General features: G+C 57.4%; 54 protein-coding genes and 2 tRNA genes (1 of these 56 only partly in view). 38 read left to right on the plus strand and 18 right to left on the minus strand.

The window, feature by feature from the left end; all coding sequences use genetic code 11:
• Nucleotides 1–89: 89 nt before the first annotated feature.
• Together F0155_RS14615 and F0155_RS14620 are read right to left on the minus strand one after the other, a co-directional pair.
• Nucleotides 90–179, minus strand: a tRNA-Ser gene (locus F0155_RS14615).
• A gap of 196 nt (nt 180–375) precedes the next feature.
• Nucleotides 376–2,280, minus strand: a complete 1,905-nt coding sequence (locus tag F0155_RS14620) for an amidohydrolase (RefSeq protein WP_150525278.1) — start codon at nt 2,278–2,280, stop codon at nt 376–378.
• Between the two features lie 367 nt (nt 2,281–2,647).
• Between F0155_RS14620 and F0155_RS14625 the strand changes: the two genes are divergently transcribed.
• The 20 genes from F0155_RS14625 (at nt 2,648) to fdhF (ending at nt 22,940) form a co-directional block, all read left to right on the plus strand.
• Nucleotides 2,648–3,274: a 50S ribosomal protein L21 gene (locus tag F0155_RS14625; protein ID WP_150525279.1), complete on the plus strand. Its 627-nt coding sequence runs from the start codon at nt 2,648–2,650 to the stop codon at nt 3,272–3,274.
• 49 nt (nt 3,275–3,323) lie between these two features.
• Complete coding sequence (rpmA, locus tag F0155_RS14630; RefSeq protein ID WP_150525280.1) at nt 3,324–3,593, plus strand: 50S ribosomal protein L27; 270 nt, start codon at nt 3,324–3,326, stop codon at nt 3,591–3,593.
• Nucleotides 3,594–3,723: 130 nt separating this feature from the next.
• The gene (locus F0155_RS14635) at nt 3,724–4,329 is read left to right on the plus strand and encodes a GNAT family N-acetyltransferase (protein ID WP_150525281.1); all 606 of its coding nucleotides are present in this window, start codon (nt 3,724–3,726) and stop codon (nt 4,327–4,329) included.
• Nucleotides 4,326–4,895, plus strand: coding sequence for a GNAT family N-acetyltransferase (locus F0155_RS14640; protein ID WP_150525282.1), 570 nt, complete (start codon nt 4,326–4,328; stop codon nt 4,893–4,895). Before F0155_RS14635 ends, F0155_RS14640 begins: the two co-directional genes overlap by 4 nt.
• The gene (locus tag F0155_RS14645) at nt 4,892–5,443 is read left to right on the plus strand and encodes a GNAT family N-acetyltransferase (protein WP_150525283.1); all 552 of its coding nucleotides are present in this window, start codon (nt 4,892–4,894) and stop codon (nt 5,441–5,443) included. Before F0155_RS14640 ends, F0155_RS14645 begins: the two co-directional genes overlap by 4 nt.
• A gap of 22 nt (nt 5,444–5,465) precedes the next feature.
• Nucleotides 5,466–6,512, plus strand: a complete 1,047-nt coding sequence (obgE, locus tag F0155_RS14650; protein WP_150525284.1) for a GTPase ObgE — start codon at nt 5,466–5,468, stop codon at nt 6,510–6,512.
• Nucleotides 6,512–7,642, plus strand: a complete 1,131-nt coding sequence (gene proB, locus F0155_RS14655) for a glutamate 5-kinase (protein ID WP_208999293.1) — start codon at nt 6,512–6,514, stop codon at nt 7,640–7,642. The genes obgE and proB overlap by 1 nt, the downstream gene beginning before the upstream one ends.
• A gap of 39 nt (nt 7,643–7,681) precedes the next feature.
• Nucleotides 7,682–8,962, plus strand: coding sequence for a glutamate-5-semialdehyde dehydrogenase (locus F0155_RS14660; protein WP_150525286.1), 1,281 nt, complete (start codon nt 7,682–7,684; stop codon nt 8,960–8,962).
• A complete protein-coding gene (locus tag F0155_RS14665; RefSeq protein ID WP_150525287.1) occupies nt 8,959–9,585 on the plus strand; it encodes a nicotinate-nucleotide adenylyltransferase in 627 nt (208 codons plus the stop codon). Before F0155_RS14660 ends, F0155_RS14665 begins: the two co-directional genes overlap by 4 nt.
• A 231-nt stretch (nt 9,586–9,816) precedes the next feature.
• Nucleotides 9,817–10,197 (plus strand): ribosome silencing factor, encoded by a 381-nt coding sequence (rsfS, locus tag F0155_RS14670; RefSeq protein ID WP_150525288.1) that lies wholly within the window; start codon nt 9,817–9,819, stop codon nt 10,195–10,197.
• A gap of 81 nt (nt 10,198–10,278) precedes the next feature.
• Nucleotides 10,279–10,761: a 23S rRNA (pseudouridine(1915)-N(3))-methyltransferase RlmH gene (rlmH, locus tag F0155_RS14675; protein WP_150525289.1), complete on the plus strand. Its 483-nt coding sequence runs from the start codon at nt 10,279–10,281 to the stop codon at nt 10,759–10,761.
• A 160-nt stretch (nt 10,762–10,921) separates the two neighbouring features.
• Nucleotides 10,922–12,313, plus strand: a complete 1,392-nt coding sequence (locus tag F0155_RS14680; RefSeq protein WP_244303521.1) for a murein hydrolase activator EnvC family protein — start codon at nt 10,922–10,924, stop codon at nt 12,311–12,313.
• Nucleotides 12,310–13,650 (plus strand): S41 family peptidase, encoded by a 1,341-nt coding sequence (locus F0155_RS14685; protein WP_150525290.1) that lies wholly within the window; start codon nt 12,310–12,312, stop codon nt 13,648–13,650. Before F0155_RS14680 ends, F0155_RS14685 begins: the two co-directional genes overlap by 4 nt.
• A gap of 114 nt (nt 13,651–13,764) precedes the next feature.
• A complete protein-coding gene (locus F0155_RS14690; RefSeq protein ID WP_150525291.1) occupies nt 13,765–14,901 on the plus strand; it encodes a divergent polysaccharide deacetylase family protein in 1,137 nt (378 codons plus the stop codon).
• Between the two features lie 7 nt (nt 14,902–14,908).
• The gene (locus F0155_RS14695; RefSeq protein WP_150525292.1) at nt 14,909–15,439 is read left to right on the plus strand and encodes an RNA pyrophosphohydrolase; all 531 of its coding nucleotides are present in this window, start codon (nt 14,909–14,911) and stop codon (nt 15,437–15,439) included.
• Nucleotides 15,440–15,489: 50 nt separating this feature from the next.
• Entirely contained in the window at nt 15,490–16,254 is a 765-nt protein-coding gene (locus tag F0155_RS14700; protein WP_150525293.1) for an SDR family NAD(P)-dependent oxidoreductase, read from the plus strand.
• Between the two features lie 11 nt (nt 16,255–16,265).
• On the plus strand, nt 16,266–17,471 hold the full coding sequence (locus F0155_RS14705; protein WP_150525294.1) for an acyl-CoA dehydrogenase family protein: 1,206 nt from the start codon (nt 16,266–16,268) through the stop codon (nt 17,469–17,471).
• Between the two features lie 21 nt (nt 17,472–17,492).
• The gene (locus F0155_RS14710; protein WP_150525295.1) at nt 17,493–18,395 is read left to right on the plus strand and encodes a LysR substrate-binding domain-containing protein; all 903 of its coding nucleotides are present in this window, start codon (nt 17,493–17,495) and stop codon (nt 18,393–18,395) included.
• Nucleotides 18,396–18,492: 97 nt separating this feature from the next.
• Nucleotides 18,493–20,169: an NAD(P)H-dependent oxidoreductase subunit E gene (locus F0155_RS14715; protein ID WP_150525296.1), complete on the plus strand. Its 1,677-nt coding sequence runs from the start codon at nt 18,493–18,495 to the stop codon at nt 20,167–20,169.
• The gene (gene fdhF / locus F0155_RS14720) at nt 20,166–22,940 is read left to right on the plus strand and encodes a formate dehydrogenase subunit alpha (RefSeq protein ID WP_150525297.1); all 2,775 of its coding nucleotides are present in this window, start codon (nt 20,166–20,168) and stop codon (nt 22,938–22,940) included. The genes F0155_RS14715 and fdhF overlap by 4 nt, the downstream gene beginning before the upstream one ends.
• 81 nt (nt 22,941–23,021) lie before the next feature.
• Here fdhF and F0155_RS14725 read toward each other — a convergent pair whose 3' ends face one another.
• The 3 genes from F0155_RS14725 to F0155_RS14735 all read right to left on the minus strand — a co-directional run bounded on the left by F0155_RS14725 (nt 23,022) and on the right by F0155_RS14735 (nt 27,146).
• Entirely contained in the window at nt 23,022–25,172 is a 2,151-nt protein-coding gene (locus F0155_RS14725; RefSeq protein WP_150525298.1) for a hypothetical protein, read from the minus strand.
• A 115-nt stretch (nt 25,173–25,287) separates the two neighbouring features.
• A complete protein-coding gene (queG, locus tag F0155_RS14730; protein WP_150525299.1) occupies nt 25,288–26,454 on the minus strand; it encodes a tRNA epoxyqueuosine(34) reductase QueG in 1,167 nt (388 codons plus the stop codon).
• Nucleotides 26,454–27,146 (minus strand): glutathione S-transferase family protein, encoded by a 693-nt coding sequence (locus F0155_RS14735; protein ID WP_150525300.1) that lies wholly within the window; start codon nt 27,144–27,146, stop codon nt 26,454–26,456. Before F0155_RS14735 ends, queG begins: the two co-directional genes overlap by 1 nt.
• Before the next feature lie 188 nt (nt 27,147–27,334).
• Here F0155_RS14735 and F0155_RS14740 point away from each other — a divergent pair, with 188 nt between their 5' ends.
• Nucleotides 27,335–28,141 (plus strand): undecaprenyl-diphosphate phosphatase, encoded by an 807-nt coding sequence (locus F0155_RS14740; protein WP_150525301.1) that lies wholly within the window; start codon nt 27,335–27,337, stop codon nt 28,139–28,141.
• A 6-nt stretch (nt 28,142–28,147) separates the two neighbouring features.
• Here the strand turns inward: F0155_RS14740 and F0155_RS14745 are convergent, their stop codons facing one another.
• Nucleotides 28,148–29,149 (minus strand): helix-turn-helix transcriptional regulator, encoded by a 1,002-nt coding sequence (locus tag F0155_RS14745; RefSeq protein WP_150525302.1) that lies wholly within the window; start codon nt 29,147–29,149, stop codon nt 28,148–28,150.
• Between the two features lie 141 nt (nt 29,150–29,290).
• Here F0155_RS14745 and F0155_RS14750 point away from each other — a divergent pair, with 141 nt between their 5' ends.
• Nucleotides 29,291–29,509 carry a DUF1127 domain-containing protein gene (locus tag F0155_RS14750; RefSeq protein ID WP_150525303.1) on the plus strand — a complete coding sequence of 73 codons (219 nt, stop codon included), beginning with the start codon at nt 29,291–29,293 and terminating at the stop codon, nt 29,507–29,509.
• A gap of 65 nt (nt 29,510–29,574) precedes the next feature.
• Here the strand turns inward: F0155_RS14750 and F0155_RS14755 are convergent, their stop codons facing one another.
• Entirely contained in the window at nt 29,575–30,549 is a 975-nt protein-coding gene (locus tag F0155_RS14755) for a complex I NDUFA9 subunit family protein (RefSeq protein ID WP_150525304.1), read from the minus strand.
• Nucleotides 30,550–30,717: 168 nt separating this feature from the next.
• On the opposite strand from F0155_RS14755, the gene F0155_RS14760 reads away from it, so the two are divergent.
• The 5 genes from F0155_RS14760 to F0155_RS14780 all read left to right on the plus strand — a co-directional run bounded on the left by F0155_RS14760 (nt 30,718) and on the right by F0155_RS14780 (nt 35,938).
• Nucleotides 30,718–30,804: transfer RNA gene (locus F0155_RS14760), tRNA-Leu, on the plus strand.
• Between the two features lie 440 nt (nt 30,805–31,244).
• Nucleotides 31,245–31,967 (plus strand): response regulator, encoded by a 723-nt coding sequence (locus F0155_RS14765; protein ID WP_150525305.1) that lies wholly within the window; start codon nt 31,245–31,247, stop codon nt 31,965–31,967.
• 7 nt (nt 31,968–31,974) lie between these two features.
• A complete protein-coding gene (locus F0155_RS14770; RefSeq protein ID WP_150525306.1) occupies nt 31,975–33,144 on the plus strand; it encodes an FIST N-terminal domain-containing protein in 1,170 nt (389 codons plus the stop codon).
• A complete protein-coding gene (locus tag F0155_RS14775; protein WP_150525307.1) occupies nt 33,141–35,396 on the plus strand; it encodes an ATP-binding response regulator in 2,256 nt (751 codons plus the stop codon). The genes F0155_RS14770 and F0155_RS14775 overlap by 4 nt, the downstream gene beginning before the upstream one ends.
• 110 nt (nt 35,397–35,506) lie before the next feature.
• Nucleotides 35,507–35,938 carry a cupredoxin domain-containing protein gene (locus F0155_RS14780; protein WP_150525308.1) on the plus strand — a complete coding sequence of 144 codons (432 nt, stop codon included), beginning with the start codon at nt 35,507–35,509 and terminating at the stop codon, nt 35,936–35,938.
• 17 nt (nt 35,939–35,955) lie between these two features.
• Here the strand turns inward: F0155_RS14780 and pqqE are convergent, their stop codons facing one another.
• The 10 genes from pqqE to F0155_RS14830 form a co-directional block, all read right to left on the minus strand.
• Nucleotides 35,956–37,059: a pyrroloquinoline quinone biosynthesis protein PqqE gene (pqqE, locus tag F0155_RS14785; RefSeq protein WP_150525309.1), complete on the minus strand. Its 1,104-nt coding sequence runs from the start codon at nt 37,057–37,059 to the stop codon at nt 35,956–35,958.
• Nucleotides 37,056–37,379 (minus strand): pyrroloquinoline quinone biosynthesis peptide chaperone PqqD, encoded by a 324-nt coding sequence (gene pqqD, locus F0155_RS14790; RefSeq protein WP_208999295.1) that lies wholly within the window; start codon nt 37,377–37,379, stop codon nt 37,056–37,058. Before pqqD ends, pqqE begins: the two co-directional genes overlap by 4 nt.
• Nucleotides 37,380–37,381: 2 nt before the next feature.
• Nucleotides 37,382–38,218 carry a pyrroloquinoline-quinone synthase PqqC gene (gene pqqC, locus F0155_RS14795; protein WP_150525311.1) on the minus strand — a complete coding sequence of 279 codons (837 nt, stop codon included), beginning with the start codon at nt 38,216–38,218 and terminating at the stop codon, nt 37,382–37,384.
• Complete coding sequence (gene pqqB, locus F0155_RS14800; RefSeq protein WP_150525312.1) at nt 38,215–39,156, minus strand: pyrroloquinoline quinone biosynthesis protein PqqB; 942 nt, start codon at nt 39,154–39,156, stop codon at nt 38,215–38,217. Before pqqB ends, pqqC begins: the two co-directional genes overlap by 4 nt.
• Nucleotides 39,157–39,177: 21 nt before the next feature.
• Entirely contained in the window at nt 39,178–39,273 is a 96-nt protein-coding gene (gene pqqA / locus F0155_RS14805; RefSeq protein ID WP_150525313.1) for a pyrroloquinoline quinone precursor peptide PqqA, read from the minus strand.
• Nucleotides 39,274–39,403: 130 nt separating this feature from the next.
• Nucleotides 39,404–40,633 (minus strand): M24 family metallopeptidase, encoded by a 1,230-nt coding sequence (locus F0155_RS14810; protein ID WP_150525314.1) that lies wholly within the window; start codon nt 40,631–40,633, stop codon nt 39,404–39,406.
• A 164-nt stretch (nt 40,634–40,797) separates the two neighbouring features.
• Nucleotides 40,798–41,652: an ABC transporter permease gene (locus F0155_RS14815; RefSeq protein WP_150525315.1), complete on the minus strand. Its 855-nt coding sequence runs from the start codon at nt 41,650–41,652 to the stop codon at nt 40,798–40,800.
• Between the two features lie 7 nt (nt 41,653–41,659).
• Complete coding sequence (locus F0155_RS14820) at nt 41,660–42,925, minus strand: ABC transporter permease (protein WP_150525316.1); 1,266 nt, start codon at nt 42,923–42,925, stop codon at nt 41,660–41,662.
• 84 nt (nt 42,926–43,009) lie between these two features.
• Complete coding sequence (locus tag F0155_RS14825; RefSeq protein ID WP_150525317.1) at nt 43,010–44,107, minus strand: extracellular solute-binding protein; 1,098 nt, start codon at nt 44,105–44,107, stop codon at nt 43,010–43,012.
• An 81-nt stretch (nt 44,108–44,188) separates the two neighbouring features.
• Nucleotides 44,189–45,283 (minus strand): ABC transporter ATP-binding protein, encoded by a 1,095-nt coding sequence (locus F0155_RS14830; protein WP_150525318.1) that lies wholly within the window; start codon nt 45,281–45,283, stop codon nt 44,189–44,191.
• Between the two features lie 619 nt (nt 45,284–45,902).
• On the opposite strand from F0155_RS14830, the gene F0155_RS14835 reads away from it, so the two are divergent.
• The 11 genes from F0155_RS14835 (at nt 45,903) to ptsN (ending at nt 55,516) form a co-directional block, all read left to right on the plus strand.
• Nucleotides 45,903–48,305, plus strand: coding sequence for a heavy metal translocating P-type ATPase (locus F0155_RS14835; RefSeq protein ID WP_150525319.1), 2,403 nt, complete (start codon nt 45,903–45,905; stop codon nt 48,303–48,305).
• Nucleotides 48,306–48,314: 9 nt separating this feature from the next.
• Complete coding sequence (cueR, locus tag F0155_RS14840) at nt 48,315–48,707, plus strand: Cu(I)-responsive transcriptional regulator (protein ID WP_150525320.1); 393 nt, start codon at nt 48,315–48,317, stop codon at nt 48,705–48,707.
• The gene (locus F0155_RS14845) at nt 48,704–49,099 is read left to right on the plus strand and encodes a c-type cytochrome (RefSeq protein WP_150525321.1); all 396 of its coding nucleotides are present in this window, start codon (nt 48,704–48,706) and stop codon (nt 49,097–49,099) included. The genes cueR and F0155_RS14845 overlap by 4 nt, the downstream gene beginning before the upstream one ends.
• Before the next feature lie 15 nt (nt 49,100–49,114).
• A complete protein-coding gene (locus F0155_RS14850) occupies nt 49,115–49,573 on the plus strand; it encodes a c-type cytochrome (protein ID WP_150525322.1) in 459 nt (152 codons plus the stop codon).
• Nucleotides 49,574–49,717: 144 nt separating this feature from the next.
• Nucleotides 49,718–50,338: a ribonuclease D gene (locus F0155_RS14855; RefSeq protein WP_150525323.1), complete on the plus strand. Its 621-nt coding sequence runs from the start codon at nt 49,718–49,720 to the stop codon at nt 50,336–50,338.
• 54 nt (nt 50,339–50,392) lie between these two features.
• Nucleotides 50,393–51,067 (plus strand): LPS export ABC transporter periplasmic protein LptC, encoded by a 675-nt coding sequence (gene lptC, locus F0155_RS14860; RefSeq protein WP_208999296.1) that lies wholly within the window; start codon nt 50,393–50,395, stop codon nt 51,065–51,067.
• Nucleotides 51,064–51,615 (plus strand): lipopolysaccharide transport periplasmic protein LptA, encoded by a 552-nt coding sequence (gene lptA, locus F0155_RS14865; RefSeq protein ID WP_150525324.1) that lies wholly within the window; start codon nt 51,064–51,066, stop codon nt 51,613–51,615. Before lptC ends, lptA begins: the two co-directional genes overlap by 4 nt.
• Nucleotides 51,616–51,754: 139 nt before the next feature.
• Nucleotides 51,755–52,480 carry an LPS export ABC transporter ATP-binding protein gene (lptB, locus tag F0155_RS14870; protein WP_204934486.1) on the plus strand — a complete coding sequence of 242 codons (726 nt, stop codon included), beginning with the start codon at nt 51,755–51,757 and terminating at the stop codon, nt 52,478–52,480.
• A gap of 72 nt (nt 52,481–52,552) precedes the next feature.
• Nucleotides 52,553–54,088, plus strand: coding sequence for an RNA polymerase factor sigma-54 (gene rpoN / locus F0155_RS14875; RefSeq protein WP_150525326.1), 1,536 nt, complete (start codon nt 52,553–52,555; stop codon nt 54,086–54,088).
• Between the two features lie 297 nt (nt 54,089–54,385).
• A complete protein-coding gene (gene hpf / locus F0155_RS14880) occupies nt 54,386–54,973 on the plus strand; it encodes a ribosome hibernation-promoting factor, HPF/YfiA family (protein WP_150525327.1) in 588 nt (195 codons plus the stop codon).
• A gap of 75 nt (nt 54,974–55,048) precedes the next feature.
• Nucleotides 55,049–55,516: a PTS IIA-like nitrogen regulatory protein PtsN gene (ptsN, locus tag F0155_RS14885; protein ID WP_150525328.1), complete on the plus strand. Its 468-nt coding sequence runs from the start codon at nt 55,049–55,051 to the stop codon at nt 55,514–55,516.
• Between the two features lie 123 nt (nt 55,517–55,639).
• Here ptsN and mdoH read toward each other — a convergent pair whose 3' ends face one another.
• A protein-coding gene (gene mdoH, locus F0155_RS14890; protein WP_150525329.1) for a glucans biosynthesis glucosyltransferase MdoH crosses the window boundary here: on the minus strand, nt 55,640–56,805 show its 3' portion. 664 nt of this gene lie beyond the right edge of the window; the window shows 1,166 of its 1,830 coding nt (coding positions 665–1,830); its start codon lies off the right edge, out of view; it ends in the stop codon at nt 55,640–55,642.

Here is a 56,805-nt window from a genome sequence, read left to right on the forward strand (position 1 = left end):
GAAATGCAATTCAATTGATGGGCTGAGTGATGGGCTGAAAACCTACCCGATAAAATTATCTCGCAAATTCAATTTCTTGAAAAAGAAAATGGCGGAGAGAGAGGGATTCGAACCCTCGGAACGCTTGCGCGCTCAACGGTTTTCGAGACCGCCCCGTTCGACCACTCCGGCACCTCTCCGCGGCGCTTATGGGTAAGCGGGTCGTTTGGTGGCGCGGAACATAGACAAGGGAACTTCCAGCTGCAAGAGCGATTTCGGAAAATGCTGCAAGAAAATTCAACTGTATTCTGACGCTGAAAACCCGCACCTATAGAAGGTGGAACCGGGTTAGTGTGAAATAACCCGGTTCCATGTGGATACGTTGCCGCCGCGGCCTTAATGCGGGGTGTCGCCCAGAGCCGGTTCATGGTCTCCGCGATGGGCAGCCTGCAGGGCCACAGCGTGGGCGACCACCCGAACCGGAACATCGGCAGGCAGCGCGGCAGGTGTTTCGGCTTTCTGTCCTGCAGCTCTTGAAACGGGCTGTACGCGGCCCTCCAGAACCGTGCCCCAGATACCGATATTCTTCAGTTTGTCCGGCGCCACATCGTATGGGCTGTCGTCCAGCACCGTGAAATTCGCCATCTTGCCGGGCGTTATCGATCCGACTTCACTTTCAAGCTGGATGGAGTAGGCCGCATCAATTGTGATTGCTTTCAGGGCCGTGTCGAGGGAAACGGCCTGATCGGGTCCGTTCACCTTGCCATCAGCCGTCAAGCGGGTCACAGCGGACCAGACAAGCTGCAGCGGTTTGGCCGGGGCCATGGGCATGTCCGAGTGGAAGGATAGGGACAGTCCCAATCGTTCCGCCTCGCCCAGTGGAACCATTCGGGCAGTGCGCTCAGGTCCGATGCCGATCTCCGCGTATCTGTCTGCAAGCGCGGTCACATAATAGGGATTGGCGCTGACAAGCGCGCCGAGCCGCGAAGCCCGGACGATCTGGTCCGAGGCGGCAAAGCCGTAGTGAACGATAACTGTCCGATGATCATAGCGAGGGTTTCGCCGTTGGGCTTCTTCCAGATTGTCGAGGAGAACGTCCAGGCCCTTGTCGCCGTTGTTGTGGATATGGATCTGGTATCCTGCATCCCAATAGGTCTGGAAAGCGCCATTGAAGACTTCGGGGTCCATGATCCACTCGCCGTGATGCCCATCGGTATAACCGTCCCGCATTTGCATCAGCTGACTGTAGATCGCGCCATCCATGAAGAGTTTCACTTGCTTGGGAAGGTACTTCGCCCGTCCATTGCCCCAACTTGTCACGGCCTCCGTTTCCAGCAGCAACTTGTCCGGGGCGTCCGGATAGAGCCCGAAAAGCGACTTCCCGTCGGGAATGAAATAGTGGTTGAAGGGTGTAGCATCATCGCCATAGACCGAATTCACCACATTCTGCAGATCGCGCGAGAGAACGCCGCCAGGTTCAGCGGCAATGGTGATCCCGTTCCGGTGGTAGAAATCCTCGCTATATTGCAGCCCCTTTACCAGTCGCTCCGGAGTTACCATGGCAGGGGCGACTTTCTCGATCACCTTGAAGAGCCCCTGTTCCCAGAAGTGGCCCTCCTCGAAATTGGACTGCTTGGTCTGGGAAGCGGTGAAGCCGGAAACATACTCCGAAGTCACGCCATATTTTTCCATGGCTTGGCTATTCAGATAGATCTCGTGCATGGACCGGTGCCACACGATGACCGGAAAGTCGGGGGCCATTTCATCCAGCAGCGCACGGGACATCGGGCCATGAAAATAGTGATGGTAGCCCCATGTCAGAAAGGCGCTGTCGCCAGGCGTGTAACGCGCAAGTGCAGCTTTCAGGGCATTTTTGTAGGCATCTTCCGCGCGGGCGGCAGGTGCCGGACCATTGGCCGTTTCCCAGTCCTCAATCGCGATGACTGAATCGGCAACCAACATGAGGGATGTCAAAAGTGGATGTACGTGTTGTTCCACAAAGCCGGGCATGATGACCTTGTCGCGGAAGGTGTCATCGACCCTGTATTTCTGGGTGCCGGAAAGGGCTTCCAGCTCGCTGCGTAATCCAACAGCGGCGATCTTGCCACGAATGACAGCCACGGCCTCTGCGCGCGGTCTGTTTGGATCCATCGTGATGATTTCTTTTGCGACATAGATCGTCGCCTCGGGAAGGGGTTTGCTTCCAGACATCACGTCCTGCAGGGAAATGCCCTGTGCGTGAGCGGCTGAAAAGCTGGCAAGCCCCGCAGAGGCGGTGATCAGAAAACGTTTGAGCTGCATGTCAAAGGTCCAAGATGAAAGACTTGAAAGCTGTCGCAAAAGGTCAATGGCAAAAAATGCACGAAAAGGGTGCGGATTGGCCTGATACACGACAAGGATGCTGCTGTTTTACCGGCAGGTCAACGGTGAGGAGGATTTCTCCGCAGTGTTCGGGTTTAGAAGATTGACTCGGGCGCGGGGTAGGGTGTAAGGAACCCGACTGTAACTGGCGGGATGGGCTACATCTCGCCTTTTGTGCTGTTCGAGGCCCTTATCTCCTGAGCGGACTGATCGCTAAAGTCGGACCATCAGGTCGATAACAAAAGACTGTTCCTTCACCAAGGGCAGCGCCGAAGAACGCAAGAACGAAAAGAAGGACGTGCGAGACATGTTCGCAGTAATCAAGACTGGCGGTAAGCAATACACCGTCGCTGCAGATGACGTTTTGAAGATCGAAAAGCTGGAAGCCGAAGCCGGTTCCACTGTAACTTTCGACGAAGTACTGGTTGTTGGCAATGGCACCGACACCACGATTGGCGCTCCGACCATTGAAGGTGCGACTGTTGTGGCTGAGGTCGTCGAGCAGGGTCGCAACCGCAAGATCATCATTTTCAAGAAGCGCCGCCGTCAGAATTCCCGGCGCCGCAACGGCCACCGTCAGGCCTACACCCTCGTCAAGGTCACTGACATCCTGACCGGTGGCGCGAAGCCGGCCAAGAAGGCTGCGCCGAAGAAGGCCGCGCCGAAGGCTGAAGAAGCCAAGGAAGAAGCAGCTGGCGAAGACCTCGCTCCGCTCTTCACTGCGCCGGAAGGCAAGGCCGACGATCTGAAGAAGATCTCCGGCGTTGGTCCGGTTCTGGAGAAGAAGCTGAATGCTCTGGGCATCACCACCTATGAGCAGGTCCTGAACTTCTCTGCTGATGACATCGCCCGCGTTGACGAGGTCCTGAACTTCAAGGGCCGCATCGAGCGTGACAACTGGATCGAACAGGCCAAGGAACTGGCTGGCAAATAAGCCGCCGTTTCAAACGCTGAAGCTAACGAAATAATCGAGGAGTACCCTCATGGCACATAAAAAGGCAGGCGGTTCATCCCGTAACGGTCGCGATTCCGCGGGCCGCCGTCTCGGCATCAAGAAGTTCGGCGGCGAAGCTGTCGTTCCGGGCAACATCATTGCGCGTCAGCGCGGCACGAAGTGGCATCCGGGCACGGGCGTTGGCATCGGCAAGGATCACACCATCTTCGCAACCGTCGAAGGCAAAGTGACTTTCCAGCCGAAATCCAACGGCCGAACCTTTATCAACGTGCTTCCGGTAGCGGAAGCAGCGGAGTAACGCCGACGTGTCACGAAAACTCGCCGGCGCCCCATAAGGCCCCGGAGAGCACGACACGACCAGTCAGAGTTCAAGGGGGAGATGGGGTGCCGTCTTCCCCTTTTGCTTTGAGCCCTGACTGGAGGAAAACATGGTTGTCGAAAGTGATGGTTTACTAGACGAAAGCTGTCTGGGTGCGGCCCCGTTGCCGCAGGAAGCGGTTCGCGTGAAGCTCGATGTGCCGGGCGCGGACGATATTGCGGATCTGGTGTTTTTGGCCAACAACCGAAAGGTTGCGGTCAACCTGCTCCAGCAGCCGTATCCCTTCACGATGCAGGATGCCAAGGCGGTGATCACCCGCGCCGAGGCGGCGCATCGCGGCTCGGCAACCTTCGCAATCCGCCTCAAGGCGACGGGACGTCTGATTGGCCTCTCGCGCTATTGTCGGCTGGAGGGCGGCGGGCCGGTTCATATCGGCTACTGGATCGGCGAACCGTTCTGGGGCAATGGCTATGCGACGGAAGCGGTTCACTCGCTTGTGGACCATGCCTTCACCCATTCCGATACAGAAGAACTGACGGCTGCCTGCCGCGTGACCAATGCCGCGTCCCGCCGGGTCCTCGTCAAGTCAGGCTTCCAGTATCGGGACCAGAGCATGATCCGCTCCGTTGGGGCGGGAGGGTCGGTCCCCATTGAAAGATACGGGCTGGAGAAGCCGGTCTGGGGAGCTCTCAAGGCCTGGGGGAGGTTGCAATGACCCTTTCCCGGATCACGACACGTCGTTTGGTCCTTCGTCCAATACGCATGGAGGATGCTGCGGCAATGATCGAACTTGGTGGGAAAGACTTCGAAGTCGCCCGCTGGATGACGTCGTTTCCCTGGCCTTACGAGGAAGGGGCCGTCGAGGGCTTTCTTCAGTCGGTGCTTGGCGAAGGCGCGGCGGCAAATGCGGCGGTATTTGCCATCACCCTCGGCGGTATCTTCATCGGGTTGGTGTCGATAGAGGTCCCGGGCGAACTTTCCGGAGAGGGGATTGATCATCCAACCATCGGATATTGGCTCGGTCGGCCTTTCCAGGGTTTTGGCTATGGCAGTGAAGCGGCGCAGGCTGCGGTTGAATGGGGATTTGAAAACCATACATGTGATGCCATCGCAGCCCGTGTCTTCGAGGACAACAAGGCGTCGCGCGGGCTGTTGAGAAAACTCGGTTTCAAGCCGTTCGGCAAGACGCAGCGCTACTCCAGAGCGCTGGATCGTAAAATTGACAATGTTGTCGTGTGTTTGACGCGCAATGATTTTGACATGCAAAGGGCAGTGGCATGACAAACGTGCAAATCAGGACGGAGCGGTTGGTCTTGCGCCAGCCGAAGGCGTCCGACATTCAAAAGTACGAAGAGTGGCTTGGTGACTTTGAAGTCTCCAGGATGCTTGCCCAGGTACCCTATCCTTACGACATGGAGGCGGGAAAGAAACGCCTTCGGCAGGTGATGGAGTGGTGGGAAAAGCCCTCCACTGCGCCCGAACTCGTGTTTCATATTGACTATAAGGGCCAAATGATTGGTGCCGTGTCCTTCAAGGCATTGCATGAAACACCCGATATCGGGTATTGGCTTGGCCGTCCTTTTTGGGGGCAGGGGTTCATAAGCGAGGCCGTGGCCGCAGCGATTGACTGGCTCTTCCAGACCACAGACCATGAGATGGTCTTTGGTACGGCAATGGAAGAGAACGAGAATTCGATCAATGTGCTGACCAAGTGCGGCTTTGAAATGATTGGCCGCAGCGCAAGCATGAGCTTGGCGCGCGGTGATTTTGTACCCGACATCGTGATGAAGCTCACACGGAATACGTTCTCGGCGCTCAAGGTGGCGTAGGGACGACTGGAAAGACAATAAGATGAAATTCCTCGACCAGGCCAAGATCTACGTGCGATCGGGCAACGGCGGCGCAGGCTGTGTATCCTTCCGGCGCGAGAAATATATCGAGTACGGTGGACCGGACGGCGGCGACGGAGGTCGTGGCGGGGATGTGATCATCGAATGTGTCGATGGCCTCAACACTCTGATTGATTATCGATACAAGCAGCATTTCAAGGCCGGGACCGGGATCCACGGCATGGGCAAGAACCGCACCGGGGCGGATGGCGAGGATGTCATCCTCAAGGTGCCGGTCGGGACCCAGATCCTTGAGGAAGACAACGACACGATCATTGCAGACCTCACCGAACTGGGGCAGCAGGTCAAGCTGCTCAAGGGCGGCAATGGCGGCTTCGGCAATGCCCACTTCAAGTCCTCGGTCAATCAGGCGCCGCGCCGGGCAAACCCGGGTCTTGAAGGCGAGGAAAAGTGGATCTGGCTGCGGCTGAAGCTGATCGCCGATGCGGGGCTTGTTGGTTTGCCGAATGCAGGCAAATCGACCTTCCTTGCAACGGTGTCTGCGGCAAAGCCGAAGATTGCCGACTATCCCTTCACGACGCTGCACCCGAATCTCGGTATCGTGCAGATCGACAATAACAGCTTTGCAATGGCCGATATTCCGGGCTTGATCGAAGGCGCGCATGAAGGCACAGGCCTTGGCGACCGCTTCCTCGGTCACGTGGAACGCACACGCGTGCTGCTTCATCTGGTCGACGGGTCCAATCAGGATGATCCGGGTGAAGCTTACCGTGTGGTGCGCGGCGAGCTGGCTGCCTATGGCAATGGCCTGACGGACAAGCCGGAAATCGTCGCCCTGTCGAAATGTGATGCCTTGACCGATGACGTCATCACGGAAAAGGCCGCAGCCCTTGAAGCTGCTTGCGGGCAAAAGCCCCTGATCCTGTCTTCGGCAAGCCGTCGGAATGTCGATACGGCCCTTCGGATGATTGTCCGCGCCATTGACAAGGACAAGGAAGATGCTGCCAATCAGGTGCCTTCGCAACAGGAAGAGGGATGGCATCCGTAATGAGTAGCGCTCGTCGCTTGCGCGGACATGACCGCATTGTGGTCAAGATCGGCTCTGCGCTTCTGGTCGAGAAAGGATCATTAAAGCGCGAGTGGCTTCAGGCCCTCGTGGACGATGTCGTGTCTCTGGCCGAGAGTGGTTCGGAAATGCTCATTGTCTCTTCCGGCTCGATCGCGCTTGGACGGGGAATTCTGGGATTGCCTTCCGGGCCTTTGAAGCTTGAAGACAGTCAGGCGGCGGCATCCGTTGGCCAGATTGCATTGGCGCAAGCCTATTCCGAGGCACTTGCGGGCCACGGCAAGAAGGCCGGTCAGATTCTTCTGACCCTCGGTGACACGGAAGAGCGCCGTCGTTACCTCAATGCGCGCGCAACCATCGGCACCTTGCTGCGCATGGGAGCGGTGCCGATCGTCAACGAGAATGATACGGTCGCGACCTCTGAAATCCGCTATGGCGACAATGATCGTCTGGCAGCGCGCGTTGCGACAATGGCAAGCGCGGACTGCCTTGTTCTGCTGTCTGATATCGATGGCCTCTATACGGCGCCACCGGCAGATAATCCGGACGCGATTTTCCTTCCTGAAGTTCCGCGCATTACCCGCGAGATTGAATCCATGGCCGGCAGTGCCGGATCGGAGCTGTCTCGCGGTGGTATGAAAACGAAGATCGAGGCTGGCAAGATCGCCACCTCCGCTGGCACCTCCATGGTCATCACCAGCGGCAAGGCGCTTAACCCGCTGAAGCGTCTGGACGAAGGCGCAAGATGTACCTGGTTCCCGGCGCTGGCCTCTCCGGCAAGTGCCCGCAAGGCGTGGATTGGCGGACATCTGGAGCTCAAGGGCGAAATTCATCTGGATCAGGGGGCCGTCAAGGCCCTGCTGTCGGGCAAGAGCCTGCTGCCAGCCGGTGTAACTCGGGTTGACGGCCAGTTCGGGCGCGGCGATGCGGTGACCCTTCGTGGGCCGGATGGCGGTCTGATTGGCCGCGGTCTGATTGCCTATGATCAATCGGAAGCTGTGCTGATCGCAGGACGGAACAGCCGGGAGATCGAGACGATCGTCGGCTATCCGGGCCGGGCGGAAATGATCCACCGCGATGATCTGGCGGTGGAAGATGCGTTATTGGCTTAGGGTTCGACGGGACGGGTCGAAAAAACGGGACTGAGGGCAATGTTGGACAAGGTTGAAGCAGTAGACGTGACGGAGTTGATGGCGGAGCTGGGTCGTCGTGCCCGGGCCGCGACCCGGACACTTGCCACTGCCCCAACTGAAGCCAAGAACGCGGCCTTAAAAAACATGGCCTCTGCCATGCGGGCCGCCACGCCAGACATTCTGGCTGCCAATGCCATCGATCTTGAAACCATGCGCGCGAATGGCCAGACGGATGCCTTCCTCGACCGTGGCACACTGACGAAGGAGCGTGTCGAAGCTATTGCCAAGGCGCTTGAAGATATTGCCGAACTGGATGATCCGGTTGGAACCGTGATTGCAGGATGGGATCGCCCCAATGGCTTGCATATCGAACGTGTCCGCACACCACTTGGCGTGATCGGCGTGATTTACGAAAGTCGCCCGAACGTTACCGCGGATGCTGGCGCCTTGTGCCTCAAGGCAGGCAATGCGGTGATCCTGCGCGGCGGGTCGGATACGATCAATTCCAATCGTGCAATCCATGCGGCCTTGCAGAAGGGGCTTGAGCAAGCCGGTCTGCCGGGAGACGCGATCCAGATCGTGCCGATTGCCGACCGTGCTGCCGTTGGCGAAATGCTGAAGGGCCTTGAAGGCAATCTCGATGTGATTGTCCCGCGCGGTGGCAAGAGCCTGGTGGCCCGTGTGCAAACGGAAGCTCGGGTGCCGGTCTTTGCCCACCTTGAAGGGCTGGTGCATATTTTCATCGACAAGGCGGCAGACCTTTCCAAGGCGAGGGACATTGTCCTGAATTCCAAGCTGCGTCGCACCGGGATCTGCGGTGCGCTGGAGACCTTGCTGGTGGATGAAAGCCTTGCAGACAGCTTCCTGCCGGAGCTTATGGCTGCTCTTCAGGAAAAGGACTGCTGCATTCGGGGCGATGCTCGGACCCAAACTGTCGGAAACGGCATCGAGGCGGCGACCGATGAGGACTGGACGACCGAATATCTGGACAAGATCCTGTCGGTAAAGGTGGTCTCCGGCCTCGATGAGGCCATGGACCATATCGCTCGTTACAGCTCCAGCCACACCGACTGTATCATCACCGAAGATCCGGCAGCGGCTGAAACCTTCCTGAACGAGGTGGATTCGGCGATTGTCCTGCACAACGCATCGACACAGTTTGCAGACGGCGGCGAATTCGGCATGGGGGCTGAAATCGGCATTGCCACGGGCCGCATGCATGCCCGCGGTCCGGTGGGTGTCGAGCAGCTGACCAGCTTCAAATACAAGGTGCGTGGCTCTGGACAAACGCGCCCATGACACTTTCCTTCGTCTCGGAGAGCGTGGACCAGGCCTGGTTGACGTTGCCACATGCCGAAGCGGGAAACCGGATCGGCCTGTTCGGCGGGTCTTTCAATCCTCCCCATTCCGGGCATCTGCTGGTTGCCGAGACAGCGCGCAAGCGTCTGGCTCTGGATCAGGTCTGGTGGCTGGTCACACCGGGTAATCCGCTCAAGGACCATTCCCATCTTGCGCCGCTGGCACATCGCTTGGAGATGACTTCAACGCTGGCAAGTGGCCCGCACATGAGGGTAACAGCCTATGAGCAAGTGCTTGGGTCGCCCTATACGGCGCGGACCGTGGACATGCTGAAGGCGAAACGGCCGAACCTGCGTTTTGTCTGGCTCATGGGAGCAGACAATCTGGCCACTTTCCATCGCTGGCAGGATTGGCGCTCGATCCTTGCGCAGGTGCCGGTGGCGGTGGTCAATCGCCCCGGAGCAACGCTCTCGGTTCTGTCGGCGCCCATGGCCCGAGCCTTTGGGTCCTGCCGTCTTCCGGAGAAAGACGCTGCCCTTTTGCCGGATCTGATGCCGCCGGCCTGGACTTTTCTGCACGCGCCGCTTGACGAGACCTCATCGACTGCATTACGGCGCAGCTGAGGCATCCGTCAGGGGACGGAAAACCATTGCGAATACTGCTTGTCTTGAAAATGCCAAGGTAAGCGAGGTATCATGAATGCGACCGCAGGCTGTGCGGTCGAGGTACGGTCAACCGGTTTTGTCCCTGTTCCAGGCTCCAAAATTCCGGAGAACAGGTGACAGGAGACAGAACGGACATGAAAGCGAAAGGCGATTCCACTGACCATGACCTTTGAAAGTGAGGGGGCTTCAATGTCCGCTCCTCATCAGGCAACCGTAAGCGAACTTGCGGCTGATCTGCTCGATACGGTCCTCTCCAGCCTTGACGGCTCCAAAGCAGAGGAAATCGTTACCCTCGACATCGCTGGAAAAAGCTCCCTGGCCGATCACATGGTGATCGTGTCCGGTCGCTCCCATCGTCACGTCGGTGCGATTGCGGACCATCTCCTGCGCGACTTGAAAAGCGCTGGGGTTCGTTCTGCAACCGTTGAAGGCCAATCAGCATGTGACTGGGTTCTCATCGACGCCGGAGATGTGATCGTACACATCTTCCGTCCGGAGGTGCGCGGCTTCTACAATCTTGAAAAGATGTGGGCGCCCGAGGAAGAACAGGCACCGCAGTTTATAGGCTGAACCAGGCAGGGCAGGTCTGCGGACCTGTTGATGCCCGCGAGAGCCAAGCTTGGACCCGGCCATCCGGCCGGGCGGTAGGAAATGCGCCTGAAAATCGGATGCATCGGACGCTTGAAGGCCGGTGCCGAAAAAGACCTTTTTGACCGCTACATCGACCGGGCCCGCAAGGCCGGTCGCCCGATCGGGGTAGGGGACGTCACCCTTCTGGAGCTTCCCGAAAGCCGGGCTGGTCGAGCGGCAGATCGCAAGCGCGAAGAAGCCGCAAACCTTCTGTCCCAACTCGATGCGCGCGCGCGTCTCGTTGTTCTCGACGAGAACGGGAAATCACTGTCGAGCGAAAGCTTTAGTGAAAAGGTCTTTTCGTGGGTTGATGAAGGGGTCGGCGAAATCGTTTTTGTTATCGGCGGCGCGGACGGGCATGGCGAGGAGGTCCTGCAGAGGGCGGACCTGAAACTCGCCATGGGGGCAATGACATGGCCGCATCAACTCGTTCGCATCCTGCTTACCGAACAGATTTACCGCGCAATTACCATTCGTTCCGGGCACCCTTACCACCGGAGCTGAATGCGCCGGGCGAACTGCCTGCCTTTCGCCGTAATCCCCCCGCACAAAATCATTGGAAACCGCTTTGTTTGCGGGCTGTCGGTATCGTTCTCCACGACGAAGGCCGATAGCCTCGGATATGGTAAACGCTTCGTTAATTTTGGTGCGCCATAAATTCGGTATGAATCACGAGCATCGCATCAGCAAGGGCATGAAGAACCGGTGGCTATCCCGGGCATTGCCGCTTGTCCTGTGTGCCGCCATACCGATTTTTGCCGTGGGGCAAAGAACGGCAGCGGCAACGGAAGTGCTCGAAGTGCCGGATGTGGCTCCGGAATCCGAATCAGATGCGGCCAAGGCAGAGATCAGAAAACAGGCTCGGGAAGCGGAACTTGCCGCGCTATCACGCGATATTGAACTGTCGACGGATGCGCAGGGCACCATCGAGCGGGAAATCGCGCTGATAGACCGTGACCGTGAAACGTTGAATGCGCGCATCATCAGCACCGCAGACAGCGTCAAGCGGATCGAGACTGACCTGACCGACACGGAGCGCCGACTTGGCACGTTGGGAGAAAATGAGGATGCGATCCGTCAGTCTCTCAATGCGCGCAGAGGCGTTCTTGCCGAAGTGCTTGCCGGGTTGCAGAAACTCGGCCGCCGCCCTCCGCCCGCTCTGGCAGTTCGTCCCGATGACGCTCTTTCTGCGGTCCGCACTGCCATCCTCCTCAATGCCGTCATGCCGGAATTGAAGCTGGAGACAGAAGCGTTGGCAGCAGATCTGGCCGAACTCAGCCGGCTTCGCACAAGCATCGCTGCCGAAAAGGATCGGCTGCGTGGTGATGCCCTTCGTCTTGTGGAAGAGCAGTCCCGGCTTGAGCTGCTGCTCAGCGCAAAGCGCAAGGAGCGCGAAGCAACGGCGCAGAACCTTGCTGCGGAAAAGCAGAAGGCGCAGGAACTCGCCGAGAAAGCAGCAAGCCTCAAGGAGCTGATTTCGGACCTGGAAAAGGAAATCGCCAGCGCGCAGAAGGCCGCCGAAGAGGCGCGACTGGCTGCGCTCAACAAGGCGAACACGCCCGCAGACATGGCGAATCCCTTCAGCGATGCAGGTCGGCTCGCTCCGGCAGTTGCCTTTGTGGACGTGCAAGGAAAGCTTCCTTTCCCGGTTTCCGGCGCACTTTTGCGTGATTATGGTGAAGAAGACGAATTCGGGAACTTGACTGAAGGACAATCCATTTCCAGCCGTGTAGGATCGACGGTAACGTCACCTGCCGATGGATGGGTTGTTTATGCCGGACCTTTTCGGTCCTTTGGCCAGCTCTTGATCCTGAATATGGGCGATGGATACCATGTGCTTCTGGCCGGTATGGACCGGATAGATGCAGAGCTTGGTCAATTTGTTCTGGCGGGTGAGCCTGTTGGTGTCATGGGGACAACCAAGTGGGCGAGCGCATCGACTATTGGGTTGGGTTCCACTCAGCCCGTCCTATATGTAGAATTTCGGAAAGACGGACGTGCAATTGATCCTGCCCCGTGGTGGGAAAGCACTGAAAAAGAAAAGGCACGCGGATGATACGGAAAGCTTCCCTGCTGCTCGCCGGCACCCTGATCGGGGCTGTAGCAGTCACGACACTGTCACAAATTCCCTTCCGCGTATCCGACGCGGCTAATGCAGCCCAATCCGACACCTACAGGCAATTGAACCTGTTTGGTGATGTGTTTGAACGTGTGCGCTCCGACTATGTCGAGGTTCCAGACGACGCAGAGCTCATCGAAAGCGCCATCAATGGCATGCTGACGTCGCTCGATCCGCACTCAAGCTACATGTCTCCGAAAAGCTTCCGCGACATGCAGGTGCAGACCCGTGGCGAGTTCGGGGGACTTGGTATCGAAGTCACCATGGAAGACGGACTGGTGAAGGTCGTGTCTCCGATCGATGAGACACCTGCAGCCAAGGCGGGCGTTCTGGCTGGCGATCTGATCACCTATATTGATGGTGAGCAGGTGCAGGGTCTGACGCTCAATCAGGCCGTTGAAAAGATGCGTGGCCCGGTCAATACGGACATCATCATCACGGTTCGCCGGGCTGGCGCTGCAGACCCGATCGAGATCAAGATCACCCGCGACATCATCCGCATCCGTTCGGTTCGCTGGCGTGAGGAAGGCGATGTCGGCTATGTCCGCGTGACCCAGTTCAACGAGCAGACCTTCGACGGCTTGAAGAACGGTATCGAGGAAACCAGCAAGAATATCGGCAAGGACCTCAAGGGCTACATCATCGACCTGCGCAACAATCCGGGTGGGTTGCTCGATCAAGCCATTGCAGTGTCTGATGCCTTCCTCGATCGTGGCGAAATCGTTTCCACGCGCGGGCGCAATGCTGACGAAACCCAGCGTTACAACGCACGTGGCGGCGACCTCACGGATGGCAAGCCAGTTATCGTTCTGGTGAACGGCGGTTCTGCCTCCGCGTCCGAAATTGTTGCGGGTGCACTTCAGGATCACCGCAGGGCAACCATTCTCGGTACCCGGTCCTTCGGTAAGGGTTCCGTCCAGACGATCATCCCGCTGGGAGCGAACGGCGCGATCCGCCTGACCACCGCGCGCTACTACACCCCGTCTGGAACATCGATCCAGGCCAAGGGCATTACGCCGGACATCGAGGTTCTGCAGGATCTGCCTGAAGAACTGATCGGCCGCGCCGAAACCAAGGGAGAGGCCGGTCTTCGTGGTCACCTGGAAGGTGAAGATGCTGCCGAAGGCAAGGAAGAATCCGGTAGCCAGGCCTATGTCCCGGCTGATCCGGCTGAAGACAAGCAGTTGCAGCTCGCGCTTGATCTGTTGCGCGGTGTGCAGGTGAACAGCGCATTTCCGCCTCTCGCGGATGGCGCAACGGCAGTCCCCAACTGATTGGGATCATGAAAGCCGCGCCGGACCCCCGGTGCGGCTTTCCAGTATGCGTTTCATATTCGAATTGACTCAGATAGCTGCAGTTGCAGCAGACGCAGGACGCCCTTTTACGCCATGGCGAATGAAGATCTCTCAGCTCCACTAGGCCTCGGAAAACGCCGATTTCTGCGCCTCCCTTTCGGTTTGATCGGGGTCGGCATCATTTCGGTTGTTGTAACCACCGGGCTGATCTGGATGGGCGTTGTCGAAGATCCTCTGGGCGGGGAACCGAAAGCTGTCGTTCCGCTGAGTATTTCCAATGACGGTCTTGCGACCCGCGATATTGAAGTTGTCGAGATCAGGCCGGCTCTGGATGGAGCAGGCGCGCCAAGTGAACGGCGAAATCGGGGAGGGGTTGATCTTGGCCCCCGCTACAATCTGATCGATCAGACTGCTCTGCAGCAGGCCGGGAACGGGTTATCCAACTATCCGGACCCCCGCGTCATGGAGCGCTCGGGCTATGGGTTCCTTCCGAGAGTGGATTCAGAAGGCGTCCGTCCGCTTGATGCCTATGCCAGACCGTTTGAAACCGACTTTTCCTCGATCCCGAAAATCGCTGTTGTAATCAACGGCCTCGGATTGAGTGAGGCCGGTACGCAAAACGTGATTGATCGCCTGCCGGTCGATGTAACGCTCGGGTTCAGCCCATACGGCGCCGATCTTGATCGCTGGATGCAGGATGCCCGTTCGAAAGGGCATGAGTTGCTGCTGTCGGTTCCCATGGAGCCGTTTGATTATCCGGATAATGATCCGGGCCCGCATACCTTGCTTGTGAGCCTGTCTCCGACAGAACTGACCGAGCGACTGGCCTGGATCATGACGCGCATCACGAATTACGTGGGCATCATGCCTGACATGGGCGCACGCTTTACCTCCACTCGCACCTCCCTGCAGCTGTTCATGGAAGGATTGCGGGATCGCGGTCTGATGTTTGTCGACAACGGCGGGTCTTCCCGTTCGGTTGCCGGGGAGATCGCGTCGGAAACAAAGACGCCGTTCAGCGGTGTGGATGTCGTGCTGGATGCCGTTCCCCGTGAAGATGAAATCAATGCCAAGCTTCTTCAGCTTGAAGGTCTTGCCCGTGCGCGTGGTATAGCCGTTGCCACCGGCTCGGCGCTGCCGGTCACCGTTCGCCAGATCGAGCGATGGGCGCAGGGACTTGAAGAGCGGGGCCTGTTGCTGGTCCCCATCAGCGCAACAATCGACAGGTAGATTTGACGTGAGTAGTGATTGGCTCGGACCTGACTTTCCCAAAGGTATAGGAGAGCGGAGCTACCGCCCCTGCGTCGGTGTTTTCCTGATAAACCGCGACGGACTTGTCTGGATCGGAAAGCGCGATGACGGCAGCGGAGAGTCTGCCTACGAATATTCATGGCAGATGCCTCAGGGCGGGATCGACAAGGATGAAGATCCACAAGAGGCCGCGTTCCGGGAACTCTACGAAGAAACGTCCGTAAAATCGGTCTCTCTTCTGGAGGCTGCCCCTCAGTGGTTTGCCTACGATTACCCCCCTGAAGTTGCGGCAAAATCCCGAAAGGGAAAACATTGCGGTCAGGCACAGCGCTGGTACGCCCTTCGATTTGAAGGAAACGACAGTGAAGTCGATATTCTGAACCCACCAGATGGGCATTCTGCCGAATTCGGCGAGTGGCGTTGGGAGCGGGCGGAAAACCTTCCCGGCCTGATCGTGCCCTTCAAGCGCCCTGTCTATGAGGCGGTGGTGCAAGCCTTTTCTCATCTAACAGCTTGACTTGACGTCCAAATTGTCCTGCCATCCTGAAAAGGTTTGGGAGGACCGGTGTGACATTTGACCTTACGGGCAAGCGGATACTCATAACAGGTGCATCGAGCGGCCTTGGGGCTCACTTTGCACATGTCTGTGCAGCTAGCGGCGCTTCCGTTGCCATCGCCGCACGGCGCGCCGATCGTCTTGCAGCGCTCGCCAGGGATCTTGAGGCAGCCGGGGCGGAAGCTGTCTCCATCCACACCCTGGATGTCACCGATGAAACCTCCATCAACACCTGTGTCACCGAGGCGGCCACCGCATTGGGCGGACTGGATGTGCTGGTCAACAATGCCGGCACCGCCCGAGACGGCTCGCCGTTGAACCAGACCGCTGCAGACTTTGACGCGGTGATGGATGTCAATCTGCGCGGTGTCTGGCTGATGGCCGTTGCCTGCGGCAGGTACTGGCGGCAGAGCGATACACCCGGTTCGATCATCAACACTGCGTCCGTCCTCGGCGAGCGGGTGGCATCCGGGGTTGCCGCCTATTGCGTCTCCAAGGCCGGGGTCGTGCAGATGACCAAGGCGCTTGCACTTGATCTGGCGCGCCACAACATCCGCGTCAACGCGCTGGCTCCCGGCTATTTCGAGACCGAGATCAATGCCGGTTTTTTCGAAACCGAAAACGGCCGGAAGATGATCAGCCGCATCCCGATGCGCCGGATCGGGAATTACGAAGAACTTGATGGCCCGTTTCTGCTGCTCGCAAGCGATGCCTCCCGCTATATGACGGGGACAATCATTCCGGTTGATGGCGGGCATCTGGTTTCATCCATGTAAGGGAGGCTGACATGGACTTCACTCTTTCGCAGCGCGCAGAAGACTTGCGCCAACGTGTGCGCAGTTTCGTGGCCGAACATGTCCTGCCTCTGGAAGCGGACCCTGCATCCTATAACGAGTTCGAAAACATCCGCATGGACCTGCGCGATACCTTGCGGGAAAAAGCAAGAGCAGCAGGCCTTTGGGCACCACAAATGCCGGAGGGCCGTGGCGGACTGGGCCTGACCATGGTCGAGCAGGCGGTTTTCTACGAAGAAGCCAATCGCTCCATCTTTGGACCCGCCGTCTTCAATTGCGCCGCTCCGGACGACGGCAATATGCGCTGTCTTGAGATGGTGGCGAGCGAAGCACAAAAAGCCAAATGGCTTCAGCCGATTATCGATGGCAAGGTCAATTCGTCCTTTGCGATGACGGAGCCGCACCCAGGCGGTGGGTCGGATCCTGGCATGATCCAGACACGAGCCGAGCGACATGGCGATGTCTGGAAGGTCCATGGCCGTAAATGGTACATCTCCGGCGCCGCAGTCGCGAAGCACTTCATTCTCATGGCCAGAACCGACCCGGATCCGGAGGAAAAACGCCGACATTTGACGGCTTTTCTGTTTCATGCAGACAGCCCCGGATGGCGGATCGTGCGTCGGATCGGAAATATGGGCCCGGACGAGCATGGCGGCGTGTGTGAACTGGAATTCGACGGGCTTGAAATCCCGGATGAGGACCGACTCATGGAGATTGGGGACGGCTTGCGCCTGACCCAAATTCGTCTGGGTCCGGCGCGCCTGACACACTGCATGCGCTGGCTCGGTCTCTCAAAACGCTGCATGGAAATCGCGCAGGATTACGTCTCAAGTCGTGAAGGGTTTGGCATCAAGCTGGCGGACCGGGAATCGGTTCAGCTCACCCTTGGCGAAGTAGCGCATGACATTCAGATTGGACGCCTGCTGACCATGCACGCAGCCTGGAAACTTGATCAGGGCGATCGGGCACGCAAGGAAGTCTCATCCGCGAAAATCCATGTCGCGGACACGCTGTTCAAGGCCGTCGATACCGCTATCCAATTGAATGGAGCGAGAGGGTATTCGACCGACACAATTCTTGAATGGGTCTATCGTTATGCCCGTGCCGCGAAGCTGGTGGATGGGGCGTCCGAGGTTCACAAGATGGTGCTGGCCCGCTTCTATGGCAAGGAAAGCAGCGACTATTGGCAGTGGGGTTGAGCAAGGACGCGATGTGACCTGATGGAACGCTTGCCTCCCTATGACCTGATCGATTTGCGGCTGCTTGTTGCTCTGGCCGAGCACAGGCATTTTGCACGGGCCGCGGAGGCCTGTGCGCTTTCCCAGCCAGCCCTGTCATCCCGCATTCGCAGGCTGGAAACGGCACTGGATACGCCGCTCATCTTTCGCGGCAAACGTTTTGAAGGCTTTACTCCGGAAGGGGAAAAGGCGCTGGAATGGGCGCGGCGTATCCTGTCCGATTGCTCCGGTCTTGTTCAGGACCTGAAGGATGACGTCGAAGGACCGAAGGGAATCCTGCGATTGGGGGTCGTCCCGTCTGCAACACCATATGCCGGTCAGCTCAGCGGAGCGTTCGTCAGTCGCTATCCCAATGTGAAGGTTCAGGTCCTGTCCATGTCCTCAAAGGCACTGGATGCGGGAATAGTCGACTTTTCGCTGGATGCCGCGATCACGTATCACGAGGCGCCCACCAAGAAGGTGGGCAGCATTATCCCGCTCTTTGAAGAGACCTATTGTCTGGTGGCCCGACCGGAGGTGGTTGGCCGGGGCGCAGGACTGATGACATGGGAAGACGCGGCCAAACTGCCGCTCTGCCTTTTGACTGAGGACATGCAGAACCGGCGGATCATTGATCAGGTGTTCAACACTGTTGGATGTTCCCCGGAGCCGCGGTTCGAAGCCAACAGTTTCAACGCGCTTTTCGCGCTTGTGCGCCGACACGCCTTTGCCACCATCTTGCCCCGTGTCCAGATAGATGCCGGTCTGACGGATGATCTGGGTGTGTGGGATCTGGTTGCTCCGGTTCACAAGAGCTTCATCGGGCTTGCTGTCGCGGACCGCGATCCGATGCTGCCGGTGACCCGGGCACTTGTCGATTTCCTTGCCAAGAATACGCTTGGTTGATTTGCTGGGCTTATTACGTCATTGGCAATCACGATTTGCCCTTGTGTGACGTAACGTCTTTATCTGGTTGGAAAAATCGCCAGCCAGAGAGAACAATATGACATTCGGCAAGGGGCTTTCCAGAAAGCCGTCCCAGCCCAAGGGTCGTCAGCTAGACGATGTGGCGCTGGAAGAAGTACGAAAGCTGCTCAAGGACGAGCCGCGACGTCGCGATCTTCTGATCGAGCATCTTCACAAGATTCAGGATGCCTACGGTCATCTCTCGGCTGCCCATCTCAGGGCACTTGCAGACGAAATGCGCCTGTCTCAGGCGGAGGTTTATGAAGTCGCCAGCTTCTACCACCACTTTGACATCGTGAAGGAAGGCGAAGCCGCTCCCGCCCCGCTGACGATCCGTGTGTGTGACAGCGTAACCTGTTCCCTGAAAGGCGCAGATGCTCTGGCAAAGGTGCTGGGTGAGACGCTGGATCCCGCCAAGATCCGCATCCAGAAAGTGCCGTGCATTGGGCGTTGTGCGTCGGCGCCTGCCGTGCAGGTCGGAAAACGCGCTGTCGATAATGCCAGCGAACTCTCCGTGAAAGCTGCTGTCTTTGAAGGGGCAAGCGAAGCGGAAATCCCGGCCTGTGTGGACCTTGAAGCTTACCGGAAAGACGGCGGCTACCAGAAGCTGGAGGATGTGCGCTCCGGCAAGGTCGGGGCGCTGGACATCGCGGATCAGCTTCTTGCGGCCGGCCTCCGCGGCCTTGGCGGTGCGGGTTTTCCAACTGGCACGAAATGGAAGATTGTCAACGATCTGCCGGGGCCGAAATACCTCACCATCAATGGCGATGAAGGGGAACCGGGAACCTTCAAGGACCGGTTTCATCTGGAGCGCGACCCGCATCGGTTGCTTGAAGGCGCGCTGATTGCCGCTCACGCTGTCGGTGTCGAGCGCATTTATCTCTACATGCGCGATGAGTATCCGGCGATTCTGGAAATCCTGAAGCGGGAAATTTCAGCGCTTCGGGACGCAGGTATCATCACGACCATCGATTTCGATCTCCGCCGTGGCGCTGGCGCCTATATCTGCGGCGAGGAAAGCGCGATGATCGAGTCGATAGAAGGCAAGCGCGGCCTGCCGCGCCACCGTCCCCCCTTCATTGCGCAAGTAGGCCTCTTCGGACGCCCAACCCTCAACCACAACGTAGAGACCCTGTTCTGGATTCGCGACATTCTGGAAAAGGGGTCTGACTGGTTCGCAAATCAGGGGCGGCGCGGTCACAAAGGGTTCCGGTCGTTCTCGGTGTCAGGCCGTGTGAAGGAGCCGGGCGTAAAGCTAGCCCCTGCCGGGGTCACCATTAACGAGCTGCTCACTGAGTTCTGCGGCGGTATGGAAGAAGGCCACAATTTCAAGGGCTACCTGCCTGGCGGCGCTTCGGGAGGAATCTTGCCAGCTTCCCTTGCCGACGAACCATTGGACTTTGGCACGCTCGACAAGCATGGCTGTTTCATCGGCAGCCACGCCATCGTGGTTTTCTCGGACAAGGATAACATGCGCGATGTCGCCCTTAACCTGATGCAGTTCTTCAAGCATGAAAGCTGCGGGCAATGCACGCCATGTCGTTCGGGCACCGAAAAGATGGTTGGCCTTTTGAAAGACCCGAGCTGGGACAAGGAGAAAATCGCCGATCTTGATGCTGTCATGCGCTCTGCGTCCATTTGCGGGCTCGGGCAGGCTGCCAGCAATCCCGTCGCATCCGTCCTGAAGTTCTTCCCCGAGGAGTTTGACCGATGAGCTCCGAAATCAAATTCACTCTCGATGGCCGTGAAGTCTCGGCAAGCGAAGGCGAAACCATCTGGCAGGTGGCCAAGCGCGAAGGCGTTGCCATTCCGCATTTGTGCCACAAGGATGCGCCGGGTTATCGCTCTGATGGAAATTGCCGCGCCTGCATGGTCGACGTTCAGGGCGAACGCACTTTGACGGCGTCCTGTGTGCGAACCCCGTCCGAGGGGATGGTCGTCAACACGGCGACCGAGCGGGCAGAAAAGGCCCGCGAGATGGTGTTCGAACTCCTGATGGCCGACCAGCCGTCCCGCGACCAGCATCCGGACCCGGAGAGCGATTTCTGGAAATGGTCCGACCGGGTCGGTGTCACGGAAAGCCGGTATGCAGCTTGCGGAAAACCGGCGCAGGACATCTCCCACCCTGCGATCGCAGTCAATCTGGATGCCTGCATCGCCTGTAATCTCTGCGAACGGGCCTGCCGGGAAGTCCAGGTCAATGACGTGATCGGCATGGCTGACCGCGGATCCCATACGATACCGGTCTTTGACTTGATGGACCCGATGGGTCTCAGCTCCTGTGTGGCTTGCGGCGAGTGCATATCGGCCTGCCCGACTGGTGCGTTGATGGAAAAGAGCCTGCTGGACGAGGCGGCAAAAGTCCGTACGGTCTATGCAGAAGAGAGCATCGACAGTGTCTGCCCGTTCTGCGGCGTTGGCTGCTTGACGTCCGTAAAGGTCAAGGACGGCAAGATCGTTCAAGTGGAAGGCCGGGATGGTCCGGCGAATGAAAACCGGCTTTGCGTAAAGGGCCGTTTCGGCTTTGACTATGTCTCAAATCCTGAACGCCTGACCAAGCCGCTGGTCCGCCGCGACGATGCGCCGAAGAATGCCAACGCAGGTCTCAAGTGGGAAGACCGGTTTGACGTGTTCCGCGAAGCCACGTGGGAAGAGGCGCTGGACCGGGCTGCCAATGGTCTGAAAGCCTCCCACGCTGCCAAGGGTGGGGCCGGGATTGCCGGATTTGGATCAGCCAAGGGATCGAACGAGGAAGCCTATCTCTTCCAGAAATTCATCCGTCAGGGTTTCGGCACCAACAATGTCGACCATTGCACCCGGCTGTGTCATGCCTCGTCTGTAGCCGCCCTGATGGAGGGCATTGGCTCTGGCGCAGTGACAGCACCGTTTACGGCGGCCGCTGATGCCGACTGCATGATCGTGATTGGCGCACGTCCCGAACAGAATCACCCCGTTGCGGCGACCTACATCAAGCAGGCTGCGAAGAACGGCACGAAGCTGATCGTCATGGATCCACGCGGTCAGGGCCTGATGCGGCATGCCGACTATGGCCTGAAGTTCAAGCCAGGCACTGATGTGGCCATGCTGAACGCGATCCTGAATGTCATCGTGACCGAAAAGCTCTACGACGAGCAGTATATTGCAGCTCATGTGGATGGCTTCGAGACCTTGAGGGAGAAGATCGCGGACTTCACACCGGAAGCGATGGAACCGGTTTGCGGGATTGACGCCCAGACCTTGCGCGAAGTCGCCCGCCTTTATGCGACGAGTGCCAAGTCGATCATCTATTGGGGCATGGGCGTGTCGCAACACGTTCACGGCACTGACAATGTCCGTTGCCTGATCGCCATGGCGCTGACGACGGGCCAGATCGGCCGTCCCGGCACGGGTCTTCACCCGCTGCGCGGCCAGAACAATGTCCAGGGCGCGTCGGATGCAGGTCTGATCCCGATGGTTTATCCGGACTATCGTTCCGTTGAAAATGCGGACATTCGCGCCGAATTCGAGGACGCCTGGGGGCGAACCCTCGATCCTGTGCGTGGATTGACCGTTGTCGAGATCATGGACGACATTCTGGCGGGTGGCATCGAGGCCATGTATGTGATGGGTGAAAACCCGGCCATGTCTGATCCGGACCAGAACCATGCAAGGGCGGCTCTCGCCAGCCTGAAACATCTGGTGGTTCAGGACATCTTCATGACCGAGACAGCGTGGCATGCGGATGTGATCCTGCCAGCGTCTGCCCATGCCGAAAAGCTCGGAACCTTCACCAACACCAACCGTCAGGTCCAGATCGGACGTCCTTGTGTTCCAATGCCCGGAGAGGCGCGGGCCGATCACGAGATCATTGTCGATCTTGCGAACCGGATGGGACTGAACTGGTCCTATGACGGGGTGCCGGCGGTCTATGAGGAGATGCGCTCGCATATGAAGTCGCTCTCCAACATCTCCTGGGAGCGCTTGGAACGAGATGGCACCGTGACGTATCCGGCCGATGCGCCGGACGAGCCGGGCAACGAAATCCTGTTCGGCCAGTCGTTCCCGACAGCCGATGGCCGCGCGCGGATTGTGCCGACCGACCTTGTCCCGCCCGATGAAGTGCCGGATGAGGATTTCCCGCTGGTGCTGACAACGGGCCGCATGCTGGAACACTGGCATACGGGTGCCATGACCCGGCGTGCGACCGTGCTGGACGCCATCGAGCCGGAACCGGTCGTGTCGATGAACCCGAAGGACATCGGGCGTCAGGGGCTGGATATCGGTCAGCAGGTAACCGTCGAAACGCGGCGCGGCGCCATCACGCTGACCCTTCGGGCAGACAGGGATGTTTCGGAAGGCATGATGTTCATACCGTTCTGCTTTTTTGAGGCCCCGGCGAACTTCCTGACCAATCCGCAGCTGGATCCGTTCGGGAAAATCCCGGAGTTCAAATTCTGCGCGGCTCGTATTGGTCCTGCGAACCTCTCGGCTGAAGCAGCCGAATAGTTCAGATCACAAGAGCAAAGAAAAAACGGAGCGGACAGTGTCCGCTCCGTTTGTTTTTGAAGGTCCGGATGTTTGATCCGATCAGTTGGCCGTGACCTGAATGTTCAGGAGATCAGGCAAGGTCTGCGGAGCTGCAAGGCTTCCGAGGATTTGCGTGACAGGCACGCTCTTGACCGGCTTCAGGCTGATCTTGATCGCTTCCGGGTTCTCCAGGAATTTGGAAACGGCATCTCGAACCATCGACGTGAAGGCTTCGTTCTGAAGAGCTGCCGTTGACTGGGCAGCCTGTTCAACAAGACCGATCTTGAGCGCCTCCACCGGAACGCCGGCATCCTGCGCTGCCAGAGCGAGACCCTTTTCCGTGCCACCTTCATCGGTGAACTGGAATTCGGCTTCCACAAAGCTGGCCATGGCCAAGGCAAACTGACCCTGACCCTGCGGGTCTTCAAACACTTCGCGCGCAACATTGGCGAAGCGGAATGTGCCTTCCACCGTGCCGAGGTCCTTCAGCGACATCACCAGTTTTTCAAGATGGAGGTCTTTGGTTTCCTCGTCCCAGTAAAGACGGGTTTCATCCGACCAGGTGACGGTCTCAAGTCCGAGTGCCTGCAGGATTGCCTGCGCTTCCGGTTCCTCAATGGCTTCAACCGGCATGACCAGACTGTCGGTCTTGGTATAGATGCTTGTCGGGATCGGCGGCACTGTGGAGGCCAGATCAAGCACGTAACTGTTCAGCGAAACAGCAACCTCACCCGGGACGTTGAGGTCCAAACCGTCAATTGCGACGGACAGGGAATGCGGGGTGAAGGTCTTTGCCATCAGGAACGGGTCGCGTGAGGCAAGGTCCGGATCTGCAACGAGCTGGGAAATAATGCCCTGCATCGGTGCGAACTCGGCAAACTCGATGTTGCCCAGGCTCGCGCGATCAAGCTTGAAGCTGGCTCCATCCGGAAGGTCCGGAGCGGAAATGTCGGAAACCGACATCTCTCCAATGCCGTTGGAGCTGAAGTTGACCATCTTCATCTCTCCAATCGCCACCCGGATTTCCTCATCCGGTTGTTCCGGATTTGGAGCGGTGACGGTCATGTCCATCAATCCGAGGTCCTTGACGCCGAAAGAGCGATAAAGCTGCAGGGCACCCACACCGAGATTTTCAATGCTGGGTTCTTGTCCTGCCAGCAGGCCGTCGAGCAGACCAAGGAAGTCAAAGTCACGCTTGACCACAAAGAAGTCGTTTGCGTGGACATTGCCGGTGGTCATGCGAATGGCAAACCCGGGCGCGACTTCCTGTGTCGACTCGTAGCTTTCCACGGTCTGGGAGCCAACAACGGTCAGCCGGTCATCGGAGGCCGCCACAGCCGGATCGAAAAGGTCGATAAACGCGGCGTTGTTGACGTCCTCGTAGACCGTGCCGATCTGGGTGGTCGTCTGGGATACCATGTCGTCGGAATGTTCGGCCCGCGTCAGGATGTTTTGCGTGACCTTGTCCATGACATAGCGTTCGACCTTGCCATCACGGGAGTTCAGGACGCTGTAGCCGTCCATCTGCATGGTCCCGGAGACGATCAGCTGTTCGTCGTCCTTTGAGCCTTCATAAGCCTCCAGGGTCATCGCAACGGCGTCGACCTTGGTTTCATCGAAGTTCTGGAGCATCAAGGTGCGCAGGAACGGAAGCCAGCGGCTCACCTTCTTGTCTGCATTGTCAGCAGGGACGTCCGGTACATCGAAGCCGTAGTTGCTGATGGACATGCCGTTGATGCGCGCAACCAGCTTGCCGCGGCCCTTGCCCTCGACAGACCCGATCGCCTCGAACTGGGTGTCGTTGGAAAAGCTCCAGCTGGATGCCGTGTAAACACCGTCCTTTTCGCTGAGGCCGTCGATGGTCGTGGTGCCGCTCGAATAGGTAAACTTGTAGGCGGCTTCGACAGTCTCACCATCCGCTTCGGTGCCACCGGCACTGACCGGAAGCGCCCCTTCAAAAACCCATTGATCATTTGAAATGATCAGCTGATCCGTAGAGGAATTGTACTCGATCCCGCTGTTGGAGCTCTTGAAGCCGAGTGCTTCCAACTCCTGAATATAGGCGCGATAGGCCTCTTCCCCGGTGCTGTCTGCAAAAGCAGGTTGGGTGAGGACAAGAGCCAGAGCGGTGCCGGTCAACACTGTCGCGACCTTTACGGTCAGCGCACCGTGTGTGCGACTGGCGAATGGAGATTGAAATAGGTTTTGCAAACTGAAATCCTCCTGACGGAAAACGAGTTTTGGGAAACAGAAACAGACCGTCATCGGCGGAATGTCATGTTTGAACATGTCGGATTTTTTAAGAACGGACCGTGACCATATTTTGTCAATGGCCAAACTGCGCATTCCATTCTGCCCTTACGGTATTTTCCGCCTCTTTGGCAAGGGCAGCTGCTTTCAGGGTTAAAAATGTATCTTTGGGCAAAAGTTTGGACGAGGCCCACACGGCCGTGCCACGAACAACCGGGTCCGGGTCTTCAAGATGGGCAACAACCCTGTCGCCAAGCGCCGCAATGCCGGAGTTTCCGGCGGCAACAAGCACATTGCGCAGGAACCTGTTGCGACCAATACGCTTGATCGGGGAGCCGGAAAACAGTTTGCGGAAACTCTGGTCATCGAGTTCCAGCAGATCAGCAAGCCTTGGCGAGATCAGATCATCTCGTGCCTGCAGCTTTGCCTCGCGTGCTGCGCTGGCAAACTTGTTCCATGGACAGGCGGCAAGGCAATCGTCGCAGCCATAGATCCTGTTGCCCATCTTTTCCCGAAACTCGTTCGGAATTGGCCCGGCATGCTCAATGGTCAGATAGGAAATGCAGCGGCGCGCATCGAGCTGATAGGGATTGGGAAACGCGTCGGTGGGGCAGCTGTCGAGACAGGCCCTGCATGACCCGCAATGATCCCGTTCCGCAGAGCCGACCGGCAAGTCAAGAGTGGTGAAGATGGAACCGAGAAAGAACCAGGAGCCGAGTTTTCGCGACACAAGATTGGTGTGTTTGCCTTGCCAGCCAAGCCCGGCAGCCGCAGCCAGAGGCTTTTCCATGACCGGCGCAGTGTCGACGAAGACTTTCACATCCGGGCTTGCGAAATCCTTGGCACGCGACACCAGAAAACTTGCAAGTTCCTTCAGTCGTCCCTTGATGATGTCGTGATAGTCGCGGTGCCGCGCATAGACCGAGATGCCGCCGGTTTCGGGATCCGACAGATGGGCAAGCGGTTCTTCGCCAACTTGCGGTCCGTAGTTCATGGCCAACATGATGATGGATCCGGTTTCCGGCCACAGCACCTTCGGGTCTGCGCGCCGGTCCTCCGTTTCTGCCATCCAGGCCATGGAGGCATGATAGCCTTCGTTCAGGAAGTCGCGCAGTCTTGCCGGTGCCTGCGAAATGGCGTCCGGGGTGGTGATTTCAAGTCCGTCAAAGCCTAGCTGCTCAGCCTTGGCTCTAAGCGCGGAAACCAGTTTTTGGAGTTTCGGATCGCCTGAGGCGGCAGGCATCAAAAGTCGAGATCCGCGTAAGTCGGAGCGGGGGGCATGCCGAGGATCTTTTCCTGCAGCAGCGGGCGCATCGCCGGGCGGGACTTCACCTTGGCGTACCAGTTCTTGACGTTTTCTTCGTTCGCCCATGGCACTTCGCCGAGATAGTCCGCACAAGAAAGTTCAGCGGCCAGCGCAAAGTCGGCAAAGGAAAGACGCTCACCCGCCAGCCATCTTCTATAGGCGACAAGATAGCCGAAATATTTCAGGTGGTGCTGGATATTTGCCCTCGCAACGCGCAGCGCGTTTGAATCCGGCTCGCCACCGCCTGCAGAGCGCGGCATCGCCTGCTTGTAGATTCGCTCTCGAACGAAATGGCCGATGACCTCGTTGTCGAACTTCACCAGACACCAGTCGACCAGTCGGCGCGTTTCCGCGCGGGCTTCCGGGTGGTCCGGCATCAGGCGTCGGTCTGCAAGCGCATAGCCTCTCGTCTCGTCCAGATACTCCATGATGGCGCCTGCGCCACAGATGGCGGGGCCGTCATTCTCCACGATGACAGGAACCGTTCCAGCCGCATTGAGCGACAAAAGATCCTGCGGGCGCTCCCAGGGATTGATGTGAACGATCTGAAAATCTGCGCCATATTCAGACAGAATCATCCGCACGAAGCGTGAGGAGGGGGAGAAGGGATGTTGATAGAGCGTCAGCATGGCGCCGGGGTACAGCCTTGAATTGAAAAGAAATCACCAGCTCGCAGTAGCTGTTAGTCGAACACTATGGCGCAAACTTGGTTATCAATGACTTGACGACGTCACGTCATTGAAAGGTTATTTTGACCATTTACAAACGCTGTCCGGGGGGGCACTGAGATGCCACTTGCCGCCAAAACGGAATCACGATGGACAATCAGACAATCATCAATGCCCTCATTCTCGGAATTGTGGAGGGCCTTACCGAGTTCATTCCGGTCTCTTCAACAGGTCATTTGCTTTTGCTGGGACATTTCCTCGGATTTGAGAGCAATGGCAAGACATTTGAGGTCCTGATCCAACTCGGTGCGATCCTTGCGATCCTGTCTGTCTATTTCTCCCGCCTCTGGAATTTGACGACAAGCCTGCCGAACGACCCTTCCAGCCGCCGTTTTGTATTCGGCATTCTCCTTGCCTTCCTTCCGGCCGCAATTATCGGCGTCATGGCTCACGGTTTCATCAAGGAAGTGTTGTTTGAAACTCCGGCGCTGGTTTGCAGCACACTGCTGATCGGCGGAGTGATTCTTCTCTGGATTGATCGGCTTCCGCTGAAGCCGCGCTATACTGACGTCTCCCAATATCCGATCAGCCTGTGCATCAAGATCGGGTTTTGTCAGTGTCTGGCGATGGTGCCGGGGGTTTCGCGATCCGGGGCAACGATCGCCGGTGCGCTGTTGATGGGAACGGACAAGCGGTCGGCAGCCGAGTTTTCCTTCTTTCTGGCCATGCCGACAATGGCTGGAGCTTTCGTCTATGACCTTTACAAGAACAAGGACGTTCTGACGGCTGACGATGCGATGCTGATCGGCATCGGATTTGTCGCCTCGTTCATAGCGGGCGTGATCGTGGTCAAGGGATTGCTCGACTTCGTCTCCAAACACGGATTTGCGCCCTTTGCCTACTGGCGGATAGCTGTCGGCCTTCTCGGCTTTGCGGGACTTTACATCTTCGGCTGAACGACTTCAGGCATGGCGCGCGCTCATGTCTTTGAGTTCGCGCGCCAACTCCTGTCTGAGCTCGGGTGGACCAAGAAGTTCGGCCTCCGGCCCGAGCCAGCGAACGAGTGGCAGGATTTTGGTCATGCCTGTCACTGGCACCTGCATCACAAGGCTGGTTTCCGTGTCCGGCAGGAACACTGCGTGCCGGTAATACCAGTCGGCTTGGAGCCGTGTTGCTTGCGCTGCAGTGATGCGAATCTCGGCAACGCGATGATCTGCTTCCCATCGGCGCATGGCTCGGTTCAGCCACACTCCGCCCAGTAGATCCTGAATGGTGAAGTCCGCATCAGGCCTGAACCGCATGCCGCTAACTTCGCTGCTTCGCACACGGTCCGCCCGATAGACCTTGACCTCGTTCGTATCAACGCACCGCCCGGCCAGATACCAGAGATCGCGGTCCAGAATCGCGCCGCGCGGCTCGACGTCATGCTCCTTCACGTCCTGTCGGGATGGATTGAAATACTGAAACCGCACCCTGCGGCTCTCCAGCAACCCAATCATGAAATCGTCCAGCGCCTGTTGCCAAAGCGGCGTGGGGTCGGCTTTCGTGCCGGAGTGAAAGATATCTGCCGGAACCGGTTCCGTTCCGATGATGCGTTCCGCTTGCGCCAGCAGCTTGTGGACGCTGGAGGGCAGGGAGGCAATCAGCTTGCGTTCGGCAGCTTCAAGATCGGAGGCAAGAGGCATGACCCGCATTACCCGGAACAGCGAGAGGGCAGCAAGGAGTGCGGCCGTTTCATTGCGGTTCAAGGCAACCGGGGGCTGGATGTAGCCCTTTGCGAGGCGATATCCGCCCTCTGCCCCGCGTGCAGCCTCCACCGGGACACCTAGGGCAATGAGACGGTCAATGTCCCTGTAGATGGTGCGAAGGGAAACCCCGAAGCGTTCGGACAATGTTGTCGCGCTGACAAGCTTGCCACCAGACATCAAGAGAAGGATCGCAAGGGCGCGTTCAATGGAATTCATGGACAGGGCCTGTCATGTCGATTCGAAGAAAAAGAACATACCGTGATCATACATGACTCCATGCTGTCAGGTATGCCGCGTCATTCTCCTTTTTGTCATCGCATCCGGGTCGCGTCGGCCCTTACTTGAAGGAGTTTGATCATGTCTTATTACGAACATCAGTTTCTGACGTCCCGACTGCGGGGTCGCGGTCTCCTGTTCGATCTGGCCAGCAGAATGGTTGGTGCCTGGGCGCAGGCCTACAAGCGAGACCAGACCTTGCGTTCCCTGCAGCAGCTGGATGACCGGCTGCTGGATGACATCGGGCTGGAACGCGGACCGAACGGATATCGTCGCCGGAACACGGGAGCAGGCGAATGATCTGGCAACAAAAAAGACCGCCCTTGGCGGGCGGTCTTTCCAACATTCATCGATTTTTCGTCGGACTATGTTGTCCGGTATGTATCGTACTGGCCGTGCTCGGAGAACATGCCGAGATAGGTCGGCAGAATGGCCGCCAGGGTGCTTGGCTCAATGTTGAGGCCCTGCAGGGTCCGCCCGGACTTGATCGCGTCTTCGGAGACGATGTTGTCTGACTTGAGCAGTTCCACCTGATCAGCCGTCAGCATTGGAGACGGCAGGATCTGCAGCAGCTTGCCCATGACGGACGCGACCGGGAATGGCAGCGGAACCAGAAGGCGTTGCCGGTTGATGACTGTCAGCATGACTTCAAGGCACTCCTTGAAGCTGAGGACTTCCGGGCCACCGAGTTCATAGACGGATCCAGCGGTGAGCTGACCATCCACGGACTGCGCTACGGCCTCGGCAACATCGCGCACATAAACCGGCTGGAACAGCGTGTGACCGCCGCCGATCAACGGCAAGGCCGGTGTCATGGCAGACATTGCAGCAAACTTGTTGAAGAACCCGTCTTCCGGTCCAAAGATGATGGACGGGCGCAGGACAACACTGTCGGCCAGGGTTTCAAAGACTGCGGCTTCCCCGGCAGCCTTCGTCTGGGCATAGGTGGAAGGGGAGTCCGCGTCAGCGCCAATGGCAGAGATGTGCGTGATCCCGGAAAGACCTGCGCCACGTGCAGCTTCCGCGATGGCGCGCGGGCCGAAGCTTTGCACGGCCTCGAAGGTCTGCTTGCCCGTGGGAGCTAGAATGCCGACAGCGTTTACGACGGCATCGGCCCCATCAACGGCCCGGTCCACAGACCAGCGATAGCGGAGATTCGCCTGCACGGGCATGATCTGTCCGGGTGCGCCAAGCGGCTGCAGGTGGGTCGCAAGGTCGGGGCGGCGAACTGCCGCGCGGATGCGATAGCCTTTGCGGGCGAGAGCCCGGATCACATGCCGGCCGACAAAGCCTGAGCCGCCGAATACCGTAACCAGTTTGCCATTCAGTGCCGTGGACATGCCTCTGCCCTCTCCGAATCCTGATAGTTGCCAGTGTCTATATCACGCGTCAGCTTGTCTCATAGCCCTTTGAGAGGGGCCTGTGAAGGGCTGGATGTGAATGAATAATTTTCTCGGCAAAATGTTGATTGACAAGTGTGAAGGAGACCCTTACAAGCCCCCCTCACAGCCCAGGTGGCGGAATTGGTAGACGCACTAGCTTCAGGTGCTAGCGCTCGAAAGGGCGTGGAGGTTCGAGTCCTCTCCTGGGCACCAAATTCCTGATTTACCAGCAGGAATCAAAAGAAACCGGCCTTTGGCCGGTTTTTTCTTTTGTGCTTTCCTTCGAGCCCAACGCGGCTTTGAACCTTTAAAAAATCCCCCAAAACGTCCTGACCTACCAAACCGGAACAGCCGGATATCCCGCCTGCGCACCCAGCTGACCATTCATTGCCAAGCGCCTGAGCGTCCCCTGGGCTAGCTTGCCGAGGCCGCATCCCTCAACAGTTCGAATTTCGATCTCGCTCCCATTGATGATGTTTCCAAACCCTGCGGCAAGTCGGTGAATGTTTCATTGGGTTTGAAAGTAAAAATCGTGTAATTTCATATGTTAATAATAGAAGAAGCTGCAGTCGTTAAGGCGAACAGTGGCAAAAATTGAGTTGAAAAGGCCACCTACCTAGCGGTAGTCTTATTCTCTCAATGGAGGAGGAACCATGAAAAAAGAGGGGGAGTCGCAAGATCAGTTGGTAATCAAGTCGGTTCTTGTGATTGACGACCATCCACTCTATTGCGATGCGCTTGCGGCAACTTTGGAGAAATACTTCAGGTCGAAAACTGTTCGAACTGCAACTTCGCTGAAGGAGGGGCTGCGGAAAATCGGCGTCCGGTTCCAGCCGGATCTGGTCGTACTGGACCTGAGATTGCCGGATGTTACGGGCCTGAGTGGCTTCATCAAGGTGAAGAATCGGCTGCCCGATGTTCCGGTGCTTGTAGTATCTGCCGATTCGTCCGACGAAATGATCACCGCGCTGACAAACGCCGGTGCGGCAGGCTTCCTCCCGAAGGATGCCTCTCACAAGGTGTTGCAGCATGCCTTGTCCGAAATCCGGGAAGGGCGGAGGTTCCTGCCACCGGGCTACAAGCCGCCAAAGCGGCCGACACGGGCCGACGTGACCGTGCAGGAAGTGGCCAACAAGATTGCCGAGCTGACGCCGCAGCAAAACCGGATCATGAAACTGATCTGCGACGGCAAACCCAACAAGCAGATTGCCTATGAACTGTCTTTGGCCGAAGCGACGGTGAAAGCCCATATCACGGCGCTCTTGCGACGTTTGGGCGTCAACAACAGAACCCAGGCGGCTCTTCTGGTGCGAAGCGCCAGTCTGGAAGGAAATCAGCGGCTGTCGGATGCAGATACCCGGGCCCTTTTGAGCTGAAAGCATAATGACCCAACCGAGTTCACCAGTGACTGCTCCGCCCGCCACTGCAACCGTTCGTGTATCGAGGTGCGAGCAGGCTGTGGAGGCCGTTGCCGAGGTTCTCAATGGCCTGAACGTGCAGTCCATGTGCTTCGCACTGGTGTTTGTGCCTGATAGTCTCGATCCGCGTGATGTCGCGCGGCATCTGGCAGCGCTCGCTCCCTCAGGCACATTCTTTGGGTGCTCCACTGCCGGTCAGATTACGCGGGAGGGGTATGAGGACAAGGCCCTGGTCCTGCTGGGGTTCCCGAAAGCGCATTTCCGGTGCTGCTCGGCGCTCTACAGGTCGCTGCGTCCAATGTCGATTGAACGCATGGCGTCGGAGGCCGAAACACTCGCAGCCCGGTTCCCGAAGACGGCAAACTGGAAGCGGATGGGGCTCGTCTTTGCCGATGGCCTTTCCAAACAGGAAGACCTTATCGTGGCGGCGATAACAGCCGGGTTGGGCGATGTTCCCGTGTTTGGGGGATCTGCTGGCCACGGTCTTGCCTTTGACGAAACCTTTGTGCTGCATGGCGGGCAGGCGCATTCGGACGCTGCCCTGTTGTTGCTTCTGGAGACCAATCTGGATTTCCGCGGTCTGGGGTTCGACCACTTTCTGCCAACGAGCACCCATATGGTGGTCACACATGCCGTTCCGGAAGAGCGTCTGGTTCTGGAGATCAACGGAGCTCCGGCCGCCGAGGAATATGCACGCTGTGTCGGTCGGGAATTATCGGAGTTGTCGCCGCGGATCTTTGCCGAAAATCCGGTTCTCGTGCGCAATGGGCAGACCTGGCACGTACGGGCGATCCAGCAGGTGACGGACTCCGGCGGGTTGCGATTCCTGTCCGCCATTGACGATGGGCTCGTGCTGACCCTCGGTCAGGGAACGGAAATCCTCAAGACGCTGGAAAACGGGCTGACTGCTCCCTCTTCCACCGGGCAAGCGCCCGACTTCGTTCTTGGATTTGACTGCTATCTTCGCCGCCTTGAGATCGAGCAAAACGGCATCTCCTCTGAAGCCTCCGAAATCTTGAGCAAACACAAGGTGCTTGGCTTCAACACTTATGGCGAACAGCATCTTGGAGTGCATGTGAACCAGACCTTTGTCGGCGTCGCATTCTATCCGCCAAAGGACGGCAATCCGTTTTGATCGATCCGGACATCCCTCTGGAGAAGCAGGTCGAGCGCCAGGCGAAGGTCATCGAGGCGCTGATCCGAAGGGCAAACCGGGAGGACGGGGTTGGCGGATCTGTCTATTCCCTGTTTCAGTCTGCCATTGCCCTGCAAGGAGAGGTCTGGGCTAAGACACGGGATCTGGAGCAGGCACTCGACACGCTTGGGCGAGCCAGCAGCAAGCTGAAGATTGCCGAATACGCCCGCGAGCAGACCGAACGAAATCTCGCCGACGCGCTGGATGCCATGGAGGGCGGATTTGCGCTCTTCACGGATGGGAAACTGGAAGTCTTCAACGACCAGTTCAAGGGGTTGCTGTCGGATCTGAAAGAACGGATCACTCCCGGTCTGCCGCTGGAAGATTTCTTTGCCGCGCTGGAGCAAAGCAAAAGCGTCACGTCGGTCGCGCCGCCCCTGTCCGGGCAGCCGAGCCTGACGGGCGGAGGGTTCGATCCCGGATGGAACACGCCGTCCGTTGTGGAACTTGTCGGGGATCGCTGGTTCCAGATTACGCGCAAGACGGCATCGGCCGACAAGACCGTTCTGTTGTCGACGGAAATCACGCATATCGTTCGCCAGAACCGGCTCGAAAAGAACCGCCTCATTGATGAGCACGGCTTCTTTCTGCAGGCCGCCTTCGATCATATGACGCAAGGGGTGTGTACCTTTTCAAGTGAAGGAACCCTGCTGATCAACAACGAGCGGTTCAGGGAGTTGCTCTATCTGCCCATCGGTCTGGTGCAGAAGGGTACGGCCATCCGTCAGATCGTAGATTTCGTCAAGAAACACCAACTTCTGGCAGGTATGTCGACTGACGATGAATTCGGGCAATTACTGGAGGAAATCCGGCGTAGTGGGGGGTTCGAGCGGATCGTGCGGCATGCGCGCGGCAGCATCCTAAACATTCGTGTGCATGAACTGCCCGATCAGGGGTTCATCATGAACGTGCTGGATATAACGGCCGAGACACGTTCGAAGGAAACGCTGGAGGAAATGGTTCGCGAGCGGACAGGGGAACTGACCGAAGCGAACCGGCGCCTGCGCGAGCAGCATGAAGAGCAGATCCTGATCGATGAGGAATTGCGCCGGGCGAAAACACAGGCCGAAGAGGCCGTGCGCTCCAAGACCCGGTTTTTTGCGGCTGCCAGTCACGACCTCTTGCAGCCGGTAAATGCGGCAAAGCTTCTGATTTCCACGATGAGCGACAGTGCCGCAGACACCCCGTTTGCCGATATGGTCGGGCGACTGGGACGGTCATTTGAATCCGTCGAAACCCTGTTGCATACGCTCCTTGATATCTCGCGCCTTGATTCTGTCGGAGCGGAATTCACGATCTCGACCTTTCCAATCGGCGACCTCCTGAACTCGGTTCGGGAGGACTACACCCCGGTCGCAGAGAAGAAAAAGATCGAGCTTCGCGTTGTTCCGTGCAGCGTGTGGGTGGAAAGCGACCATCGCTATCTTTTGCGCTCGCTGCAAAATCTGGTCACCAATGCCATTCAGTACACAAAGACCGGCAAGGTACTGGTTGGCTGCCGGCGCATTGGCGAGACTGTTTGCCTCGAAGTCTGGGATACGGGTATCGGCATTTCCGAAGCCGATCAGCCACGCATCTTTTCCGAATTTACCCGGGTGACCTCGGAGCGCTCGGAATTCGGGATGGGGCTGGGCCTCTCCATTGTCGACCGGGCCTGCCAACGTCTTGGCCATGCCCTGTCTGTGCGATCCAAGGTGGGAGAAGGATCTGTCTTTTCCATCGTCCTGCCGGTTACGCCAACGCCGCCGGTTGAAGAACTGCCGCTGCAGATGGAAACCGCAGATCTCTCCGAAGGGATGGATCTGATCGTCCTGATCGTGGAAGACAACCCGGATGTCTTGTTCGCGACCGCAAGGCAGGTGGAAAGCTGGGGCGGGAGTGTGCTCACGGCCTCTTCCACACCGCAGGCGCTGGAACAGGTGCGCGAGATTGGAATGGCGCCGGATATCATCTTGGCTGACTATCAGCTTGGGGAAGATGATGACGGTGTGAAGGCCATTATGGCAATTCGCCAAGAAACCGGCACCCGGGTGCCCGCCGTTGTCATTACGGCCAGCCCGCCGGAAGAGCTTGCAGAAAGCGCTCGCGTATACGGCTTTACAGTGCTCCCCAAGCCGGTGAAGCTGTCACGGTTGCGGTCATTGATGGACTGGAAGACCCGTCAGCCTGTGGTGGTTTGTGCTCCAAAGTGATCCCGCGGATTGGTGGGAGACGAATTGCCGACCAAAGGACAGGTGTCCTGCGTCATCAATCCTGCTTTACTCGAAGAAACACAAGGCGTTTTCACGTGTCGGGAGGAAACATGAAAACTCGATTGGCTTTGGCAATGGCAGCTGTCCTGTCCCTCGGACCGGCCTCGGCGCATGAGTTTGGCTTTGCGGGGATTTTGGACAATTCCAACAAGGAAGAACTACCGCCATTGAAGCTCTCTTCCGGAAAGCCGATTTCCGATGCGCCCCTCGTTCTCAAGTCTGGGACGCTCTACGAACTGGAGATCATCTCAGACGGGTCCGCCGAACTGGCTCTTGAGGGCTCGGGGTTCTTTCGGGCGATCTGGATAAACGAGGTGGTGGTGAACGATCTCGAAATTCGGCCCTACGGTATTGAAAGCGTCGAATTCGACGACGAGGGAACGATGGAAATCGAATTCCTTGCGATCAAGCCCGGACGCTACTTCCTGCGCCAGCCCGGATCAACCGGCGAAGGCCAAAGGGTCGAGATCACCATTCAATAGGGCCGAATTGGTTCTGGTTACGCTTGTTCGGCAGGCGCCTTTTGTTTGGCGCCGCCAATAATGCGTTTTTGCACCGTATCCGTGAAGGGGATTTCCGAAATCCGGTCGTGATACGGAGACTTGATGCAGGTGGGATCGGTTTCTGTCGCGTCGCCGGTTAGTGCCAGTGCCTGACAGCGGCAGCCGCCAAAATCAATATCCCGCCTTGGGCACGCCTTGCAGCGCGGGTTCATCCAGTCAGTTCCGCGATAGGCATTGAACGCGTCAGACTCTCGCCAGATTTTTTCCAAAGGCATGTCCCGGACAGAGGAAAATGCCAGGGTCTTGATTGATTGGGCCGCATGACACGGAAGCATCATGCCATCCGGCGTAATCACGAAGGCGTCTTTCGCCCATCCACCCATGCAAGGCTTGGGGTAGTCGGCATAATAGTCCGGGGGAACAAAATCGATGTTCAAGATGCCGGTCAGCTGCTCGCGAATGCCGGTTACATATTCGACCTGACGGTCGACATCTTCCCGCCCCGGCAGCAAGGCGGCCTTGTTGAGTTCCGCCCAGCCGTAATACTGGACATTGGCGATCTCGAGCCGGTCCGCATCCAGATCCAGCGCCAGCTGGACGAACTCCGGAACTTCCGCAATGTTCAAGCGGTGAATCGGTGCGTTGATCGTCACAGGCAATCCGAGCTGTCGGGCAGCCTTGGCCACCTCGATCTTTTTTGCGTGGGCATTGCGGTAGTGACCGATCTTTTCCGTGGTTTCAGGGCGCGCGCCCTGAAAACTGATCTGGATGTGGTCCAGCCCGGCAGATTTGAGGTCCTTTAGCCGCTCCTGAGACAGAGAGACGGCCGCAGTGATCAGATTGGTGTAAACGCCATTCTCGGCGAGGGTCGCGACAATCTGCTCGAGATCCTGGCGCAATGTCGGTTCGCCACCGGACAGATGGACCTGCAGGACCCCCATTCGAGCGGCTTGCCGAAAGACGTCCAGCCACACGTCCGTTTCAAGTTCGCGGTTGGCCTTCAGGAGTTCTAGCGGGTTGGAGCAGTAGCCGCATTGCAGCGGGCACCGGTGGGTAAGCTCTGCCAGAATTCCCAGAGGGGGAAGAATATCGTGTGTCATGCCTGCGCCTCCGCCGGACCAAGAACGACAATGAGGCGTCGGTCACTCCATTCCTGCAGGAATTCAAGGACGTCCGCAGCCACTTCGGCAAGGGGAGCGTCGTACTCGCTCGCCAGCGCGTTTGAAATCGCGTCAATGCTGGCGGCTCCGTCACATTTCTTCAGGATCTCGATGCTGATTTCATCAGGCCACATCACCTTTTCGGGCGCCAGAACAGCCCATTGCTCGCGAACCTTATCGAACAACAGTCGCACGTAAGGCGGAATGCCCGGCACGGTGGTTCCCGAGAGGACCGCTCGGGTGCGTGTGGTCGCGACCACGGTCAGTCTCCTTCGGGCGGGACGAAGGCGCCCGGCGGAATAAGACCGGGGGAGACATAGGCATGATAGAGAGCATCCAGCTGCGCCCAGAGGATATCGCATTTGCTCAACAGGGCATCGACCGCATCAGCCTGTTTCTCCGGGGTATCTGCCCATGTGGTGACGAGGTCCAGCGCATGATCGGCGTCCCTGGGCGCCTGTTTCAGGCGCGGTGTGAAGTAGGACAACGTATCTTCGGTGATGTAATCGTATCTCGCCAGCATGGCCGGAACCCGTTCGCCAATTGCGATTGGCGAGAACAGCTCCGTCAACGAAGAGGCAACGGCAACGAGCAGTGACGAGTTCGAGACCAGATCGATATAAGCCCCAACCGCAAAGCGCGTGGCTGGCAAGGCGTATTTGCGAGAGCGCACCATGTCGAGGTCAAGTCCGAGATCCTCGGCAAGCTTCAGCCACCGCTTGATGCCGCCATCAAGCCCCTTTTCATCATTGCCGTCATGGTCGACGATCCGCTCGATCCACTTGCGGCGAAACTCCGGATCATTCGATTTGGCGAGAATGATCGCATCCTTTTTCGGGATGGCATCCTGATAACAAAAGCGGTTGAGCGCCCATGCGCGCAGCTGCGTCTTGCTCAGCTCTCCGGCATTCATCATTTTGTGGAACGGGTGATGAATGTGGTAGCGGTCAAAACCCGCGCTTCGCAGAGCTTCTGTCAGTTCTGCCGGTGACAGGAGGCGGCCTTCCTTGCGGATAATGTCCGCCCGGTTCAGCGCAATGCCGCTGCCAATGGCCTGAGCACCCGATGGTTCGTCGAGTTTCTTGGCAACGTCACTCATAGTTCCAACTCCATACCGTCGTGGGCCACTTCCCAGCCTGCCTCAGCCACGATTCTGGCTTCGCGAGAGGCCGGGTCCAGGACCGGGTTCGTGTTGTTGATGTGGATGTAGACACGCCGTTTGAGTTCGACGTCGGCAAGCGCAGAGAGGCTGCCACTCGGCCCGTTCATCGAAATGTGGCCCATCCGCGCGCCTGTTTTGGACCCGACCCCGGTTCGGGCCATCTCGTCGTCCTCAAATACGGTACCATCAAACATCAGGCATCCGCCGCCGGATATCCGGGATTTGAGGTCTGCTTCGACCGCCGCACATCCCGGGACATAGAACAGTGTTCGACCGGCGCTTGCCTCCGCTCCGCTGACACGAATGGCAAGGCCAACGGTGTCGCCGTCCTTGGTGCCAAATCCGGTTTCGTTCGTGTTTTCCAGAAACAGGGCAACCTTGCCTGGCACCAGAAAGCTTTCGACCGTAAGGCCGATCGGACCTTCAGGTCCCTCAAGTTCCGTTATTCCTTCAAGGGGCAATTCACGTCGTTCCACAAATGCCGGATCAAGCACATTGAAAATGCTGTTGGCCGACAACGTGTCGAGAACGCGGCGAGTTGCGTAGAGAGTGAAGGGCTCCTTCTCGCGAAGTGTCAGCAGGCCCGCGATATGATCCACATCCGCATTCGTAAGAACAACTGCGCGGATGGGGGTGGAACGTAAAGGACCGTCTGCTGCGGGCTGCAGCTCCGGGGTCTGCGCGATCTGCTGGCGTATGTCGGGAGAAGCATTAAAAACAGCCCAGCTTCTACCGTTGGAACTCGCAGCTATACTGGACTGCGTTCTGGGCAGGAAGCCGGGCTGTTGAGTGCGCGCTGCGCGGCTGAGGGGAGCGTTGCAATTCCACTGGGGAAATCCGCCCCCTGCCGCTGCGCCGAGTGCCCTAATTTTCATCGGGGTCTCTTTTAGGTCCGCTTATTTCTTGCAGCTGCCGATTTCAGCTGGCATGTAGCGAGTGACTTCAAAGCCAGCTTCAACGGCTTTCATGGTCGGCTTCTTCCAAGTTTTCATGTAATCCTCCTCCAAAAATTACGCATGGGCACCTTAGCATTTGTGTCGAGGGAAGCGACTAGGACTTTGGTGCTGGTTTTTTTGCTCTTCAGACACCAAAGCCGATCGTTCCGGACCAGAGTTGCCCCATCTATCGCTTTGGAATGATGTTGTGTTCCGGTCCAAACGGGAAGCCGGTGATGTTTTCAGCGCCCGTTTCGGTCACGATCAAGATATCGTGTTCCCGGTAGCCGCCAGCCCCCGGAGTTCCTTCCGGAACCATGATCATGGGCTCCATCGAGACGACCATGCCAGGTTCCAGAACCGTGTCGATATCCTCGCGCAGCTCGACCGAAGCCTCGCGGCCATAATAGTGACTGAGTACGCCGAAGGAGTGGCCATAACCAAAGCTTCGATATTGCAGCAGGTCATGACGCCGGTAGATATCATTCAGTTCCGAGGCAATGTCGCAGCAGCGCGCGCCCGGCTTGATGAGGTCGAGGCCGGCACGATGAACGTCACAGTTGATCTCCCAGAGGCGAAGGTGTTCGTCTGAGGCATGTTCGCAAAAGAGCGTGCGTTCAAGGGCGGTATAGTAGCCGAAGATCATCGGGAAACAGTTGAGCGACAGGATGTCACCGGCCTCTATGATCTTGTTGGTGACCGGATTGTGGGCGCCATCTGTGTTGATGCCCGACTGGAACCAGGTCCAGGTGTCCATCAGTTCGACAAACGGAAACGACTTCGCAATCTCCCGGATCATGGCGTTGGTCGAGGCGATGGCGACTTCATGTTCCGCAACGCCTGCCTCAACGGCGTCCACGAGGGCAGCTCCTCCCACATCACAGATACGAGCGCCCTCGCGGATGAGGACATGCTCTTCTGCGCTCTTGATGGTGCGCTGGGCCATGACATCCATCGAAACGTCAATGAACTCGACTCCCGGCAGTGCGGCTTCCAGCTTGGTTTTCAGGTCCAGAGAGACGTGATCGAATTCAAGGCCAATTCGCTTTACTGACGCATTCGGCATTTTCAGCAGCGACTGGATGGCGTGGAAATAGTTGTCCCTGCGCCAGTCCGTATAGATCAGGCAGTCACCATGCGTGCGGCGCCATGGCTGTCCGCCATCGATACCGGCGGCAATCGTGGTCGCATCATCCTGGGTGACGAGAAACCCGTATTTGCGCCCGAAGGAGCAATACAGGAAGCCGGAGAAGTAGCAGATGTTGTGATAGGAGGTGAACAGGCAGGCATCGATCTGCCGGTCTTCCATCAGCTTGCGTAAGCGGTTCTGGCGACCATCCATCTCGCCCTTGGAAAAGGGGAGATAGGCCTTCTCGCCATTGTTCATTTCATAAACGCGGATCATGTCGTCGCTCATCATTTCCTCCATATGTGGCCCTGAAACGGAAAACGGGCCGGCCTCCTGAAAAGAAGCCGGCCCGCCAGGCCAATTTCGCGATGTCTTGCTGCCGCGGTGTCGGTGAACACCTCCCGGTGGCTGGCGTGCCGCCACCAGTCCTCTCGGAAACAGCGGTTAGGGTCTTAACCCGGTGTCAGTCCTCTCAGCCGCTCGGACCGGCGCCGAAGCATTTCCAGCACGGACAAGAGCACGATCGAGATCGCGACCATCAGCGATGCCACTGCGAGAATGGTTGGTGAGATCTGTTCGCGCAGGCCGGTGAACATCTGCCAGGGCAGGGTCTTCTGTCCGGCAGAGCCAAGGAACAGCACCACGACCACCTCGTCAAAGGACGTGATGAACGCAAACAGGGCACCGGACACAACACCCGGAACGATCAGCGGCATCTGCACCTTGAAGAAGGTCGTGACCGGATTTGCGCCCATACTTGCTGCCGCGCGAACCAGGCTGCGGTCAAAGCCGACCAGCGTGGCCGTCACGGTGATGATGACGAATGGCGTGCCAAGGGCAGCATGCGCAAGCACGACCCCCCAGTAAGTGCCCTGAAGACCGACGCGGGAATAGAAGAAATACATGCCGGCAGCGGAGATGATGAGTGGCACGATCATCGGAGAGATCAGAATCGCCATGATGGCGGAGCGATAGGGTACGTGCTGCTGGGACAGTCCGATGGCCGCAAGAGTGCCGAATGTCGTCGCAAGGATCGTTGCGGTCGGTGCAATCAGGACCGAATTCGTCAGCGCCTGCTGCCAGTCCGGATTGGTGAAGAAGTCCTCATAGTGCTTGAAGGAAAACCCTTCCGGCTTCAGGGCCAGCATTTCCGGGGTGAAGGTGAAGAAGTCCTGAGCGTTGAAGCTCAAGGGCAGGATCACCAGGATCGGAAAGATCAGGAAGAAGAAGATCAGTCCGCAGATGAACCGGAACGTATAGTGCCAGGTTCTCTGAAGCGGGGAGGCATAAGGGGGAAGTGAACTCATTTTTCTTTTATCCCAGCTTCACGTTGTCGATGCCCACGATCTTGTCATAGACCACGAAGAGGATCATGACCGCGATCAGGAGGAGCGCGCCAAGAGCAGCGCCAAGGCCCCAGTTCAACGAACTTGAAATGTGATAGGCGATCCGGTTCGAGATGAAGATGCCCGAAGTGCCGCCAACCAGTTCCGGCGTGATGTAGTAGCCGATTGCCAAAATGAACACGAGAACCGCGCCTGCGCCGATCCCCGGAACGCTCTGCGGGAAATAGACCCTCCAGAATGCGATCCAGTCATTGGCCCCAAGGCTCTTGGCCGCCCGTACATAGCTGGGCGAGATTGTCTTCATCACCGAATAGAGCGGCAGGATCATGAAGGGCAGCAGGATATGTGTCATCGCGATGATCGTGCCGGTCTGGTTGTTGATCATCACAAGCCTGTCGGCATCGCTGACAAACCCTGTCCAGACGAGGAAGTCATTGATGACACCCTGTTGCTGGAGGAGCACCTTCCATGCGGACGTTCGCACCAGGAGACTGGTCCAGAACGGTAACAGCACGAGGATCATCAGGATATTGGATGTGCGAAGCGGCAGAGCGGCCAGAAGGAAAGCGATCGGATAGCCCAGGAGCAGGCAGCAAAGTGTTATGACGACAGATAGAAACAGCGTTCTCCAGAACAGGAACAGATAAATCTGTTCATCTGCCGGCTTCATCTTTATACCGTCAGGCGTTAGTTGCGCATCACCTGCAGCAAGAAAGTAGGCTGGTGTGATGCGGGGGGAAAACAGTTTCAGCGTTGCCCAAGTCTCAACTTCGTCCCATTTGTCATCGGCCTTGATGAACTGGGCTTTCAGGGGCTCAGCGGCATCCATCTTTCCGACTCTTCTTCCGGTCTTGCGGAAGAGGCTTGAAATTCCGGTTTTCTCGTAATTCAGGCGCGAGCCAAGCCGTGTATGTGTCTTGTTTTCGACTGCGACAACCATGTCGTCGTAAAGCGCAGCGAAAACAGCCTCGCCCGGACTTTGTCCACTTTGAGGATCCCATGCCTGCAAGGCATCCACAGTCTTGGGCAAAGTATCTTCGACAATACCGTTTTCGACTGACCGAAACAGCATGTCGGCAATCGGTGCGGCAAATGTCAAGAGGACGAAAATAAGGAGCGGCGCAATCAGCAAAAGGGCGCGCAACTTTTCCCTGCGCAGAGCAGAAGCAAGAGCCTGTTTAAGGGGTTTGCCGTCTTGCGTTGTTAGCACCTGTTGTGACGCGGTATCGCTCATACAGCCGTTCTTTCCAATTCCGGGAAGGGAAGGTGGATGGGGAGCCCCCATCCACCGTTTTGTAGATCGCAAGGCGATGTTTGATTACTGGGCGAGCCAAGCCTGGAACTTTGCGTCCAGATCGTCGCGGTAATCTGCCCACCACTCGTAGTTATAGAGGAAGGTGTTCTTGGCATTGTTCGGGTCGGTCGGCATGTGCGGCGCCATGTCGATGCCGAGCGAATCGTGCTTGCCAACGAGCGGAGCGGAAGACTTGCGAGCCGGGCCGTAGGAGATGTACTTCGCCTGATCAGCAAGACGCTGTGTATCGGTCGCGAAATGGAGGTAGTCCATGACGCGCTTTTGACGCTCTTCGGAAAGGCCTGCCGGTACAATCCAGCCGTCCAGATCAAATACCTGAGCATCCCAGAGCATGGCAACCGGTTGTTTCTGCTCTTCAATGAGAGCAAACAGACGACCATTGTAGGTGGAGCCGATCACGACTTCCTTGTCAGCCAGAAGCTGGGGGGTTTCCGCGCCTGCAGACCACCAGACAACATTGTCCTTGATGGTGTCCAGCTTGGCGAAAGCCTTGGCCTGACCTTCTTCGGTTTCCAGTACGTCATAGACGTCTGCTTTTGCAACGCCGTCACACAGCAGGGCCCATTCCATGTTGTTGATCGGGCGCTTCTCAAGCGAGCGTTTGCCCGGGAATGTTTCCAGATCAAATACGTCACAGATGTCGTCCGGGCTCTTTCCGCCCCATTCTTCAACATCGGTGCGATAGCCAAATGTCGTAGAGTAAACGATTTGCGGAATGAAGCAGCCGGACACGATCAGGTCGCCAAAGTCTTCAGAAGCATGCGTCCCGTCCGGAGCAGCAGCTAGCACCTTGTCGTGATCGATCTCAAGGGCCAGACCTTCATCGCAAAGACGGATGGCGTCAGAAGCAACAACATCCACCAGATCCCAGGTGATGTTGCCAGCTTCGTTCATGGCGCGCAGCTTTGCCACTGCTTCTGCAGACGACTCATCGTTGATGATGTTAATGCCGGACTTTTCCATGTAAGGCTTGTGATAGGCATTGTTCTGGGATGCGGAATAGGCGCCACCCCAGGAAACAATTGTCATGTCTTCCGCAACTGCAGCGCCGCTGACCATGGCCAGAGCGGTGGTTGCAAGTACGATAGTCTTGAGCTTCATTTTTAGCTCCCTCTTTCAGGTTTGAAACGGATTGGTTCCGTCTTTTGCCACTGACGCGCAGCCAAGGCGCGTCTGTGTTTGTCAGGCAACGGGGTCCAGTGCCTTGCAGTCGTTGAGTGACCAACCGATTGGCACGGTGTCTCCCACACTCAACTGGCGTTTTTCGCCCCGGTTGCGAACCTTTGCGATGAACTCGTCGTTGCCGGCGACATTCATGCGAACGCGAATATGGTCCCCGAGATAGATGAGTTCCTCGATGCGTCCCTTGATCAGATTGTCCATTGAATCCGTCGTGTCGAATTCAACGCGTTCCGGACGCAGGGAAATTGTCGTCCTGTCCCCGATAGCGGACACATTCACCTTGTCTGCCTTGAGGCGCGTACCATCGTCGAGTTCGACAAGGCATTCCTTGCCCTGAATGTCGACGACCTTGCCGCTCAGCTTGTTGTTTTCGCCGATGAACTGCGCAACGAACGAGTTTTGCGGATCTTCATAAAGAACATCCGGAGACGAGAGCTGCTGGATGACCCCGTCGTTAAAGACAGCCACGCGATCGGACATGGTCAGTGCCTCGGTCTGATCATGGGTCACGTAGACCACAGTCACACCAAGGTTCTCGTGGATGTGCTTGATCTCGTACTGCATCTGCTCGCGCAGCTGCTTGTCCAGAGCGCCAAGAGGCTCATCCATCAAAACCAGTTCCGGATCGAAAACGAGCGCTCGGGCAACGGCAACACGCTGTTGCTGCCCCCCGGAAAGCTGTGCCGGACGGCGGTTTCCGAACGCGCCCAACTCAACCATTTCCAGCGCGCGTTTGACCTTCTCTTCCTGTTCAGCCTTGCCGATGTTGCGAACCTGAAGCGGGAACGCAAGGTTCTCGGCAACGGTCATGTGCGGGAACAGCGCATAGTTCTGAAACACCATGCCGATGCCGCGCTTGTGCGGTGGCACGTTGTTGATCGGCCGGTCATTCAGGAAGATCTCGCCATGGGTCGCAGGCTCGAAACCTGCAAGCATCATGAGACAGGTGGTCTTGCCGGACCCTGATGGTCCGAGCATGGTGAGAAACTCGCCGGGTGGAATGTCGAGGTTCAGATTTTTGACGACAAGGCTGACCCCGTCATAGCTCTTTTGCACACTCTCATAGCGGACAGCCGCGCCGCGTGTGTTTGCCATGCTTCCCCTCAGTTTTGTTCTCGTTATTGCATGCAGACTTCAACGTTAAGACTTGCGTCACCGTCGATGACCTATTGCTATTTTGTGCAACAGAAAAGCAAAATCCGAACAGTATTGGAAGGGGGCATTTCGAAAAAAAATGAAAATTAATGTTTGAAGGTGCGTATGTTTAAGAATGAAGGCTGGGCAGATAATGAATACTGGTATCGCCCACGCAATTATGAATTTTATTTGCGCGGTCTTAATATCAGATTGCACCTTACGCTTCGTAAGGTAGGGCGATTTTAGTCAATCATACAATCTGGGCCCATGTTGTCAGTTCCCGACGCACAGTGGAACATTTTCGCCATGACTGACTTGTTTGATTTGGCAATGCCCAAAGATTCCCTTCTGATATTCTTGCCGAAGAGTGTTCGAAAAAAATGGAAATTGCAATCTATAGTCGCTGCGAAATCTGGCCCGAGTGAAAGGGCATAGACATGGAGGTTGATTCAACGGGCCGCGAACTCGTCAGTGACGGGGATGGAGGACCGCGGTAAGCACCAATACGGACGCGCTTGACCTTCCTGTGACTGGAAGGAATATCCTTTCTTCAGCAGATCTAAGGAAGGGTACCAACGTGACATCACATGACACCCAGCAAAAGTCGGCATCGTCCTGCGGCTCGGGCTGTTGCGGAGGACACAGTGTCTCGCCAGACAAGGCGGCATCGGCAGCTGTAGAGACGAGAATTGACCCGGTTTGCGGGATGACAGTGACCCTTGGCAAGGGCAAGCCGCAACTGGTCTACAAGGGGCAGGACTACCATTTCTGCAATCCCAAGTGTCACGCACGCTTTGATGCCGATCCATATTTTTTCCTCTCGGGAAACAACAAGATCAAGAAGGCTGCTGATGCGGCCAAATCCTCGGATGTCATGTTTACGTGCCCCATGGACCCGGAGATCGAGCAGATTGGTCCCGGAACATGTCCAATCTGCGGAATGGCACTGGAACCGATGAACGGGGTGTCGGATGAGCCGAACCATGAATTGATCGATTTCACGCGGCGGTTCTGGGTCAGTGCGGCTGCGGCCGTGCCTCTCCTCGTTCTGACCATGGGGCCAATGCTCGGCCTTCCCGTTCGCGATTGGTTCGGGGAACGCTTGTCGCTGGTGCTTGAAGCTGCCTTGGCGACCCCGGTTGTTCTGTGGGCCGCATTGCCGTTCTTTCAGCGTGGCTGGATGTCGGTGCGGACCGGGCACTACAACATGTGGACGCTGATCATGCTGGGTGTCGGCGCTGCCTACGCCTATTCACTTGTGGCTGCCTTCTTGCCCGGACTGTTTCCAGATAGCCTGAAGCAGCCGGGCGGGCACATGCCGGTCTATTTCGAAGCCGCTGTAGTCATCATTGCGCTGGTTTTTGTGGGGCAGGTGCTGGAACTGAAGGCGCGCGAGAAAACCGGCGATGCTATCCGCGCGTTGTTGGACCTGTCTCCCAAGACTGCCCGCAGAATAACACCTGAGGGCGATGAATATGATGCTCCGCTGGAAAATATTCTTGCTGGCGACAAGCTGCGGGTTCGGCCAGGCGAAAGCGTTCCTGTCGACGGAAGAATTCTGGAAGGAGCGTCCGCGATTGACGAAAGCCTTGTAACCGGCGAGCCGATCCCTGTCGAAAAGGCCTCCGGCGATCCGGTGACCGGCGGAACCGTCAACAAGACAGGGTCCTTTGTCATGGAGGCAACCCATGTGGGATCGGAAACGCTGCTTGCAAAGGTGGTGGATATGGTGGCAGCAGCCCAGAGGTCCAAGGCTCCCATTCAGGGATTGGCGGACAAGGTGGCGTCGATATTCGTGCCAACTGTTGTTGCCTGTGCGCTGATCGCATTCGCGATCTGGTGGCTTGTCGGACCTGAGCCTGCCTTTGTTCATGCGGTTGTTGCTGCAGTCTCTGTTCTGATCATCGCCTGCCCCTGCGCACTGGGGCTCGCAACCCCGATGTCGATCACCACGGCCACAGGACGCGGTGCCCGTGCGGGGGTTCTGGTGAAGAATGCCGAAGCGCTGGAATTGTTTGCAAAGGTAGACGCAATCATCGTCGACAAGACAGGAACGCTTACAGAGGGCAAGCCGACCCTGACCCGGATCATCACGGCGACCGGAGTTGAGGAATCCGATCTCCTGACAACAGCCGCAAGTCTTGAAATGGCCTCCGAACACCCGCTGGCCCATGCAATTGTCAGCGCGGCGAAGGAAGCCGGTTTGGAACTGTTGGAGGTCTCGAATTTCGAGGCTCCCACCGGCAAGGGCGTGTTCGGACAGCTAGGGGGTGAGGACGCCCTGATCGGTAACAGGGCGCTCATGGAAGACCATGGGATCGAGATTGGAGCGCTGGCTGACGATGTCGCGCAGCATCAGGAACAAGGCCGGACAGTGATGTATGTCGCAAGGTCAGGTCAGCTTCTTGGAATTGTCGCCGTGGAAGACAGGGTAAAGGCGTCCGCTCCTGCTGCTTTGAAAGCACTGAAGGACGCGGGCCTGATGATCATCATGGCAACAGGAGACAACGAACAAACCGCTCAGGCCGTCGCAGCGCGCCTCGGGATCGAGGAGGTTCTGGCAGACGCCCTTCCAGCCGACAAGCAGGCTCTGGTACGCAAGCTGCAAGGTGAAGGGTTGTCTGTGGCCATGGCCGGTGACGGCGTGAATGATGCGCCAGCGCTTGCCGCTGCAGATGTCGGTATCGCCATGGGAACAGGCGCGGATGTGGCGGTAGAAAGCGCCGGTATCACCTTGCTCAAAGGAGATCTGGATGGTCTGGTAAAGGCTCGGCATCTCGCCCAGGCCACTATCCGGAATATCCGGCAGAACCTCTTCTTCGCGTTCATCTACAACACCGCTGGTGTTCCGATTGCTGCGGGAATTCTCTATCCGGTGTTTGGTCTTCTGCTCTCGCCGATGTTAGCAGCCGCCGCGATGAGCCTCTCGTCGGTTTCCGTGATCACCAATGCGCTTCGGTTGCGTGCCCTCAAGCTCTAGGAGGCAAGCATGAATATTGGATCGGCAGCGAAAATGTCCGGGCTTCCGGCAAAGACTATTCGCTACTACGAGGACATTGAACTCATTCAACCGGCAAGGGCTGGCAATGGATATCGCGACTATTCGCAGACGGATGTTCACCGGCTCCGGTTCCTTCAGCGATCCCGAAGCCTCGGCTTCAGCATCGAGGAGTGCCGATCACTTTTGTCCCTCTATGAAGACAAGAACAGGGCCAGTGCGGATGTTAAGGAGTTGGCGCTCGCCAAGATCGAGGAGGTCGATCGCAAGATCCGCGAACTGAAATCGCTCAAGTCCACCCTCTCGGCACTTGCATCGAATTGCCACGGCGACGAACGGCCCGATTGTCCGATCATGGACGATCTTGCAGGGAGAAGGCTATGACACGAAAAGGTGTTATCGGAGTGATCGTGCTGGCGGCGATGTGCGCTGGCATATTGGCATTGATCCTGCGACCGGCCCAGGACACAGCCTCGATACAGCCCGGTGCGGCTGTTGATCTTGTCCTCGGCGAGAGGCTCTTTTCCCAGAACTGCGCGGTCTGCCATGGGCAAGAGGCTGCAGGCACAGCCCAATCCGGGCCGCCACTGGTGCACAAGATCTACGAGCCGTCCCATCATGCGGACGGTGCTTTCTATCTTGCAGTTTCCAAGGGTGTGCGGGCGCATCACTGGCAATTTGGCAACATGCCGCCGATAAATGACGTTAGTATGGAAGAAACGGCTCACATCATAGGATATGTAAGAGCCCTGCAGAGGCAGAACGGAATTTACTGAACATTGGGAGAGGTCATGCCGAGAAGAAATACAGTTGGTGTTTGTGTGGCGGTGCTGTTGGCAGCAGGGTCTGCAAGTCTCGCCCACGATGGCGCCACTGGCGTAATCAAACAGCGCATGGATCAGATGGGAACCCTGAAGTCGGCCATGAAAATGATTGGCGATATGCTGAAGGCCGACGCAGAACCGAAGCAAAAGACGGTGAGCGAGGCTGCAGCGCTCGTTCAGGCAGCTTCGGGCGCACATCTGGTCGCACTTTTCCCGGAAGGAAGCCTTATGGCGCCGAGCGAAGCCACTGCTGCGGTCTGGCAAAATCGAACGGAATTCGAGATGCTAGCCCGCCGTCTTGAAGAAGCTGGGGGTTCACTTGCTCAATCTGCAGAAGGAACCCGCCAGGATGTGGTTGGCGCGTTCACGGCTTTGGCGGAAACCTGCAAGTCTTGTCACGAGCAGTTCCGGCTGAAGTCAAACTGATCGCTGTCGTTTATCGGGTCGCTTGCCAATTCGCCGAGCATGAATTACCTGCTTGGCAGTATCGCCTTAAGCTGGCCATGAAGACCGTGTTTGACTGTCGGCCAATTTCCGGGAAAGTCCCGGCAAAACGGAGCTACCCCCTTTATGACCATCCGGTTTCACAAGAACGACCTGCCTGACCTGACCCAGTATGTATCAGCGGATGCTGTTGCGGTGGATACGGAAACGCTGGGTCTGAACCTCTTGCGGGATCGTTTGTGTGTGGTGCAGCTGTCTCCTGGAGACGGCACGGCTGATGTGGTTCAGATCGAGAAGGGGCAGAAGGCAGCACCAAACCTGACCGCGCTTCTCAGTGATCCCGACAAAACGAAGATTTTTCATTTCGCGCGGTTTGATGTCGCGATCCTTCGTCAAAATCTCGGAATCCATGTCAATCCGGTCTGGTGCACCAAGATTGCCTCAAAACTGTGCCGCACATACACGGACCGCCACGGACTGAAGGACGTGACGCGCGAATTGCTCAGTGTTGATCTTTCCAAGCAGCAGCAGAGTTCCGACTGGGCCGCTGAAACGCTTACAGATGCCCAACTGGAATACGCCGCGTCTGACGTCCTGCATCTTCACGGATTGAAAGCGCGGCTGGAGTTCATGCTGGAGCGCGAGGAGCGCCTGCACCTTGCCAAAGCCTGTTTCGATTTTCTGCCGACCCGCGGCGAACTTGATCTGAAGGGCTGGGGCGAGGTCGACATTTTTGCGCATGCCTGAAATCAGGAAGTGACGCGAGCCTGATCGGTGAGACGCAACGGAGATTGCTGAACGGTGACTTTGGGATCGGCAGATCTCGGCATGATGCCGGGAACGCCTGCTGGAGGCAGAAGGGAGTCGGCGCGCCAGAGAGCAGCGCGGCGGCATAGCCGACTTGTACGCATTCTCAGGTTCCTGTTTCCGGCACTCGGAGTTCTCATCTTTGTCGGGATGATTGGGCTGATCGTTCTTTTCAATCTGTTTTCAAGCGTCGGGGCGACAAACCTGATTCTCACTGCCGATGGTTTGGTGATGGATTTTCCGGTTCTGTCAGGTCATGACGGCGAAAAATCCTACAAGGTGACAGCCCGCCGCGCGATTCAGCGGCTGAGCGATCCCAGGATTCTGGACCTTGAATTCATCGATGCTGATATCGTGTTGAGCCCAACGGAAAAGGCGAGAGTGACCTCGGTAAAGGGCATTTACAACAACTCGCTGGAGAGCCTGAAGCTCTATGACGGCGTGCAGGTGGATTGGAGCCAAGGCTACAAGGTCGATGTTAGTGAAGTCGACATTGACATGAAGTCTGGTGCCTTGAATACGAGCGAGCCGGTTGCCATTCGGTCTGACAAGGGGCAATTGCAGGGTGGCAATATGGATTATGATCAGGACAAGGGCGTCGTCCGGTTCACAGATGGCGTGAAAATGACGATCGCACCGCCGGAAAAGACGGACGAGGGACAGCAATGACAAGATTTTTTGCCAAATGGATCGGATACCTTGTAGCGGTGCTCGCGTTGGGCGTAACTGGGCTTTCGGCCCAGACATTTTCCAATGCCTTTGCAGGTTTTGGTTCCAATGATGACGAACCGATCCAGATCGAGGCTGCGGAGCTTCAGGTTGAAGACAAGAACAATCTGGCCATCTTTACCGGCAATGTAGTTGTGACCCAAGGGGAAACCCAGCTGCAGACCCATCGCCTGAAGGTGTTTTACGACGGTAAGGCGTCGGGCGCTGTCCAGCAGAGCATTTCCCGACTTGAGGCTTCCGGCAAGGTCTTCATTTCCTCTCAGGATCAAGTTGCCACCGGCGATGAGGCCAGCTTCGACATGAAGAAGGATCTCATGATCATGACCGGGGAAGAAGTTGTCTTGAGCCAAGGACCCAACGTTGCCGTTGGAAACAAGCTGACTGTGAACCTTACGACCGGTCAGGCTGATCTGCAGGCAGCTCCCAAACAAGGCAAGTCGGGCAGGATCAAGTTGCTGCTTCAGCCGAATTCGACCAATAGCAACTGATTGGCATACAAGTCCCCTCGACAAAGCCACATGGCGTGCCTATTTCGAAGCGGGAAAAAAGGAAACCGCTGACGTGAATTTTTCGCCTTTTCAATCTGCGGATGACGAGAGCACCCAGTCCGGTTCGCATGAGCCCGGGCTGGAAAATGCACTTGTCGTCGAAGGGATTGGCAAGACATACGGGCGCCGACAGGTTGTGAAGTATGTTGGCCTGTCCGTGCGACCGGGCGAGGCGGTTGGCCTGCTTGGCCCGAACGGCGCGGGCAAGACCACCACGTTCTACATGATCACGGGTCTCATTCGTCCCGATCAGGGTAAGATTACCCTTGAAGGGTTCGACATCACCCGTATGCCCATGTACCGCCGGGCGCGTCTGGGAATTGGGTATCTGCCGCAGGAAGCTTCGATATTTCGCGGGCTGACGGTGGAAGAAAATATTCGAGCGGTCCTTGAGGTGATCGAGCCTAACCGCAAAATTCGTGCCGAAGAGCTGGATTCGCTGCTGGAAGAATTCGGCCTGACGCATCTTCGCAAATCACCTTCAATCGCCTTGTCCGGGGGTGAGCGCCGCCGCGTAGAAATTGCACGAGCTCTTGCCAGCCGCCCCTCCTTCATGCTGCTGGACGAACCCTTTGCCGGCATTGACCCCATCGCTGTGGGAGACATTCAGGCGCTTGTTCGGCATCTGACGCAGCGCGGGATTGGTGTTTTGATCACCGATCACAACGTTCGTGAAACGTTGGGCCTTATCGATCGGGCCTACATTATCGCAGCCGGAGAGGTGCTGACGCACGGCTTGCCTGCTGACATTGTCGCAAATCCGGATGTTCGCCGTCTTTATCTCGGAGAGCAATTTACTCTTTGATGACAGGTCGCCGGATAGGGTGTAAGCAAGAAGTGGACCACTTTTTGCAAGCGAAGGCTGTAGCGAACCCGGATGGCATTGTCGACAAAGTTGGAGTTGCGTCAGAGCCAGTCTCTGATCATGACGCCGCAGCTGATGCAGGCGATCAAACTGCTGCAATTGTCCAATCTCGACTTGAGCGCCTATGTGGAAGCCGAACTGGAGCGAAACCCACTCCTTGAGAAGTCGGATTCTGAAGCAGGTTTGCCCGGAGAAGAGGCTCAAGGTCAATCAGATACAGGTGATGAAGGCGGTTCTGCAGCGGGGTCCGACGCTGAAGCCTCCGACTGGATGGAAAACCAGCTGGAGATCAACTCTGAATCGATCGCGTCACGCATGGACACCGATCTTGGGAACGTCTTTCAGGACGAGCCGGGAGCGCCCACCCATAAGGATGCACCGGTTCTCACAGCTTCGGAGAGCATTCGCCCCGCAAGCGGCGGTCTGAGCGAAGACTACAATCTGGAAGCCTTTGTCGCCGAGAGCGAAACGCTGTCCCAGATGCTGGAAGACCAGATGCACATGGCCTTGAGCGATCCGGTCGACAAGCTCATTGCGGCTAATCTCATCAACTCGCTGGATGACAACGGCTATCTGGAGCTTGATACCGAGGCGACAGCCGGAAGTTTCGGGGTTTCACCGGAGCGGATCGAAGCTGTTTTAGCTGTCTTGCAGACCTTTGAGCCTGCGGGGGTATTTGCCAGAAACCTCGCCGAATGCCTGAAGTTGCAGCTTTTGGAGCGCAATCGGTTCGACCCCGCCATGGCAGCACTGCTTGAGAATATCGATCTTCTGGCAAAGCGGGATCTTGCCGCCCTGAAGCGGATTTGCCGCGTTGACGAGGAAGATCTTGCCGAGATGATCCAGGAAATCCGGGCTCTCGACCCCAAGCCCGGGGCGGTATTTGGCGTTGCGCCCGTTCAGCCACTTGTTCCGGACGTGTTTGTCCGTCCTGCAAGTGACGGGACATGGCACGTGGAGCTTAATAGCGACACCCTGCCGAAAGTGCTGGTCAACCAGACCTACTACGCGACAATCACCAAGCGCACTCGTGGAGAATCAGAGCGGGAATATCTGACTGACTGTCTCCAGACTGCCAACTGGCTGGTGAAAAGCCTCGACCAGCGGGCGAAAACGATTTTGAAGGTTTCCACTGAAATCGTGCGTCAGCAGGACGGGTTCCTGACCCATGGGATCGAATATCTGCGCCCTTTGAATCTCAAGGTTGTCGCGGATGCAATCGGGATGCACGAGTCGACCGTGAGCCGTGTAACTTCAAATAAATACATGGCAACACCGCGCGGCATTTTCGAGTTGAAGTACTTCTTTACCTCCGCGATATCTGCGACGGACGGTGAGGATGCGCATTCGGCAGAGTCGGTGCGCTACAAAATCAAGCAACTTATAGATGCGGAAGACCCCAAGGCGATCCTTTCGGATGATACGATCGTCAAGATTCTTGTTGGCGAGGGCGTGAATATCGCGCGCCGTACAGTTGCAAAGTACCGCGAAGCCATGAAGTTGGGATCGTCCGTTCAAAGACGCAGAGAAAAACGCTCCAGATTATAGACCTCTTACTTGATGTCTGGATCTTGTTGCCCGGCAAATATTTGGGTTGGAGCAAGAAATCTTCAGAAATCGGCAGACGGCTTAGGCGAGGCTTGTAATCATGCGGGTAACCCTGCTGGATTCTTTGATTTGACAGCGTCAACTCACCCAGCTATACGCCCGCGTCGGTTCGTTTGCGGAAGGGGATGGCGCTTCGGCGCAGACTGGTTCATTCTGTGGTCTTGAAACGTCCGCTGTTTCAAGCGCTGGCCACCCAGTCAGCGACCATAATGGTCCACACAAAAAGAAGAGGTCCCCATGGCATTGCGGATTTCAGGCAAGCACGTTGATGTAGGCGATGCGTTACGCACCCACATTACAGACCGAGTTGAAGACGCCCTTTCGAAGTATTTCAATGGCGGCTACACCGGGCACGTGACCCTGAGCAGGGAAGGTGCTGGATTCAAGTCGGAGTGTTCGCTGCATCTGGACACCGGCATCGTGTTGCAGGTGTCCGCACAGGACCACGATCCGCGCGCAAGTTTTGATCTTGCCGCTGAAAAGGTTGAAAAGCGACTTCGCCGTTACAAGCGTCGTCTCAAGGATCATCATGCCAGCAACAGCAATGGCAGGGATGATTATGAGGCCGCTGCCTATGTTCTGGCGTCCACCGAGGATGAGGAAGAACTGCCGGAGGACTACAATCCTCTGGTGATTGCCGAGACCGCGTCCAAGGTGAAGACAATGACGGTCGGAATGGCTGTCATGGAGCTGGACTTGACGGAAGCACCGGTTGTGATGTTCAAGAACGCCGCGAATGGCGGCCTGAACGTCGTCTACCGGCGCGCTGACGGCAATGTGGGCTGGATCGATCCGGCTCTGGTGGCGCAAGCTGCCGCTGAATGAAATTAACGGGCGCGGCCCGTCCGGTCGATGGGATCGGACGGGCCGACCTTTGAAAAGAATGCGTGTAGGCAAATCATGGATCTGAGTGATCTCCTGAACAAGGATGCGGTCAGCGTTGGCTTCAAGGCCAAGAGCAAGAAGCAGGTCATCCAGGAATTGGCGGGGCAGGCAGCGGCAAAGACCGGACTGTCAGAACGCGAAATTTTCGACACCTTGTTGCAGCGCGAGCGACTGGGCTCGACCGGCGTCGGTCACGGGATCGCCATTCCGCACGGAAAGCTGACACGGCTTGGAGAGCTGGTCGGCTTCTTTGCCAAGTTGGACAAGCCGATTGATTTCGACGCGCTGGATGACGAGCCCGTCGATCTGGTCTTTTTGCTGCTGGCTCCGGAAGGCGCGGGCGCGGATCATCTGAAGGCCCTGGCCAGGGTGGCAAGACAACTCAGAGATCCCGAGATTGCACGGGGACTGCGCGAGGCACAGGATGCCGAAGCCGTTTATGCCCTGCTGGTGCAGCCGCTGGCTTCGTCAAACGCCGCCTGAAAAATTCCCTTATTATCTCTGACCACGGGAAAGCAGATCCCGTAGGCGAAGTATTTTGCCTGAGGGCGTCAAAATCCCTTCAAGGCAGTCTGGCATTGCTACCTCGGGATCGCCCATGGTGCCTCAAGCGCGTACGGTCGCAGAGGCTTGTTCGGGTGCTGCGACCAGAGTGTCCTGTTGATCGTCAGACTGCCCAAGGGCCGGAAGGCCAAGGTCTGACAAGAGCAGTGAAGGCGCCCGTTCTTCCGGCAGCTTCCACAGGCCCGAACGCATTGCGAGCCGTCCGAGCGTAATGGTTGACGTTGCCATGGCAATCGGAACGGCCAGCAAGGGGCCAAGCGCGATGGGCAGCACAGGCCAGATAAACTCGATTGGCTGAGTCGAGACCCATGCAAAGGCGAAAATTCCGAACGCGGTTTGCGGCCAGAGCTTTCGGAAGCTGAGGCCAAGCGGCAAGCTTTGCAGGCCGCGGGCCTGTGCGCCCCAGCCGATCGATTTGCCAAAAAGCAGGCCTGTCATGAAGACAGTGTGCGCAATCGCCATGATCGGCGCTATCAGTGCCGAATAAAGCAGCTCGCCAAATGCGCTGGAGAGAACTCGAAGTCCGCCACCAAAGCGCTCCCGGGTTTCCTTGTGGGCGACAATATCAATCACAGTGGCGAATTTGGGCGCAAAGACCATCGTCATGATGACAACGAAGAGCAGGCCGCCAGCGGCCGTATGCAGCGGCAATTCTCCCGGCTCCATCATCAGGGAGACAGCGGCGATACATCCCATGAAGATCATCCATGCAGGCGAGCCGATGAACATAAGGATGGCAAGGCCAAGCTGGATGCGGCTTGTCAGGCGCAGGCCCGGATGGCGAAGCAGGCGGAAATACTGCAGATTGCCCTGGCACCAGCGCAGGTCGCGGCGGATGAACTCCAGAAGATGCGGCGGATTTTCCTCATAACTGCCGCCCTCTACCGGCAGGACTCGGATCTCGTATCCGGCCTTGCGCATCAAGACGGCTTCGACCTGATCATGGGAAAGGATGGTTCCGGAGAGCGGACCGGTTCCGTTCAGATGCGGCAGACGGCAATGTTCGCGGAACGGTGCAATGCGGATAATGGCGTTATGTCCCCAATAGGGTCCGCAGTCGCCTTGCCACCACGCGCTACCGAGTGTGTAGGACCGCATGCCGAGCCGCATTCCATATTGAAAGACGCGGGCGAAGGCGCTGTCAGTCGGCAATCCGACCGCAAGGCTCTGCAGAATGCCAAGATTGGGGTTCGATTCCATGGCCCGCA

Origin of the sequence: Roseibium sediminis, assembly GCF_008711325.1 — a bacterium.
GTDB classification, from domain to species: domain Bacteria; phylum Pseudomonadota; class Alphaproteobacteria; order Rhizobiales; family Stappiaceae; genus Roseibium; species Roseibium sediminis.

What these genes read in the sequence shown, in the direction of transcription:
- F0155_RS14620 (WP_150525278.1), bottom strand. Translation starts at nt 2,280, where the DNA reads ATGCAGCTCAAACGTTTTCTGATCACCGCCTCTGCGGGGCTTGCCAGC.
- F0155_RS14625 (WP_150525279.1), top strand. Translation starts at nt 2,648, where the DNA reads ATGTTCGCAGTAATCAAGACTGGCGGTAAGCAATACACCGTCGCTGCA.
- rpmA (WP_150525280.1), top strand. Translation starts at nt 3,324, where the DNA reads ATGGCACATAAAAAGGCAGGCGGTTCATCCCGTAACGGTCGCGATTCC.
- F0155_RS14635 (WP_150525281.1), top strand. Translation starts at nt 3,724, where the DNA reads ATGGTTGTCGAAAGTGATGGTTTACTAGACGAAAGCTGTCTGGGTGCG.
- F0155_RS14640 (WP_150525282.1), top strand. Translation starts at nt 4,326, where the DNA reads ATGACCCTTTCCCGGATCACGACACGTCGTTTGGTCCTTCGTCCAATA.
- F0155_RS14645 (WP_150525283.1), top strand. Translation starts at nt 4,892, where the DNA reads ATGACAAACGTGCAAATCAGGACGGAGCGGTTGGTCTTGCGCCAGCCG.
- obgE (WP_150525284.1), top strand. Translation starts at nt 5,466, where the DNA reads ATGAAATTCCTCGACCAGGCCAAGATCTACGTGCGATCGGGCAACGGC.
- proB (WP_208999293.1), top strand. Translation starts at nt 6,512, where the DNA reads ATGAGTAGCGCTCGTCGCTTGCGCGGACATGACCGCATTGTGGTCAAG.
- F0155_RS14660 (WP_150525286.1), top strand. Translation starts at nt 7,682, where the DNA reads ATGTTGGACAAGGTTGAAGCAGTAGACGTGACGGAGTTGATGGCGGAG.
- F0155_RS14665 (WP_150525287.1), top strand. Translation starts at nt 8,959, where the DNA reads ATGACACTTTCCTTCGTCTCGGAGAGCGTGGACCAGGCCTGGTTGACG.
- rsfS (WP_150525288.1), top strand. Translation starts at nt 9,817, where the DNA reads ATGTCCGCTCCTCATCAGGCAACCGTAAGCGAACTTGCGGCTGATCTG.
- rlmH (WP_150525289.1), top strand. Translation starts at nt 10,279, where the DNA reads ATGCGCCTGAAAATCGGATGCATCGGACGCTTGAAGGCCGGTGCCGAA.
- F0155_RS14680 (WP_244303521.1), top strand. Translation starts at nt 10,922, where the DNA reads ATGAATCACGAGCATCGCATCAGCAAGGGCATGAAGAACCGGTGGCTA.
- F0155_RS14685 (WP_150525290.1), top strand. Translation starts at nt 12,310, where the DNA reads ATGATACGGAAAGCTTCCCTGCTGCTCGCCGGCACCCTGATCGGGGCT.
- F0155_RS14690 (WP_150525291.1), top strand. Translation starts at nt 13,765, where the DNA reads ATGGCGAATGAAGATCTCTCAGCTCCACTAGGCCTCGGAAAACGCCGA.
- F0155_RS14705 (WP_150525294.1), top strand. Translation starts at nt 16,266, where the DNA reads ATGGACTTCACTCTTTCGCAGCGCGCAGAAGACTTGCGCCAACGTGTG.
- F0155_RS14710 (WP_150525295.1), top strand. Translation starts at nt 17,493, where the DNA reads ATGGAACGCTTGCCTCCCTATGACCTGATCGATTTGCGGCTGCTTGTT.
- F0155_RS14715 (WP_150525296.1), top strand. Translation starts at nt 18,493, where the DNA reads ATGACATTCGGCAAGGGGCTTTCCAGAAAGCCGTCCCAGCCCAAGGGT.
- fdhF (WP_150525297.1), top strand. Translation starts at nt 20,166, where the DNA reads ATGAGCTCCGAAATCAAATTCACTCTCGATGGCCGTGAAGTCTCGGCA.
- queG (WP_150525299.1), bottom strand. Translation starts at nt 26,454, where the DNA reads ATGCCTGCCGCCTCAGGCGATCCGAAACTCCAAAAACTGGTTTCCGCG.
- F0155_RS14735 (WP_150525300.1), bottom strand. Translation starts at nt 27,146, where the DNA reads ATGCTGACGCTCTATCAACATCCCTTCTCCCCCTCCTCACGCTTCGTG.
- F0155_RS14740 (WP_150525301.1), top strand. Translation starts at nt 27,335, where the DNA reads ATGGACAATCAGACAATCATCAATGCCCTCATTCTCGGAATTGTGGAG.
- F0155_RS14745 (WP_150525302.1), bottom strand. Translation starts at nt 29,149, where the DNA reads ATGAATTCCATTGAACGCGCCCTTGCGATCCTTCTCTTGATGTCTGGT.
- F0155_RS14750 (WP_150525303.1), top strand. Translation starts at nt 29,291, where the DNA reads ATGTCTTATTACGAACATCAGTTTCTGACGTCCCGACTGCGGGGTCGC.
- F0155_RS14755 (WP_150525304.1), bottom strand. Translation starts at nt 30,549, where the DNA reads ATGTCCACGGCACTGAATGGCAAACTGGTTACGGTATTCGGCGGCTCA.
- F0155_RS14765 (WP_150525305.1), top strand. Translation starts at nt 31,245, where the DNA reads ATGAAAAAAGAGGGGGAGTCGCAAGATCAGTTGGTAATCAAGTCGGTT.
- F0155_RS14770 (WP_150525306.1), top strand. Translation starts at nt 31,975, where the DNA reads ATGACCCAACCGAGTTCACCAGTGACTGCTCCGCCCGCCACTGCAACC.
- F0155_RS14780 (WP_150525308.1), top strand. Translation starts at nt 35,507, where the DNA reads ATGAAAACTCGATTGGCTTTGGCAATGGCAGCTGTCCTGTCCCTCGGA.
- pqqE (WP_150525309.1), bottom strand. Translation starts at nt 37,059, where the DNA reads ATGACACACGATATTCTTCCCCCTCTGGGAATTCTGGCAGAGCTTACC.
- pqqC (WP_150525311.1), bottom strand. Translation starts at nt 38,218, where the DNA reads ATGAGTGACGTTGCCAAGAAACTCGACGAACCATCGGGTGCTCAGGCC.
- pqqB (WP_150525312.1), bottom strand. Translation starts at nt 39,156, where the DNA reads ATGAAAATTAGGGCACTCGGCGCAGCGGCAGGGGGCGGATTTCCCCAG.
- pqqA (WP_150525313.1), bottom strand. Translation starts at nt 39,273, where the DNA reads ATGAAAACTTGGAAGAAGCCGACCATGAAAGCCGTTGAAGCTGGCTTT.
- F0155_RS14810 (WP_150525314.1), bottom strand. Translation starts at nt 40,633, where the DNA reads ATGAGCGACGACATGATCCGCGTTTATGAAATGAACAATGGCGAGAAG.
- F0155_RS14815 (WP_150525315.1), bottom strand. Translation starts at nt 41,652, where the DNA reads ATGAGTTCACTTCCCCCTTATGCCTCCCCGCTTCAGAGAACCTGGCAC.
- F0155_RS14820 (WP_150525316.1), bottom strand. Translation starts at nt 42,925, where the DNA reads ATGAGCGATACCGCGTCACAACAGGTGCTAACAACGCAAGACGGCAAA.
- F0155_RS14825 (WP_150525317.1), bottom strand. Translation starts at nt 44,107, where the DNA reads ATGAAGCTCAAGACTATCGTACTTGCAACCACCGCTCTGGCCATGGTC.
- F0155_RS14830 (WP_150525318.1), bottom strand. Translation starts at nt 45,283, where the DNA reads ATGGCAAACACACGCGGCGCGGCTGTCCGCTATGAGAGTGTGCAAAAG.
- cueR (WP_150525320.1), top strand. Translation starts at nt 48,315, where the DNA reads ATGAATATTGGATCGGCAGCGAAAATGTCCGGGCTTCCGGCAAAGACT.
- F0155_RS14845 (WP_150525321.1), top strand. Translation starts at nt 48,704, where the DNA reads ATGACACGAAAAGGTGTTATCGGAGTGATCGTGCTGGCGGCGATGTGC.
- F0155_RS14850 (WP_150525322.1), top strand. Translation starts at nt 49,115, where the DNA reads ATGCCGAGAAGAAATACAGTTGGTGTTTGTGTGGCGGTGCTGTTGGCA.
- F0155_RS14855 (WP_150525323.1), top strand. Translation starts at nt 49,718, where the DNA reads ATGACCATCCGGTTTCACAAGAACGACCTGCCTGACCTGACCCAGTAT.
- lptA (WP_150525324.1), top strand. Translation starts at nt 51,064, where the DNA reads ATGACAAGATTTTTTGCCAAATGGATCGGATACCTTGTAGCGGTGCTC.
- rpoN (WP_150525326.1), top strand. Translation starts at nt 52,553, where the DNA reads ATGGCATTGTCGACAAAGTTGGAGTTGCGTCAGAGCCAGTCTCTGATC.
- hpf (WP_150525327.1), top strand. Translation starts at nt 54,386, where the DNA reads ATGGCATTGCGGATTTCAGGCAAGCACGTTGATGTAGGCGATGCGTTA.
- ptsN (WP_150525328.1), top strand. Translation starts at nt 55,049, where the DNA reads ATGGATCTGAGTGATCTCCTGAACAAGGATGCGGTCAGCGTTGGCTTC.